The 49,957-nt window shown below is 34.1% G+C and carries 52 protein-coding genes, 3 pseudogenes and 2 other annotated features (1 of these 57 running past the window's edge); of the genes and pseudogenes, 46 read left to right on the top strand and 9 right to left on the bottom strand.

What is annotated here, in order from left to right; all coding sequences use genetic code 11:
• The first annotated feature begins 154 nt into the window (after nt 1–154).
• From DN408_RS25985 to DN408_RS25965, 5 genes are all read left to right on the top strand, one after another.
• Nucleotides 155–874 (top strand): 3-ketoacyl-ACP reductase, encoded by a 720-nt coding sequence (locus DN408_RS25985; protein WP_000818985.1) that lies wholly within the window; start codon nt 155–157, stop codon nt 872–874.
• A 149-nt stretch (nt 875–1,023) separates the two neighbouring features.
• Nucleotides 1,024–1,695, top strand: a complete 672-nt coding sequence (locus tag DN408_RS25980) for an O-methyltransferase (RefSeq protein ID WP_147740439.1) — start codon at nt 1,024–1,026, stop codon at nt 1,693–1,695.
• Nucleotides 1,696–1,828: 133 nt separating this feature from the next.
• Nucleotides 1,829–2,707 carry an aminoglycoside 6-adenylyltransferase gene (locus tag DN408_RS25975; protein WP_002168604.1) on the top strand — a complete coding sequence of 293 codons (879 nt, stop codon included), beginning with the start codon at nt 1,829–1,831 and terminating at the stop codon, nt 2,705–2,707.
• A gap of 160 nt (nt 2,708–2,867) precedes the next feature.
• Nucleotides 2,868–3,698: a peptidoglycan-N-acetylglucosamine deacetylase gene (locus DN408_RS25970; protein ID WP_147740438.1), complete on the top strand. Its 831-nt coding sequence runs from the start codon at nt 2,868–2,870 to the stop codon at nt 3,696–3,698.
• A 70-nt stretch (nt 3,699–3,768) separates the two neighbouring features.
• The gene (locus tag DN408_RS25965) at nt 3,769–4,107 is read left to right on the top strand and encodes an SdpI family protein (protein WP_002012358.1); all 339 of its coding nucleotides are present in this window, start codon (nt 3,769–3,771) and stop codon (nt 4,105–4,107) included.
• 44 nt (nt 4,108–4,151) lie between these two features.
• On the opposite strand, the gene DN408_RS25960 is transcribed toward DN408_RS25965, so the two are convergent.
• On the bottom strand, nt 4,152–4,760 hold the full coding sequence (locus tag DN408_RS25960; RefSeq protein WP_147740437.1) for an NUDIX hydrolase: 609 nt from the start codon (nt 4,758–4,760) through the stop codon (nt 4,152–4,154).
• Between the two features lie 81 nt (nt 4,761–4,841).
• Here DN408_RS25960 and DN408_RS25955 point away from each other — a divergent pair, with 81 nt between their 5' ends.
• From DN408_RS25955 to DN408_RS25855, 22 genes and pseudogenes are all read left to right on the top strand, one after another.
• Nucleotides 4,842–5,480, top strand: a complete 639-nt coding sequence (locus DN408_RS25955) for a pyridoxamine 5'-phosphate oxidase family protein (protein WP_144512408.1) — start codon at nt 4,842–4,844, stop codon at nt 5,478–5,480.
• A gap of 236 nt (nt 5,481–5,716) precedes the next feature.
• Nucleotides 5,717–5,948 (top strand) — a binding site (T-box leader).
• 116 nt (nt 5,949–6,064) lie between these two features.
• Nucleotides 6,065–6,296 (top strand) — a binding site (T-box leader).
• Between the two features lie 155 nt (nt 6,297–6,451).
• Complete coding sequence (locus tag DN408_RS25950) at nt 6,452–7,747, top strand: homoserine dehydrogenase (protein ID WP_002126929.1); 1,296 nt, start codon at nt 6,452–6,454, stop codon at nt 7,745–7,747.
• Nucleotides 7,740–8,798 carry a threonine synthase gene (thrC, locus tag DN408_RS25945; RefSeq protein WP_002126930.1) on the top strand — a complete coding sequence of 353 codons (1,059 nt, stop codon included), beginning with the start codon at nt 7,740–7,742 and terminating at the stop codon, nt 8,796–8,798. The genes DN408_RS25950 and thrC overlap by 8 nt, the downstream gene beginning before the upstream one ends.
• Nucleotides 8,795–9,688 carry a homoserine kinase gene (gene thrB, locus DN408_RS25940; protein WP_002126931.1) on the top strand — a complete coding sequence of 298 codons (894 nt, stop codon included), beginning with the start codon at nt 8,795–8,797 and terminating at the stop codon, nt 9,686–9,688. The genes thrC and thrB overlap by 4 nt, the downstream gene beginning before the upstream one ends.
• A gap of 92 nt (nt 9,689–9,780) precedes the next feature.
• Entirely contained in the window at nt 9,781–9,993 is a 213-nt protein-coding gene (locus DN408_RS25935) for a DUF6366 family protein (RefSeq protein ID WP_003188727.1), read from the top strand.
• 221 nt (nt 9,994–10,214) lie between these two features.
• The gene (locus DN408_RS25930) at nt 10,215–12,518 is read left to right on the top strand and encodes a glycoside hydrolase (RefSeq protein ID WP_016126787.1); all 2,304 of its coding nucleotides are present in this window, start codon (nt 10,215–10,217) and stop codon (nt 12,516–12,518) included.
• A gap of 359 nt (nt 12,519–12,877) precedes the next feature.
• A complete protein-coding gene (locus DN408_RS25925; protein WP_002126935.1) occupies nt 12,878–13,879 on the top strand; it encodes an LCP family protein in 1,002 nt (333 codons plus the stop codon).
• A gap of 62 nt (nt 13,880–13,941) precedes the next feature.
• A pseudogene (locus tag DN408_RS32570) lies at nt 13,942–14,208 on the top strand (sensor histidine kinase); the annotation flags it as partial.
• 134 nt (nt 14,209–14,342) lie between these two features.
• On the top strand, nt 14,343–15,164 hold the full coding sequence (locus DN408_RS25920) for a peptidoglycan-N-acetylglucosamine deacetylase (RefSeq protein WP_002126936.1): 822 nt from the start codon (nt 14,343–14,345) through the stop codon (nt 15,162–15,164).
• A gap of 14 nt (nt 15,165–15,178) precedes the next feature.
• Nucleotides 15,179–15,835, top strand: a complete 657-nt coding sequence (locus tag DN408_RS25915) for a YkyA family protein (protein WP_002086134.1) — start codon at nt 15,179–15,181, stop codon at nt 15,833–15,835.
• A 207-nt stretch (nt 15,836–16,042) separates the two neighbouring features.
• Nucleotides 16,043–16,195: pseudogene (locus tag DN408_RS25910) on the top strand (MerR family transcriptional regulator); the annotation flags it as partial.
• A gap of 32 nt (nt 16,196–16,227) precedes the next feature.
• The gene (locus DN408_RS25905) at nt 16,228–17,385 is read left to right on the top strand and encodes an RNA-guided endonuclease InsQ/TnpB family protein (protein ID WP_002126938.1); all 1,158 of its coding nucleotides are present in this window, start codon (nt 16,228–16,230) and stop codon (nt 17,383–17,385) included.
• A gap of 157 nt (nt 17,386–17,542) precedes the next feature.
• Entirely contained in the window at nt 17,543–18,223 is a 681-nt protein-coding gene (locus tag DN408_RS25900; protein WP_002012374.1) for an MgtC/SapB family protein, read from the top strand.
• Between the two features lie 77 nt (nt 18,224–18,300).
• Nucleotides 18,301–18,837: a GNAT family N-acetyltransferase gene (locus DN408_RS25895; protein ID WP_078178501.1), complete on the top strand. Its 537-nt coding sequence runs from the start codon at nt 18,301–18,303 to the stop codon at nt 18,835–18,837.
• A 250-nt stretch (nt 18,838–19,087) separates the two neighbouring features.
• Entirely contained in the window at nt 19,088–20,896 is a 1,809-nt protein-coding gene (locus DN408_RS25890) for an IucA/IucC family protein (RefSeq protein ID WP_078178502.1), read from the top strand.
• Nucleotides 20,897–20,963: 67 nt separating this feature from the next.
• Nucleotides 20,964–22,805, top strand: a complete 1,842-nt coding sequence (locus DN408_RS25885; RefSeq protein WP_002012378.1) for an IucA/IucC family protein — start codon at nt 20,964–20,966, stop codon at nt 22,803–22,805.
• On the top strand, nt 22,792–24,030 hold the full coding sequence (locus tag DN408_RS25880; protein ID WP_002126944.1) for an AMP-binding protein: 1,239 nt from the start codon (nt 22,792–22,794) through the stop codon (nt 24,028–24,030). Before DN408_RS25885 ends, DN408_RS25880 begins: the two co-directional genes overlap by 14 nt.
• Entirely contained in the window at nt 24,027–24,302 is a 276-nt protein-coding gene (asbD, locus tag DN408_RS25875; protein ID WP_002064932.1) for a petrobactin biosynthesis protein AsbD, read from the top strand. Before DN408_RS25880 ends, asbD begins: the two co-directional genes overlap by 4 nt.
• Nucleotides 24,303–24,326: 24 nt before the next feature.
• A complete protein-coding gene (locus DN408_RS25870; RefSeq protein ID WP_002126945.1) occupies nt 24,327–25,331 on the top strand; it encodes a DUF6005 family protein in 1,005 nt (334 codons plus the stop codon).
• Between the two features lie 14 nt (nt 25,332–25,345).
• Complete coding sequence (locus DN408_RS25865) at nt 25,346–26,188, top strand: sugar phosphate isomerase/epimerase family protein (protein WP_002012383.1); 843 nt, start codon at nt 25,346–25,348, stop codon at nt 26,186–26,188.
• 122 nt (nt 26,189–26,310) lie between these two features.
• Nucleotides 26,311–26,517, top strand: a complete 207-nt coding sequence (locus DN408_RS25860; RefSeq protein ID WP_000113539.1) for an alpha/beta-type small acid-soluble spore protein — start codon at nt 26,311–26,313, stop codon at nt 26,515–26,517.
• 238 nt (nt 26,518–26,755) lie between these two features.
• Complete coding sequence (locus DN408_RS25855; RefSeq protein ID WP_016126788.1) at nt 26,756–27,985, top strand: bacillibactin exporter BcbE; 1,230 nt, start codon at nt 26,756–26,758, stop codon at nt 27,983–27,985.
• A 48-nt stretch (nt 27,986–28,033) separates the two neighbouring features.
• On the opposite strand, the gene DN408_RS25850 is transcribed toward DN408_RS25855, so the two are convergent.
• Nucleotides 28,034–28,651 carry a LysE/ArgO family amino acid transporter gene (locus DN408_RS25850; RefSeq protein ID WP_078178504.1) on the bottom strand — a complete coding sequence of 206 codons (618 nt, stop codon included), beginning with the start codon at nt 28,649–28,651 and terminating at the stop codon, nt 28,034–28,036.
• Nucleotides 28,652–28,773: 122 nt separating this feature from the next.
• Here DN408_RS25850 and DN408_RS25845 point away from each other — a divergent pair, with 122 nt between their 5' ends.
• Both DN408_RS25845 and DN408_RS25840 read left to right on the top strand, forming a co-directional pair.
• Nucleotides 28,774–30,216 (top strand): aminotransferase-like domain-containing protein, encoded by a 1,443-nt coding sequence (locus tag DN408_RS25845; protein ID WP_078178505.1) that lies wholly within the window; start codon nt 28,774–28,776, stop codon nt 30,214–30,216.
• Nucleotides 30,217–30,228: 12 nt separating this feature from the next.
• Nucleotides 30,229–30,396 (top strand): DUF3933 family protein, encoded by a 168-nt coding sequence (locus tag DN408_RS25840; RefSeq protein ID WP_002012388.1) that lies wholly within the window; start codon nt 30,229–30,231, stop codon nt 30,394–30,396.
• 95 nt (nt 30,397–30,491) lie between these two features.
• On the opposite strand, the gene DN408_RS25835 is transcribed toward DN408_RS25840, so the two are convergent.
• Nucleotides 30,492–31,457 carry a patatin-like phospholipase family protein gene (locus DN408_RS25835; protein WP_002012390.1) on the bottom strand — a complete coding sequence of 322 codons (966 nt, stop codon included), beginning with the start codon at nt 31,455–31,457 and terminating at the stop codon, nt 30,492–30,494.
• Nucleotides 31,458–31,538: 81 nt separating this feature from the next.
• Nucleotides 31,539–31,766 (bottom strand): YjcZ family sporulation protein, encoded by a 228-nt coding sequence (locus tag DN408_RS25830; protein ID WP_147740436.1) that lies wholly within the window; start codon nt 31,764–31,766, stop codon nt 31,539–31,541.
• A 224-nt stretch (nt 31,767–31,990) separates the two neighbouring features.
• On the opposite strand from DN408_RS25830, the gene DN408_RS25825 reads away from it, so the two are divergent.
• From DN408_RS25825 to DN408_RS25810, 4 genes are all read left to right on the top strand, one after another.
• Nucleotides 31,991–32,743: a YwqG family protein gene (locus DN408_RS25825; RefSeq protein WP_078178507.1), complete on the top strand. Its 753-nt coding sequence runs from the start codon at nt 31,991–31,993 to the stop codon at nt 32,741–32,743.
• A 147-nt stretch (nt 32,744–32,890) separates the two neighbouring features.
• On the top strand, nt 32,891–34,051 hold the full coding sequence (locus DN408_RS25820) for a transglutaminase domain-containing protein (protein WP_002064944.1): 1,161 nt from the start codon (nt 32,891–32,893) through the stop codon (nt 34,049–34,051).
• 109 nt (nt 34,052–34,160) lie between these two features.
• Complete coding sequence (locus tag DN408_RS25815; protein WP_002064945.1) at nt 34,161–34,361, top strand: DUF4083 domain-containing protein; 201 nt, start codon at nt 34,161–34,163, stop codon at nt 34,359–34,361.
• Between the two features lie 27 nt (nt 34,362–34,388).
• Nucleotides 34,389–34,850: an NUDIX hydrolase gene (locus DN408_RS25810; protein WP_078178508.1), complete on the top strand. Its 462-nt coding sequence runs from the start codon at nt 34,389–34,391 to the stop codon at nt 34,848–34,850.
• Between the two features lie 44 nt (nt 34,851–34,894).
• Here DN408_RS25810 and nadE read toward each other — a convergent pair whose 3' ends face one another.
• Nucleotides 34,895–35,713 carry an ammonia-dependent NAD(+) synthetase gene (nadE, locus tag DN408_RS25805; RefSeq protein ID WP_044444240.1) on the bottom strand — a complete coding sequence of 273 codons (819 nt, stop codon included), beginning with the start codon at nt 35,711–35,713 and terminating at the stop codon, nt 34,895–34,897.
• Between the two features lie 270 nt (nt 35,714–35,983).
• Here nadE and DN408_RS25800 point away from each other — a divergent pair, with 270 nt between their 5' ends.
• The 3 genes from DN408_RS25800 (at nt 35,984) to DN408_RS25790 (ending at nt 39,556) form a co-directional block, all read left to right on the top strand.
• Nucleotides 35,984–37,864 carry an FtsX-like permease family protein gene (locus tag DN408_RS25800; protein WP_002012400.1) on the top strand — a complete coding sequence of 627 codons (1,881 nt, stop codon included), beginning with the start codon at nt 35,984–35,986 and terminating at the stop codon, nt 37,862–37,864.
• A 119-nt stretch (nt 37,865–37,983) separates the two neighbouring features.
• Nucleotides 37,984–38,271 (top strand): AbrB/MazE/SpoVT family DNA-binding domain-containing protein, encoded by a 288-nt coding sequence (locus tag DN408_RS25795; protein ID WP_002012401.1) that lies wholly within the window; start codon nt 37,984–37,986, stop codon nt 38,269–38,271.
• 334 nt (nt 38,272–38,605) lie between these two features.
• Nucleotides 38,606–39,556 (top strand): serine protease, encoded by a 951-nt coding sequence (locus DN408_RS25790; protein ID WP_002012402.1) that lies wholly within the window; start codon nt 38,606–38,608, stop codon nt 39,554–39,556.
• Between the two features lie 40 nt (nt 39,557–39,596).
• Here DN408_RS25790 and DN408_RS25785 read toward each other — a convergent pair whose 3' ends face one another.
• Nucleotides 39,597–39,905: an ArsR/SmtB family transcription factor gene (locus tag DN408_RS25785; protein ID WP_002012403.1), complete on the bottom strand. Its 309-nt coding sequence runs from the start codon at nt 39,903–39,905 to the stop codon at nt 39,597–39,599.
• Between the two features lie 107 nt (nt 39,906–40,012).
• On the opposite strand from DN408_RS25785, the gene DN408_RS25780 reads away from it, so the two are divergent.
• Both DN408_RS25780 and DN408_RS25775 read left to right on the top strand, forming a co-directional pair.
• Nucleotides 40,013–40,948 carry an aldo/keto reductase gene (locus tag DN408_RS25780; RefSeq protein WP_063226473.1) on the top strand — a complete coding sequence of 312 codons (936 nt, stop codon included), beginning with the start codon at nt 40,013–40,015 and terminating at the stop codon, nt 40,946–40,948.
• A gap of 49 nt (nt 40,949–40,997) precedes the next feature.
• A complete protein-coding gene (locus DN408_RS25775) occupies nt 40,998–41,201 on the top strand; it encodes a hypothetical protein (RefSeq protein WP_002012406.1) in 204 nt (67 codons plus the stop codon).
• A gap of 30 nt (nt 41,202–41,231) precedes the next feature.
• Here DN408_RS25775 and DN408_RS25770 read toward each other — a convergent pair whose 3' ends face one another.
• Nucleotides 41,232–41,456 (bottom strand): hypothetical protein, encoded by a 225-nt coding sequence (locus DN408_RS25770; protein WP_002012407.1) that lies wholly within the window; start codon nt 41,454–41,456, stop codon nt 41,232–41,234.
• 84 nt (nt 41,457–41,540) lie between these two features.
• Entirely contained in the window at nt 41,541–41,888 is a 348-nt protein-coding gene (locus tag DN408_RS25765) for a DUF4257 domain-containing protein (RefSeq protein ID WP_000426320.1), read from the bottom strand.
• A gap of 196 nt (nt 41,889–42,084) precedes the next feature.
• Between DN408_RS25765 and DN408_RS25760 the strand changes: the two are divergent.
• The 5 genes and pseudogenes from DN408_RS25760 to DN408_RS25740 all read left to right on the top strand — a co-directional run bounded on the left by DN408_RS25760 (nt 42,085) and on the right by DN408_RS25740 (nt 47,139).
• Nucleotides 42,085–42,611, top strand: a pseudogene (locus DN408_RS25760) (DinB family protein).
• A gap of 182 nt (nt 42,612–42,793) precedes the next feature.
• A complete protein-coding gene (gene rsgA / locus DN408_RS25755) occupies nt 42,794–43,843 on the top strand; it encodes a ribosome small subunit-dependent GTPase A (RefSeq protein ID WP_002165939.1) in 1,050 nt (349 codons plus the stop codon).
• A gap of 208 nt (nt 43,844–44,051) precedes the next feature.
• Nucleotides 44,052–46,034 carry a methyl-accepting chemotaxis protein gene (locus DN408_RS25750; protein WP_002012412.1) on the top strand — a complete coding sequence of 661 codons (1,983 nt, stop codon included), beginning with the start codon at nt 44,052–44,054 and terminating at the stop codon, nt 46,032–46,034.
• 164 nt (nt 46,035–46,198) lie between these two features.
• Nucleotides 46,199–46,504: a hypothetical protein gene (locus tag DN408_RS25745; RefSeq protein ID WP_063226474.1), complete on the top strand. Its 306-nt coding sequence runs from the start codon at nt 46,199–46,201 to the stop codon at nt 46,502–46,504.
• A gap of 266 nt (nt 46,505–46,770) precedes the next feature.
• Nucleotides 46,771–47,139 (top strand): DUF3979 family protein, encoded by a 369-nt coding sequence (locus DN408_RS25740; RefSeq protein WP_002165937.1) that lies wholly within the window; start codon nt 46,771–46,773, stop codon nt 47,137–47,139.
• 33 nt (nt 47,140–47,172) lie between these two features.
• Here the strand turns inward: DN408_RS25740 and DN408_RS25735 are convergent, their stop codons facing one another.
• On the bottom strand, nt 47,173–48,213 hold the full coding sequence (locus tag DN408_RS25735) for a YkvI family membrane protein (RefSeq protein ID WP_002064968.1): 1,041 nt from the start codon (nt 48,211–48,213) through the stop codon (nt 47,173–47,175).
• Between the two features lie 235 nt (nt 48,214–48,448).
• On the opposite strand from DN408_RS25735, the gene DN408_RS25730 reads away from it, so the two are divergent.
• The 3 genes from DN408_RS25730 to DN408_RS25720 form a co-directional block, all read left to right on the top strand.
• A complete protein-coding gene (locus DN408_RS25730; RefSeq protein ID WP_002012416.1) occupies nt 48,449–48,892 on the top strand; it encodes a Dps family protein in 444 nt (147 codons plus the stop codon).
• Between the two features lie 108 nt (nt 48,893–49,000).
• Entirely contained in the window at nt 49,001–49,465 is a 465-nt protein-coding gene (locus tag DN408_RS25725; protein ID WP_000488199.1) for a DUF3939 domain-containing protein, read from the top strand.
• Nucleotides 49,466–49,719: 254 nt separating this feature from the next.
• Nucleotides 49,720–49,957, top strand: the start of a protein-coding gene (locus DN408_RS25720) for an alpha/beta hydrolase (RefSeq protein WP_033730285.1). 704 nt of this gene lie beyond the right edge of the window; the window shows 238 of its 942 coding nt (coding positions 1–238); it begins with the start codon at nt 49,720–49,722; the stop codon falls past the right edge of the window.

The following is a 49,957-nucleotide window of genomic DNA, read 5'->3' as shown; positions in this document are numbered from 1 at the left end:
CTTCTAACACTATTTTTCTTTAAAAATGCATTTACCATTACTATAGTTACCTATAAGTAACCTACGCACATAAAAGTGCATCATTGCCTTTTTGCATAAACATAGATACACTTTTAATATAATAAACAACTGAGATGATTAAGGAGTGTTATACTTGGCAGAATTATTACAAGGAAAAAATGCTTTAATTACAGGAGCAGGTAGAGGGATTGGTCGTGCTGTAGCGATTGCGTTAGCGAAAGAAGGCGTAAATGTAGGTCTTTTAGCTCGTTCAGAAGAAAACTTAAAAGCTGTAGCGAAAGAAGTGGAAGCAGAAGGTGTAAAAGCTGTTATTGCGACTGCTGACGTATCTTCATATGAAGAAGTAACGACTGCAATTGAAACATTAAAAAATGGTTTAGGATCTATCGATATTTTAATTAATAACGCTGGTATTTCTAAATTCGGTAAGTTTTTAGAATTAGACGTTGCTGATTGGGAAAAAATCATTCAAGTAAACTTAATGGGTGTATACTATGCAACTCGTGCAGCTTTACCAAGTATGATTGAACAACAATCTGGTGATATTATTAATATTTCATCTACAGCAGGACAAAAAGGTGCACCTGTAACAAGTGCATATAGTGCTTCTAAATTTGGTGTTCTTGGTTTAACAGAATCGTTAGCGATGGAAGTTCGTAAACATAATATCCGTGTAACAGCTTTAACACCAAGTACAGTAGCAACTGACATGGCTGTAGACTTAGGATTAACTGATGGAAATCCTGATAAAGTAATGCAAGCGGAAGATATTGCAGAGTTTATCGTAGCGCAGCTGAAATTAAATAAACGTACATTTATTAAATCAGCAGGACTTTGGTCTACTAATCCGTAAGGGATAAATATAAAATACAAAGAAGGGACATTTATTCTGTAATGGAGTGGGTGTCCCTTCTTTATTTTTTGTGTATGAAACGGAATTTTCGGTATAATTAAATTTGAATGGTAGATAAGTATTAAAAACTTGAAGGGGATGGTATTTCCATGAGTACGATTGAGAAATGGACGGCTGTTGATCAATATATGAGTGATGTATTAATACCGAAAGACTCTACATTAGAAGAAGTTCTTCAAGCAAACGCTGCAGCTAATTTACCGGCACATGATGTATCGCCAACTCAAGGGAAGTTTTTACAACTATTAGTACAAATTCAAGGAGCGCGTAAAATTTTAGAGATTGGCACTCTAGGCGGATATAGTACAATATGGCTTGCAAGAGCATTGCCATCTGGAGGGCGAATTGTTACATTAGAAGCAAGTGAAAAGCATGCTGAAATTGCACGAAGCAATATTGAGCGTGCCAATTTGAATGATAAAATTGAAATACGATTAGGATTAGCGTTAGATTCTTTAAAACAAATAGAAAATGAGAAGTATGAACCATTTGATTTTATTTTCATAGATGCGGATAAACAAAATAACCCTGCTTATTTTGAATGGGCACTGAAACTATCACGCCCTGGTACTGTAATTATTGGGGATAACGTAGTACGTGAAGGTGAAGTTATTGATAATACTAGTAGCGATCCTCGTGTACAAGGGATACGCCATTTCTATGAGCTAATAGCTGCTGAGCCGCGTGTAAGTGCTACTGCGCTTCAAACTGTAGGAAGTAAAGGGTACGATGGGTTTCTAATGGCAGTCGTAACAGAGTAATCTAAGGAGGAAAAAGGGATGAAAAAGAAGTTTCAAAAATTATAACGTGTATCTTGTACAACGAATTTAGCTCGTGGACCTCCAATTTACATAGCTTTATATTATATATTAAAAACTTGGAGGCTATAAGAAGATGAGAACTGAAAAAGAAATGTTAGACTTAATTATAAATACAGCAAAAGAGGATGAAAGAATTCGAGCTGTCATCATGAATGGGTCACGTGTGAATCCAAATGTGAAAAAAGATTGTTTTCAAGACTATGATATTATTTATGTTGTAAAAGATATACAATCTTTTACGTGTAATCATAGTTGGATTAATAGATTTGGAGAAATAATGATTGTGCAAATGCCGGAAGAAATGTCGTTACTTCCAGCTGATAAAGACGGGAAATTTCCGTATTTAATGCAGTTCATGGATGGGAATCGAATTGATTTAATGCTAGTTCCAGTTGATTTAATAAATAAATTTATTGGACAGGATAGTTTAAGTAAATTACTACTGGATAAAGACAAATGTATTGGAGAATTTCCGCCAGCAAGTGATAAAGATTACGTTATAAAAAATCCTACAGAAAAAGAGTTTTTGGATTGCTGTAATGAATTTTGGTGGTGCAGTACAAATGTAGGAAAAGGATTGTGGCGCGAGGAACTTTCTTATGCGAAAGGAATGCTTGAAGGCCCAATGCGTGATATGTTAATCGTAATGCTAGAATGGCATATTGGTATGAAAACAAATTTTACAGTGAATACCGGAAAGTTTGGTAAGCATTTCGAGCAATATGTTGAAAAAGATACGTGGGAGCAATTTAGAAAGACATTTTCAAATGCAGAATATGAAAATATATGGGAGTCATTCTTTGTAATGGGTGATTTATTTAGGGAAGTTGCGAACGAAATTGCTAACACATATGGATATCAATACCCGCAAGATGATGATGACAAAGTGACAAGCTATTTAAAACATGTGAAAGTTTTGCCGAAAGATAGTACATCGATTTATCCCGCATAAACGGGCAGTAAAACCCCCACTGATTAAAGTTTCACTTTATTAATTGTATAAAGCAGTAAGACGGTCCTAATTACGGACAGTCTTATTTTTGTTCATGAATAAGAATTTCTCTAACAAAGTACAGATGAATCACATATGAAATTTTAGGGAGGTTTTTATCATGTATTATTTTTACGCACCAGAAATGTTCGTTCCATTTCATTGGGGACTAGAACGAAATGTTTCGTATGCTTATATGCCATATCATTCATTTTATTATGGAAACTATATAGACGCAGTGCCGTATGTATTAAATGTTCCGCAAAATGATCAAGTCAAAGTGAAGGAAGAGAATCGGGGGGCATGGACACCTTTTTCATGGGTTGAAAAATATGCGTATGCATTTTCAGGACCATACAATAAAGCGGAAGTAGCTCTTACATTTGATGATGGACCAGATTTAGTATTTACGCCAAAAATTTTAGATAAGTTAAAACAATATAATGTAAAAGCTACTTTTTTCTTACTTGGTGAAAATGCAGAAAAGTTTCCGAATGTAGTAAAGCGTATCGCGAATGAAGGGCATGTAATTGGTAACCATACGTATAATCATCCGAATTTAGCGAAAGTAAATGAGGCTGAATACCGTAATCAAATTATAAAAACGGAAGAAATATTAAATCATTTAGCAGGTTATGCACCGAAGTTTATACGTCCACCATACGGTGAAATACTTGAAAATCAATTGAAGTGGGCGACAGAGCAAAATTTTATGATTGTACAGTGGAGTGTTGATACAGTTGATTGGAAAGGGGTAAGTGCTGATACGATTACAAATAATGTGCTAGGGAATTCATTTCCAGGAAGTATCATACTTCAACATTCGACTCCAGGTGGACATTTGCAAGGATCTGTCGATGCACTAGACAAAATCATTCCGCAGTTAAAAACGAAAGGGGCACGTTTTGTAACACTTCCAAGTATGTTCCAGACATCTAAAGAGAGAAAATAAAAATGTTAATAATTGGGATTTTAAGAGTTGTATAGTATAATGAAGGTGTAAGTTAGGGGGGATATAATTGATGGATGCACTAGTAAACATAGGAATGAGCATATTGATTGGTATTATATTTATACTTGCGGCACTTATTCTTCAAAAAAATCCACCGACGGATATTAACGCAGCATATGGTTACCGTACGAAACGGTCTATGAAAAATAAGGAATTATGGGATGCAGGTAACAAGTATAGTGCAGAAGTGATGAAACAAAATGGATTCATTATGATGTTAATTGGAAGTGTTATTAGTATACTGTTTAGATATCCACATACAATGATAGCGATTATGATTGTTATGCTGTTGTTAATTATACGATTATTTATACGAGTAGAGAAAAAATTAAAGATACTTGAGCAATAGAAAAATAAGACTCCCGAATAAAGTAAGCTGGGAGTCCTATTTTTTTATAAACTATTTTTGTTTAGCAATTCTTGTCCTTGCACTATAACAAATTCATAGTATCCAAGAGCATAAGGATAAATATCTTCAAATGTTATCGTTATCGGATTACTGTTTAAAACAGAATTAGTCGTTAAAGATGAAATCTCTCTTCTTAATAGTTGTAGAAAAGTAGTTGCATGTACTTTCATCACATCGTCTACTTCTTCACCTGGTGCAAATGGAAGTGGTTTTATTACATTGTGGAAATACATATGACAAAACTCACGATCAGTAAGGCTTGAAATTTCATAATCTATTTTATAGATTCCTTTGTATGTTAAATCATTCGTTTGGAAGGAAAGACCCAGTTCTTCCTCAATTTCACGTAGACCGCCAATTAGTACATCTTCATCATGCATAATATGTCCGGCGGATGTAATATCCCATATACCCGGAGCTTCTTTTTTATTATTAGAGCGTAATTGGAAATATAAGAACATATCCTCAGCATCTTTTTCTACAAACCAGCAATGAAATGTTTCGTGCCAATCACCGTCACGATGCACGTCATCACGTAATTTCTTTCCAAGTGTATTTCTTTCAGGATCAAATATTGTTAACCACTCTGTCATTTTAATTCCCCTTTCTGCAAATTTTATTATACAATATTTGTATTGAATTTTGGGAAGATAAAGAAAAAGGAGTGATTATTAGTGAAGATAGAGAATAAGGGAATAAAATCAATAATTTCAACTGAGGAAGAATTACGACAAATATTGGGGCAACCAAGTGAACGGGCTTTGAAAAAAGTTATTTCATCACTTGATCACCATTGTGTAGATTTCCTGTCTAAATCGCCTTTTCTAGTATTATCTACTGCAAATAAATTCGGAGAGTGTGATGCTTCGCCGAGGGGAGACGCACCTGGATTTGTATATGTATTAAATGAAAATAAAATTATCATCCCAGAAAGACCGGGTAATCGTCGTATAGACTCTATTTTAAATATAATTTCAAATTCGCACGTAGGGTTAATCTTTTTTATTCCGGGTCTTGGGGAAACACTCCGAATAAACGGTAAAGCATATATTACGAACGATGAAGAAATTTTGAAAGAAATGCAGGCGAATGGACGCAATCCGTTACTTGGAATTGTTGTTGAAATAGAAGAATGCTATATTCATTGTGCAAAAGCTTTTATTCGTTCAAAAATGTGGGATCCAGAGTCATGGTTAAATAAAACAGAGCTACCTTCAGCACCGAAAATGTTAATGGAGCATGCGAAAGTGAATGCTTCAGAAGAGGAAGTTGCACGTTCTTTAGAAGAAAGTTATAGGGAAAGATTGTATTAAAAATTATTTTTTAAATATAGTGTTGAAGTATGAAACTCTAAACGTTTTAGAGTGAGACTTTAACTATGAATATTGCTAATTTGTATGTGATGAATATATGTGCAAGAGAATAAATCTGTATTAGATGATTTGTTATTTTAAAATATAATTATTCATATTCTTAAAAATTGTGAAGAAAAATAGGCTTGCTTTTTGAAAAGTTGATAACTATAATAAGTTAACAAATAGACATGAACGAAAAAGTAACGATAAGGACATGAGATGATTTTTACGGTTTACAGAGAGGGAAGACAAGGCTGTGAGCTTCCTAACACGAAAAATGATCTTACCACCTTTGAACTTCAATAGTGAACGAGTAATCTAGTAATTATTGACGGTATCAGCCGTTATCTGAACTTGAGCAATCTAGAAGAAAGTAAGTCTAGGTTGGAACAAGGGTGGAACCACGAAAACACATTCGTCCCTTTCCTAGGGATGAGTGTGTTTTTTTTATAGTTTTTAAGATTGAAAATTTAAAATAATTAAAAAATAGTATTGATTTTGTTTTTTATGCGAGTATAATGAGTTAACAAATAAACATGAGCGAAAAAGTAACGATAAGGACATGAGAACATTTTTACGGTTTACAGAGAGGGAGGCCAAGGCTGTGAGCTTCCTAACACGAGAAATGATCTTACCACCTTTGAACTTCAATAGTGAACGAGCAATCTAGTAATTATTGACGGTATCAGCCGTTATCTGAACTTGAGCAATCTAGAAGAAAGTAAGTCTAGGTTGGAACAAGGGTGGAACCACGAAAACACATTCGTCCCTTTCCTAGGGATGAGTGTGTTTTTTTATTACTTTGAAAGGAGGTGCGGTAACATGAAACGATTAGTACGTACGGAAATAACCACCACCTGCATGATTAAAAAGCAGAGTAAGGTGATTCACAGGTGTAACAATTAAACTATTTAGGAGGAGATTAGAAGATGAATAACGTTATTAATGTTGGGGTATTAGGATTAGGTACTGTCGGAAGTGGTGTTGTCCATATTTTGAAAGAACATTATAAAAAAATCACTCTTGATACAGGATATGAAGTAAAGGTAAAGACAGTCGTTGTACGTGATTTGGAAAAGGAACGTGATGTTTGCATTGATGGAATCGTAGTAACAAGTAATGTCGATGAAGTTCTAAATGATTCAAATATTGATATTGTAGTAGAGGTAATGGGCGGAATTGAAGAAGCGAAAGAGCATATTGTGAAGGCTTTGCAAAGTAAGAAACATGTCGTAACAGCAAATAAAGATTTAATGGCTGTATATGGTGCGGAGCTTCTGCAACTGGCAAATAAAAATGAATGTGACCTATGTTACGAAGCGAGTGTAGCCGGTGGGATTCCAATATTAAGAGGATTATCAGACGGGCTAGCTTCAGATCAAATTGAAAAAATAATGGGAATCGTAAATGGAACAACAAATTATATGTTAACAAAGATGAGTCAAAATGGATGGTCGTATGAAGAGGCTTTACAAGAAGCGCAAAAATTAGGGTTTGCAGAATCAGATCCGACAGCGGATGTAGATGGACTAGACGCTGCGAGAAAGGTAGCAATTCTTGCAAACTTAGGTTTTTCGATGAATGTTTCTTTAGATGATGTTCAAGTTAGAGGTATTCGAAAGGTTGAAAAAGAAGATTTAGAGATGGCCGAAAAATTAGGATTTACAATGAAATTAATTGGTAAAGCTGAAAAACAAGGATCATCCATTCACTTAAGTGTAGAACCGACTTTATTACCACGTCATCATCCGCTATCGAATGTGAATAATGAATTTAATGCGGTGTATGTTCACGGTCAAGCAGTAGGAGAAGTGATGTTTTACGGACCTGGAGCTGGGAAGTTACCAACTGGTTCTGCTGTAGTAAGTGACATTATTTCAATCGTTAAAAATATGAATCAAGTTCCGAAAAATAAAAGTGTATTAAAAGAACCGGAGCCGTATGAATTACAAGGAGATGAAGAAGTAGTTTCAAAATACTTTTTGCGCATTTCATTACGAGATGAGCCTGGAATGTTTAAAAAAATAACAGAATGTTTCGTCGATTATTCTGTGAGTTTAAAAGAGGTAATTCAATTACCTTTGAATCGTGAGCTTGCAGAAGTCGTTGTTGTGACGCATCAAACTTCAAAATATCAATTCGAGCAAGTTTTAGGAGCGATAGAAGATGTCGCAAGTGAAATAAACAGTTACTACATTATTGAGGAGGAAAAACAATATGTATAAAGGACTATTAAAACAGTACGCTTCTTATTTACCGGTGAATGAAAACACACCTGATGTCAGCTTAATGGAAGGGAATACACCCCTGATTCCATTATTAAATATATCAAAACAATTAGGGATTCAGTTATACGGAAAATATGAAGGAGCGAATCCAACGGGTTCTTTTAAAGACCGTGGTATGGTAATGGCAGTTGCAAAGGCGAAAGAAGAAGGTTCAGAGGCTATCATTTGTGCATCTACAGGTAATACATCAGCATCAGCTGCCGCATACGCGGCACGCCTCGGAATGAAATGTATTATCGTAATACCAGAAGGAAAGATTGCGCATGGGAAATTAGCGCAAGCAGTTGCTTATGGAGCGGAGATCATTTCAATAGAAGGGAATTTCGATGATGCACTTAAGGCTGTAAGAAATATTGCTGCAGAAGAGCCGATTACATTAGTAAACTCAGTAAATCCTTACCGAATTGAAGGACAAAAAACAGCAGCATTTGAAATTTGCGACCAGTTGGAAAATGCACCAGATGTTCTAGCTATTCCGGTTGGGAACGCAGGGAACATAACAGCATACTGGAAAGGATTCTGTGAATATGAAAAAGAAAAGGGTTATAAAAAACCAAGAATTCACGGCTTTGAAGCCGAAGGAGCAGCTGCAATTGTAAAAGGGCATGTAATTGAAGAACCTGAAACGATTGCAACAGCGATTCGTATTGGTAACCCAGCGAGTTGGTCATATGCAGTAGAGGCTGCCGAGCAGTCTCATGGTGAAATAGATATGGTGTCAGATGAAGAAATATTACATGCGTATAGATTGTTAGCAAAAACTGAAGGAGTTTTTGCAGAGCCAGGATCAAATGCTTCATTAGCGGGCGTCATTAAACATGTGCAATCTGGAAAAATCAAAAAGGGAGAAACGGTTGTTGCAGTTTTAACTGGAAACGGTTTGAAAGATCCTGATATCGCAATTTCTTCTAATAAATTTGATATTGCAAGTGTGTCAAATGATATAGATCAAATTAAAGATCATATTAAAGGGGTGATTATGTCGTGATACCATTGAGAGTACGTGTCCCTGCTAGTACAGCGAATGTCGGACCTGGATTTGATTCAGTAGGAATAGCATTGTCATTATATTTAGATGTGGTGGTAAAGGCGGAAGCAGATAAATGGCAAGTAATCCATTCCTTTGAAGATTCAATTCCAACAGACGATAAAAATTTAATTGTTAGCACGGCATGTAAAGTGTTTCCTTCTTTATCACCCTATATAATAGAAGTTACTAGTAATATTCCGCTGACAAGAGGTCTAGGAAGTAGTGCATCAGCAATTGTAGCAGGAATAGAGCTTGCGAATCAGCTTGGAAACTTGAACTTAACAATTGATCAGAAAGTTCAAATTGCTACAAATTTTGAAGGACATCCAGATAATGTTGCTGCTTCTATTTTAGGTGGAACTGTAATCGGAGCGCTGGATGGAAAGAATGTTTCGGTTGTAAGGATTGAAAGTAAGGAATTAGGCGTAATTTCTCTTATTCCAAATGAAGAGCTAAATACGGAGGAAAGTCGATCTGTATTACCAGAGATGTTTCCGTTTCATGAAGCGGTTAAGGCTAGTGCGATAAGTAACGTATTAGTAGCTGCATTATGTCAAAAGAAGTGGGAAGTTGTAGGTGAAATGATGGAACGAGATCATTTCCACGAGCCATATCGTTTAGAACTTGTACCGTTATTACCATCAATTCGTAAATGTGCAAAAGAATTCGGAGCATATGGCACAGCGCTTAGTGGTGCGGGACCATCCATTTTTATTTTAACTCCGTACGAGAAGCGTAAAGAAATAGCTGACCAATTAGCGAGAGTATTTGCAGCTATGAAAGTATGTGAGCTTGAAATTGATCATAAAGGGATTACTGTAAATAAGGAAGAACATATTGGATTATAAAGAAAGCTAGCATAGCTAGCTTTCTTTACGTTATGGAGAATCTATTTTAAAGGGGATTTTTCGGAATGAACATTAAATTTAGAGGTGATTATATGAGTTCAAAAGAGTCACCAGAAGAAAAAAGAGAACGCATGAGACAAAGTGAATTGAAAAATAATCCTACCGGTTCTTTGAATGATGGACTCAACAGGGTGGAATCAGGTAGCCCTGTTGATATGACAGGTGGTATGAATTGGAAAGGTACAGGGATATTAATTTTAGTGCTAGTTTTAGGATATATTATATATAGTTACTTTTTCAGTTAAGGGAAGCTTGATGGAATTTAGATTTGCTTGATCTAATTATTAGTGAGAATAAAAAAACAAGGATTAAAGTTCCACTGTATTACATATTTTCTTTAAACAGATTATAGTAATACGTAAATTTTTTTTGCTCATAATAGAGCTAGCATAATGCTAGCTCTATTATTTTTTTGCCATATTCCTGTAACAAACCACCTGTATATTCATTGGTGGAGGTGCAGAAGATGAAAAAAATGATAGCGATATGTCTTCTTACAACATTGTCACTTTCGACTTTAGTCGGGTGTGATGTAAAAGGTAATGATGCTTTACAAGAGTCTAAAATAAAGAAAGCGACGTATAAAGATTTTACTTACGATGTAAATCCTGAGACTTTTACGTTAACTGTAGAACATGATGGTGTAAAAGAACAGGCATCACAACCGTTACCAAAAATGAAGGTATCGAATTTGAAAAAAAACAAGGATCATACATCATGGGAATATCCGGATCAAAAAGTAAAAGTAAATTTAGAAAAGAAAAAAGACCACTTAAATATTGAAGTGGAATCGACTGGTGCAGAAAGTTTTACATGGCCAAAAGTGCAAGCTGAAAATTATACACTTCCGTTATGGGAAGGTAAGCAAATTCCGAGTAATGATGAGAATTGGAAGAAGTTTTTAAAGGATGATGCATATTCATTTGCTGAATCATTTTCTATGAAGTTTTTTGCATTAAATGGTTCTAAATATTCGATCGTATATATTGCGAACAATATGTTTAATAATGAATTGAAATTTCATTCAGATCCGAAAATAGGGTTTGATTTTACACATGAATTCCCGAGTATAAATAAAAATAAAACATATGGATTTCAATTATATGTGACAAATAATGATGCAGTAAGTATCGCTAAACTGTATAAGGATAATATTGCTCGAAAAGGTGAATTTAAAACATTACAAGAAAAGGCAAGAAAAAATAAAGAAATCGAAAAACTTTACGGGGCAGCTCATTTTTACTTTTGGAATCAAAATGGTTTATCAGAAAGTAACGTGAATTGGCCGAAGCTAAGAGAGCAAATAAATAGCCCGGTGTTTAGTCATATAAAAGGGCTTATTCAAAAGAATAGTTCGGAGCCTGGAGAACTGAGTGTGTTTGAGCAAGTAAGTAAACAAGATTTCATTGATAAGTACCAAAAAAATGTTATTTTACGCTATACAAACGAAGTATTATCTATGAAGGAATTGTATAAAGAGGATATTTTCCCGAAAGTTAATCAGGAAGCTAGTGTGTTATTAAAGAAAGGTGTAGATCACTTATCGAAGACAGAGCTGTATAGCTTAAATAAACATTTATTAAAGTCAGTACTCGGTGATGCAGTTGAAGAAGTAAGTAAATGGGGTAAGGCAGATGGAACGGATATAATAAAGGAAATGAAAAAAGTAGGGATAGACAAAGCGTGGATTGGTCTACCGAACTGGGAACAAGGATTTATGCAGCCTAATTTCGTTACAGAAGCTAAGGAAATGGGATATTTAGTTGGTCCGTATGATTCTTACCATTCTATTCACGAAAAAGGTGATAAAAATTGGAACACAGCTTCCTTTAATGACCCATCGTTATATGAAGAAGCCACTGTAACGAAGAAAAATGGTGAGAAAGTGCAAGGGTTTTTAGGGAGAGGCCGAAAATTAAATCCGACATTATCACTTCCTAGTGTAAAAGAACGAATGAACGATATATTACAAAATGGCCCTAAATATAATTCATGGTTTATTGATTGTGACGCGACGGGCGAAATTTATGATGATTATTCAACAAAACATTTAACGACACAAGAACAAGATTTACAAGCAAGGTTGCAACGAATGGATTATATTGCGCAAGAAAAGGGTATGGTAGTTGGCTCAGAAGGCGGAAATGACTTTGCAAGTAGCACGATTGCATTTGCTCACGGCATTGAAACGCCTGTTATTAAATGGGACGATGAAGATATGAGGAAAAATAAAACAAGTCCGTATTATGTGGGCGGATATTGGTCACCGAATCAAAATGTTCCAGAAAAATATGCAAAACAAGTACCGTTAAAAGAAGAATATAAACAAGTATATTTAAATCCAGTATATTCGGTACCGTTATATAAATTAGTATACAATGATTCTGTAATTACAACGCACCACTGGGAATGGGGAAGTTTGAAAGTAAAAGATGAGGTAGGAAACCGAATGTTATATGAGTTATTGTATAATGTGCCTCCGTTGTACCATTTAGATGAAGTAGAGTGGAATAAGCATAAACAAGAAATTACGCAGCATCTGAAAGTTTGGAATGAAGTTCATGAAAAGGCAGTAAAAGAAGAAATGACGAACTTTGCATATTTGTCAGAAGATAAATTAGTCCAATCTGCTTCATATGGAAAAGATATTAAAATTATTGTGAATTTCTCTAATGATGATGTGGAAATAGAAAAAACGAAAATAAAAGCAAAATCAGCTTTAATTTATAATAATGGGAAGCAAATGATATACACACCAAATGAGAAATAATAAAGTGAAATTTTAATCAGTGGGGGATTTATCCCTCACTGATTATTAGTCATCACCAATCAAAATTTCATGGCCCAAACTTGACTCTTTTATTCCTGATAAATTATGAGGTGAAAGTCTTACTACCTGCAAATAACAGAATGATAAATCTGTAAATTTGAACGTTTTGAAGTGTTAAATTTTTGAAGTTGATAAATAGTGACTTGCCAAAAATAAGCACGAGAGTATAATGTGAAATGGAATACATATTGGATTCATGATGTAACCTTACAAAAATGTAAGGTGATTGAAAGGAAATTCAATATGAAGATTACTAGACATACATTATACTAGGAAAAGAGAAAGAGAGGAGAATGAACATGAGCTCTGAATTAGAACAAGATACGAGAAGCAGTAAAAAACGTTCTAAAAGAAAATCAATAAAATGGTTCATTTTAATTCCATTTTTCCTACTTGTTTTTGGAGGAGTAGGATATGGATCGTTTATATATAACAAAGCAAAAGCTGTTGTAAGTGATGCATATGCACAAATTGATAAGTCATCAAAAAGGGACAAAGAAGTGGAACCTTTAAAGGATAATATTTCGATTTTAATCATGGGTGTCGATGGAAGCGAAATGAGAAAAAGCCAATATGGTGAAGCGGTTCGAACAGATGCACTTTTATTAGCGACAATTAATAAAGATGATAAATCCGTTAAATTAGTAAGCATTCCTCGTGATTCACGTGTTTATATTCCATCTAGAAAGAAATTAGATAAAATTACACACGCACACGTATTTGGTGGTGTTGAAAGTACAAGAGATACAGTGGAAAGATTTTTAAATGTACCAGTTGATTATTATGTGAAGTTTAACTTTGAGTCATTTGTACAAATTGTAGATTCAATTGGTGGTATTGATATTGATGTACCTGTTACTTTCACAGAACAAGATAGTAAAGACCAAGCAGGTATGATCCATTTAGAAAAAGGTTACCAACATTTAAATGGTGAACAAGCCCTTGCACTTGCTAGAACGCGTAAAATTGACAGTGACGCAATGCGTGGTCAAAGGCAACAACTTGTAATTGAAGCAATTGCGAAAAAAGCAATGTCTGTTCAATCAATTAGTAAAATGGGCTCTTTACTTGATGCAGTTGATAAAAATATGAAAACAAACTTAACGTTTGATGATATGCTTGCTATTACGAAAAATATGGCAGGATCAGATTTGCAAATGGAAAAGATGCAAATAGAAGGAACGGATAAGCGTATTGGTGGTATTTATTATTACATTCCAAACGAAAAAAATGTGAAAGATATTTCGACTAAGTTAAATGAGCATTTAGGTGTTACACCAAAACCAACTCGAAATGAATAAGTATAAAAAAAGGTTGGCCTCAGCCAATCTTTTTTTATGGAAATGGATTGCTTCATTTATTTTTAGTAGAAGGGCTACTAGTTTTTTCACGTCTACAGTCAAATCATTTTAATTTATATAAACAAAAGGTGCAATTGTACGATATACTAGAGGAAAAAATTTGGTAATTAACTCCTAAAATAGAGAAAATAAATTCATCTCATTGCAAGTTGAAAGCGAATTGAATTGATAGAAGATGAAGATCAAACAGGTTAAAACAAATCTTCTTGAAAGTTGTACATAGTGCAATCAAGAATTGGTATGAAAAGAATAAAGAGTTTGTTGAGGCAGGAACAACAATTTTGATAAAACTCCCATTATAATTCATATTTTAGATTGTTTATATAGTGTAATAAAATAAATAGATGTATAATTATATTGGGTGATTTATATATAAGATTAATAGGGAGAGGAATTCGATAGAATGGAAAAGGCTTTTAAAATTAAACGAGTTGCAGTTGTTTCAGTAGCGATTGCAATAGTAGCTATTGGGTATTTCATGTTTCAATCTATTACTTCACCAGCAAAAGCTGTTGCTAAGCAAGAAAATATAGTGCAGCTTGCAAGTGAACAATCGAAAGTTGAAATGAATAAAACGGCGCCAAGTCGTTTTAACGGAATGGAAAGAAAAGTTGCTTATCTTACATTTGATGATGGGCCAGGAAAATATACGGCTGAATTATTAAATATGTTAAAACAGCATGATGCGAAGGCGACATTCTTTTTAATCGGAGCGAATGTAAAAGCGTTTCCTGATTTAGTAAAACGTCAAAATGCAGAGGGTCATTATGTTGGAATGCATAGTATGACACACAATTTTGCGAAGTTATATAAAAATGGCGAATATGTTAATGAAATGAAAGAAGATCAAAGCTTAATCGCAAATATTATTGGAAAATCACCTCAATTAACACGTCCACCATACGGGTCGAAGCCTGGTTTAAATGAAGGCCTTCGAAACAAAGTAGTAGAGGGTGGTCTTAAAGTATGGGACTGGACAATTGATTCTTTAGACTGGAAATACAATAAAGTACCAGTCGATGCAGCGGCAGCACAAATCGCTCAAAATGTATTAGCTGGTGCAACAAATCCTCAAGAAGTCATTTTAATGCATGATATTCATCCGCAATCAGTCGCAGCTGTGCCAGCAATATTAAAGGGTCTAAAAGAAAAGGGTTATGAGTTTGAAGCATATCATGAAGAGAATCACTTCCCCGTGAACCTCTGGCATGATAACCGTATGTAATGGAGGAATTGAAGTTGAAATATGGAAAAGTAGCAGTAGTTGGAGCATTATCAGTAGGATTATTATCAGGTTGTTTCGGTGAAAAGCCAGAAGAAAATTTATTTACGGCTTTTGAAGCAGCATCTACACAGGAAAAATCTTTAGCAGATGACACAAAAAAATTAGAGAAGTTAGAAAAGCAAGGACAAGAACTTTATTCTCAAATTTTACAAGAAGGTAAAGAGCATAATGAAGCAGTTTCAAAGAAAATAGAGCAAGCTACTGCAAATGTAGACGAGCGTGAAAAAGTATTGAAAAACGAGAAGGAACAGTTAGAAAAAGCGCAGAAAGAAACGACATCCGTTCAAAATAATATTGAAAAACTCGAAGATAAGAAATTACAAAAACAAGCAAAAACAGTAGAAGAATCGTATAAAAATCGTTATGATGCCTTCCAAAAGATGAATGAGAATTACACGAAGGCGTTAGCGACTGAAAAAGAACTGTATGAAAAATTAAAAGTAAAAGAAACGAAGTTAAAAGAAATTGGTGAAAAAGTTAAAACTGTTAATGAGTTAAATGTGGAAGCGCAAAAGGCGAAAGAACAATTTAATAAACATACAAAAGAGTATAATGATAATAAGTTAGCATTTTATAAAGATGCACAAATTAAAATTAAAGAACAAAAATAAAGAAAGATCTTAATTATAATAAAAAGCCGGGGAAACATTGTCAAAAATGTTTTTTCGGTTTTTTACTTTAAATGAATAGAAAAGACTGGAATTGATATCATAAAAGAGTTATAGTGAAATATTCTAAGGGAAACATTAGGAAGTAAGGAGATCAATACAGTTGTATAAAACATACGCAAATGCAGATAAATATGTTACATTCTACCTATGAAACAATATAAATCAAAAGAATTCGCTGAAATAATCAATGTGTCTGTAAGAACTTTACAGAGAAGGATAACGAGGGTGTATTGACTGCTTACCGAAACCCTAAAGGAAGAAGATTTTATACAGATAAACAGTATAAAGACTATATGGGGATTCAAGAAGAAAATACCGGAGGATAAAGATTTATGAAAAGAGCATATCTAATAGAAATCCATCCGACAAAAGAACAAATACCTCGAATAAATCAGACTATTGGTGTGTGCAGATATGTTTACAACCTGTATATCTCTAAAAATAAAGAGTTGTATGAAGCCGAAGGAAAGTTTTTAAGTGGGTATGACTTTTCAAAATGGTTGAACAATGTCTATACAAAAGAATGTGACCAGTGGATAAAAGAAGTATCAAGTAAAGCTGTAAAACAAGCGATTATGAACGGGGATAAAGCTTTTAAGCGATTTTTTAAGGGTTTATCTAAATTTCCACGATATAAGAAAAAGAAGAAGCAAGATGTGAAGTGCTATTTTCCTAAAAACAACAAAACAGATTGGACAGTAGAAAGGCATAGAGTAAAAATCCCCACAATTGGTTGGGTAAGGTTAAAAGAATATGGGTATATTCCCAAAAATGCGATTGTAAAAAGTGGAACGATAGGTAAAAGAGCAGGAAGATATTTTGTATCCGTGCTTTGCGAATTGGAAGAAACAGAAACGAAGCCAACTTTCAACCAAACAGGTTTAGGTATTGATTTAGGGGTGAAGGATTTCGCTATACGTAGCGACGGTATCGTTCATGAAAACATCAACAAAACAATAAGAGTAAAAAAGATAGAAAAACGGTTAAGACGTGAGCAACGTTTTTTATCGCGTAAATTTGAAAATATAAAAAAGAGAGGTGAAAAATCTGTTACTAACAAAAGAGCGAATATAGATAAAAATATTCTTAGAGTGCAAAAACTACATGCCAGGTTAACAAATATTCGATTAGCGTATGTAAAGTCTATTGTAAATGATGTGGTGAAAACCAAGCCAACATTTATTACAGTAGAAGATTTGAATGTGAAAGGTATGATGAAGAACAAACATCTATCTAAAGCAGTTGCGAAGCAATGCTTTTATACATTTCAAACATGGTTATTGGCGAAATGTGAGGAATATGGAATTGAACTACGTCAAGTAGACAGGTTCTATCCCTCGTCGAAGTTATGCTCATGTTGTGGTCAAAAGAAAGTAGACTTAAAACTATCCGAACGAGTATATGAATGTGACTGTGGAAATGTAATAGGTAGAGATTTGAACGCGTCAATCAACCTTTTACAAGCAAAAAAATATACAATACTAACGTAAATAGATTGTATATATGTACGGTGGGCTACATCGGAATTTATGCCTGTGGAGTGTTACAGCAAACTGTAGTAGCGAGTTAGTGGCGAGACAGGACACGCAGAAGCAGGAATACTCTAAGAATGTACATTTGTCTATATTCTTAGTAGCAGAAGGAATTATGTCATATGAATTTTTATTCAAATTAGGTTTAGCACTCTTTTTAGGATTATTCATCGGAATAGATAGGCAGCTAAAGAATAAACCGCTTGGTGTGAAAACAAGTATGGTTATTTCCGTAGCGAGTTGTTTAATTACAATGGTTTCAATTGAATCAGTGAATGTTTATTCTGTACCGGGTCATACAAACATGGATCCAATGCGTCTCGCCGCTCAAATTGTTAGTGGGATTGGTTTTCTTGGAGCAGGGGTAATTTTACGAAGAAATAATGACGTTATTTCAGGATTAACGACAGCTTCTATGGTATGGGCCGCTTCAGCACTAGGTATTGCGATTGGTGCAGGGTTTTATATACAAGCGACGGTTGCTATGATTTTAATTATATTAGCGATTAACGTACTTCCGCAAATTGTGAAAATTGCAGGCCCTTATTCATTAAGACAAAAGGACTTATCCATAAAAATTACCGTAAACAAACATCGAGAGTTAGACGGGATTTTTAAGCAAATTAAAAATTTAAATATGCAAGTAAAACGAGTGAAAATTAAAGATATTGATAATGGGGCATCTCAGCAATTGGAAATGGTCATTTTAGCTCCAGAAGATTTATATACAACTGAATTATATAGTTCTTTAAAAGAAATCGATCATGTTGTTTCAGTAGAAGTTGAAAGTAGATAAAAAGAGTGATGAAAATTCACTCTTTTTTTAATGCATACAAAACATTTTGCTATAATTATTTTCTAAGGGGGATGAGTATGGTGGAGATACATATTAGAAAGGCAATGAAAGCTGATATTGCGACAATAGCGAAAGTGCATGTGGAAAGCTGGAAAACGACGTATACTGGGATATTCGCTAACGAAATTTTAGAAAATTTAACATTTGAACAAAGAAAAAAGCAATGGGAAAACATTTTTCAAAAAGAAGACAATCTACAATATAGATTTGTAGCAGAAACGTTAAATGGGGAAATTATCGGATTTATCGATGGGGGAGTTGAAAGAACAGGTACATATAATTGTGATGGGGAATTATATGCAATATACATTTTACAAAAATATCAAGGAATGAAGATAGGACAAAGATTATTTCAAGCATTGCTATCGGAATGTAAAAAAGATAATATGCAATCTCTGTTAGTTTGGGTTGTTGCTAATAACCCTTCTAAAAAGTTTTATGAAAAATATAATCCGGAAAAAATTGACACGAAACTTTTAGAAAGACTAAATGTAGAAGAAATAGCATATGCTTGGCGAGATATGGATTGTTTATACAAATCACTATTAATTTAGAATGCGATAATATTATTATGTAAACTTAATCTACAAGAATGAAAAAATACATCAATAATTATATTGGTGTATTTTTTTGTTGACGGATTAAATGTTTTGAAAAGGTAAAAAGTTTAGTTAGATAAAAAAATTCTGAAATATATCTTGAAATGATTATCATTATCAATTAAAATCATAGTTGATAATAAAATTCAACTGTCAGAAGTTTCACGAAAAAATGATAGTGTTCGTCTAAAAGAGGAGGAGCAGTATGCAGCATGCGAAACAAATCGCGGAACATGCAACAATACAAAGCTTTTTAAATTGTTATTTAAGAGAAACAGGAAGTGGAGAATGGATTACGGAGGATAAAAGGATAGAAAATATTTTCTGCCATTCATTTCAAAGAGACGCTATCCCCACTTATTTATGCTGTCGGTTATCGGCACAAAACGTTACTTTGTATGGGGAAGTTATATATAAATCGTCAACGGACCGTCATCTATTTGGAGAACAATTTTATTACCAAATTGGCGAAAATAAAAATGTTATTAAAGCAGATTATATTACGGTTATTATGTTTTTAATAAAGGAAATGTCTATTAACTATGGAGAAGGTACGAATCCTGATGAACTTATGCTTCGAGTTATCTATAGTTGTCAAAATATTGAGAAGTTTATACAAGGAAGGGAGCAGGATACAGCTGAATTATATGGTTTCCATACGACTTTTATAGAGGCGGAGCAATCTTTATTATTTGGACATTTAACTCATCCTACACCAAAGAGTAGACAAGGTATATTGGATTGGAAAAGTTCAATGTATTCTCCTGAATTAAAAGGGGAGTGCCAACTTCACTATTTTAGGGCACATAAAAGTATAGTAAGTGAAAAGTCATTGTTACAAGATTCTACAACGGCGATGATAAAAAAGGAATTAAAGAACGATGAAAAGGTAGGTCAAGAATTTATTGAAGAGTACTGTCAAGAAGATGAATATTCATTAATTCCAATCCATCCGCTACAAGCAGAATGGCTATTACATCAATCTTATGTGCAAAATTGGATGAATCAAGGTGTACTTGAATATATCGGTCCAGTAGGTAAGTGTTATATGGCGACATCATCACTTAGAACGCTATATCATCCTCATTCGAAGTATATGTTCAAGTTTTCATTCCCTGTAAAGGTCACGAATTCAATGCGTATTAATAAATTGAAGGAACTTGAGAGTGGACTTGAAGGTAAGGAAATATTGAATACTAAAATTGGAGAGGTGCTAGAAAAGTTTCCAGGATTTGATTTTATATGTGATCCGGCCTTTATTACTTTAAAATACGGGGCACAAGAGTCTGGATTTGAAGTGATTATTCGAGAAAACACATTTTATAGTGAAAATGAAAATGATGCAACGCTTATCGCTGGATTAGTACAAGATGCAATTCCGGGTGAAAGAACTCGTTTAGCAAATATTATCCATCGCTTAGCGGATTTAGAAGGTAGAAGCTGTGAAGAAGTAAGTTTAGAGTGGTTTAGACGATATATGAATATCTCTTTAAAGCCGATGGTATGGATGTATTTACGTTATGGCGTTGCATTAGAAGCGCATCAACAAAATAGTGTTGTTCAATTGAAAGATGGTTATCCAGTTAAGTTTTACTTCCGTGATAATCAAGGTTTTTATTTCTGCAATTCAATGAAGTCAGTGCTAGATAATGAACTAGCGGGTATTGGCGAACGTACTGGGAATTTATATGACGATTACATTGTAGATGAAAGATTTCGTTACTATTTAATTTTTAATCATATGTTTGGACTAATTAACGGTTTTGGTACAGCAGGATTAATAAAGGAGGAAATTCTTCTTTCGGAATTAAGGTCTGTACTTGAAGCGTTCCTTCCATATAACCGCGAACCTTCTACATTTTTAAGTGAATTGTTGGAAGAAAATAAATTGGCATGTAAAGCAAATTTGCTAACGAGATTTTTCGATGTTGATGAACTGACAAATCCTTTAGAGCAAGCAATTTATGTACAAGTAGATAATCCACTCGTTAGAGAAGTGGCTGTTCGTTCATAAGTAGTGCTAAAATTTCACGTAATACAAATAATGGAATTTGATATTCCGTATTATAGCGGAGGGATTTATGAAAGAAGAAGTTTATCACATGAAAATATTGAAGGCACTCCAATCAAAAGAGTACATTTCAGTAAGAAGAAGAGTATTCCGGCAATTAGTAGAATCGTTAATTTATGAAGAAATCATTACGCCGATTCGTATACAAAAGGGAGAGCAAATACTTTTTATTATACAAGGTCTTGATGAAAAGGATCAAAATGTAATGTACCAATGCTATGGGCAAGAACGTATGACATTTGGGCGTATTTGTTTACATGACTCATTAATAATGAGAGTTCAAGATGAGGAAGAAGAAATACAATCAGTTTCACAATTTTTACAGGAGATTTTTCGGATTGTTCAAGTGGATCGAACGAAATTGGATTCTTTTATTCAAGAATTAGAACAAACAATCTTCAAAGATACGATTGCACAATATGAGAGAAGTTGTGAAGAAGACTATCTTGCGAAATCTTATGATGAGCTTGAAAGTCATTTAATAGATGGACACCCGTATCATCCTAGTTATAAAGCACGCATCGGGTTTCAATATCGTGATAATTTTCAATATGGATTTGAATTTATGCAATCAATGAAAATTATATGGATTGCAGTTCATGAGAAATATACGACTGTAGGATATGAAAGTGAAGAGAGTTATAACTGTACCTTTAAAGAAGAAATTGGTGAAAAGAAAATCGAAGAGTATATGGATCGTATTCGAACAATGGACTGTGATTCGAAGAAGTACATGTTTATACCTGTTCATCCTTGGCAGTGGGAGAACTTTATTATTCCGAATTATACTGACCATATACAGGATAAATATATTATTTATTTAGGGAAATCAGAAGATGATTATTGCGCGCAGCAGTCGATGCGGACATTAAGAAATGTTACGAATCGAGAGAAACCATATGTAAAGTTATCAATGAATTTACTCAATACTTCAACTATCCGTACATTAAAACCACATTCGGTTGTGAGTGCACCTGCTATATCGAATTGGTTAAAAGATATAGTAAATCATGACCCTTATTTAAGGGATGAATCGCGTTTAATTTTGTTAAATGAATTTTCGAGTGTTACGTACGATGCGAATAAAAAAGCTACGTATGGCTCATTAGGATGTATTTGGCGCGAAAGCGTTCACAAATATTTAGATAAGAAAGAAGAGGCAATCCCATTTAACGGTTTATATGCCAAGGGAAAAAATGGGACACCAACTATTGATTTGTGGTTAAAGAGATATGGAGTAGAAAGCTGGTTACAATTGCTTATTCAAAAAGCAATTATCCCAGTTGTACACCTCGTTGTAGAGCATGGAGTCGCATTAGAATCACATGGGCAAAACATGATTTTAGTTCATGAAGAGGGAATACCAGTCCGTATTGCACTAAAAGATTTTCATGAAGGACTGGAGTTTTATCGTCCATTTTTGAAAGAACTCGAAAAATGTCCTGACTTTACTAAAATGCATAAAACATATGCGAATGGTCAAATGAATGATTTCTTTGAAATGGACCGTATTGAATGTTTACAAGAAATGGTTTTAGATGCGCTTTTCCTATTCAATCTAGGTGAACTAGCTTTCGTGCTGGCAGATGAGTATCAGTTGAAAGAGGAACAATTTTGGATCATTCTTGTTGAAGAAATAGAAGATCATTTTGAAAGATTTTCGCATTTGAAAGAACGTTTTGAAGCATTACAATTATATGCACCTACATTTCATGCAGAGCAATTAACGAAGCGTCGTTTATATATGGATGTGGAATCGCTTGTTCATGAAGTTCCAAATCCATTGTATAGAGCAAAGCAACTTACAATACAAAAATCAGTTGTTACAGGGGGAAATCATGCTAATCGTTAATAAACAAGAATTTAGCAAATATGATTTTGAATTGAGATTACAAGGTTACGAGAGAGTGGAACAATTTCAAGAAGCAGAAGGAAATAGATTTGCACTTTGTCTGAAAGATCCATTCGATATTATTACGCTTGTGTTTTTCCTAAAAGAAAAAAGAGCATCTGTACTACTTATTCATGAAGATACGCCAAAGGATACAGCTATTGAAATGGCAAAGCGCGCAAAGTGTACTGCACTTTTATACGGAGAAAGTAACGACTTTACAAAATTAGAAGTTCCAAATCTATTACAAGAAGAATCGTCTTTATTGCAGTATAGTTCAGGTACAACAGGAGAGCCAAAACTGATTCGTAGAGCATGGACGGAAATTGAAACAGAAATTGCTGCTTACAATGAAGCTTTAAAATGTGAAGAAGACGAAGTGCCAATTGTAATGGCTCCAGTTTCACATTCATACGGATTAATTTGTGGCACGTTATCAGCAATTACGAGAGGTAGTAAGCCTATAATCATTACAAATAAAAACCCTAAATTCGCGTTAAATATAGTTCGTAATACCGAAAAACATATCATATACGCAGTGCCACTTATGTTACATATTATGGGGAGTTTTCCACAAGGGACTTTTCAGTTTCATAAAATTATGACATCAGGATCACCTTTGCCAGAAACGCTATTTTATAAGTTAAAGGGCATGACGAAATACATGATGCAGCAGTACGGCTGTTCTGAAGCTGGTTGCATTAGTATATGTCATGCTATGGAAACACATTTGGATTTAGGAAAACCACTTCCTCATGTAAGTATTAACATAGGTTCAAATGAAGATGAACCTGAAGAAATCGTAGTGAAAATTGCTGAAAAGGAGATTTATACAAAAGATTTAGGTTATAGATCTGAGCAAGGCATTCATTTCATGGGGCGAATAGATGATGTTATTAATGTGTCCGGTCTAAAGGTATTTCCTATAGAAGTGGAAGAAACGATGCTTCGATTAGAAGGTATTCAGGAGGCGATTGTATACCGGGGCAAGCATCCTGTGATGGGAGAAATAGTAAAAGCGAAAGTAGTCTCTCGTATTGAACCAGTACAAATACGAGAATGGTGCATACAGCATTTACCGTCTTATAAAGTGCCACATGAAATTGAAAATGTAGCAGAGATTCCGAAAAATAAAACAGGGAAAGTAAGTCGGAAGTTATTAGAGATGGGAGAGATAACAACATGAGTCGTGAAATGTTAAAAGAAGCAGTTTTAAGTATTATGAGAGAAAAAATGGAACTGAAAAATGTAACGCATTTAGAAGAAACGATGCGTTTAAATCAAGATTTATATATAGATTCGGTAATGATGTTACAGCTTATAGTATACATAGAAATGGATTTAAAGCTATGCGTTCCAGAGGATGAGATAGACCCAAAGGCGTTTCTTACTGTAGGATCTTTGCTTGACTTTATGGAAGAGTTACAGCCGTTACACGAAATAAATGTGAATAACTAACCTTTTAGGAAAGTGGATGAGAGTATGACTTCAATTAAAGTTCACTGTTTAGTGAGTTGTTTTTGTGAAATTATAAAAAGGCGTAGCGATATAGATTTCCGTCCATTTTATTTCGGATTATGGGATGGAGATTTTGATATAACAGAAGGCGGGATTATTTCTTATCATTCCGAAAACATTAATCATGATAACTACTTACTTTGGTATGAAAAATTGTATGGCATTAAAGTGAACGAATGGTACGATCATTCAAAAGATAAAAGTAGCAATGTAGAAACATTTTTAGAATTAGTAGAAAATAAGCCAGAAAATCGTTACGTAATTGTAATGGTTGATATGTCTTTATTGCCTGAGAGAGAAAATAAGTTTCATCAAAAACCGTTTCCGCATTACTTAATGATATCGAAGACAGAGAAAGAAGATGAATGGTTCATGCTTGATCCTGATTTTCGCTGGGAAGGGAATATGGAAAGAGAAAAAGTGCTCCATTCTGTTAAAGACAACCCATTTGGTGGAGGCTATTTCATTGATATAGAAGGAATTCAGGAGCCAACACAAGAGATGGTAGAAAGTTATTTCATGGAAACATTCAAAAAAGATGATAATGAACTAACAATGGAATTAAAAAAATTAATAATAAAAATGGTAAATGAAGAGGATGGGTATTCACTTTCCGGGCTCGTAACGGCAGTAAAGCAAATACCCGTATTGGCAATACGTAAATATAGCTATGAACATGCCTTTGCATACTTCCGTGAAACTTTACAATATTCGGAGCAAGAATTTGATTATTGGTGTGATCGAGTGGAAGACATTGTACAAGGATTTACAAATGTACAGTACCGTGCTATTAAAATGGCAATGACAAATAATAAAGATATGTTATTACCAATTGTTGAGAAACTTGATGAAATGAATACAATTGAACTGCAAATTAAGGATGAACTAGAGAAACAGTTTCTGTTATGGAAAGAAATGATAACAAATCAGTCTTTCTTAACTAATACAAGTTCATTGAATTTAAGATAAGGGAGTTCAAACCAATGAAATATTCGCTATGTACAATTTCATTTCGCCATCAACTAATTTCATTTACTGATATTGTTCAATTTGCATACGAAAACGGTTTTGAAGGAATTGAGTTGTGGGGGACCCATGCACAAAATTTATATATGCAAGAGCGTGAAACGACAGAACGAGAAATAGATTATTTAAAGGATAAAAATTTAGAAGTTACGATGATAAGTGATTACTTGGACATATCATTATTAGCGGATTTTCAAAAAACGATGGAAAAATGTGAACAGCTGGTAACACTAGCTAATTGGTTTAATACAAATAAAATTCGTACGTTTGCCGGGCAAAAAGGTAGTGAGGATTTCTCGGAACAAGAGAGAAAAGAGTATGTGGAGCGAATTCGCATGATTTGTGATCTATTTGCTCCGCATAATATGTATATACTATTAGAAACACATCCAAATACGTTAACGGATACTTTGCCGTCTACTTTGAAATTGTTAGAAGAAGTAAATCATCCATATTTAAAAATAAACCTTGATTTTCTTCATATATGGGAGTCTGGTGCAGACACTGTAGATAGTTTTCATCGATTAAAGCCGTGGATACAACATTACCATTTTAAGAATATATCATCAGCGGAGTATTTACACGTGTTTGAACCAAATAATGTATATGCCGCTGCTGGAAGTCGTATAGGAATGGTTCCATTATTTGAAGGTATTGTAAACTATGATGAAATCATCCGGGAAGTGAGAGATACTGATCATTTTGCTTCGCTTGAATGGTTTGGGCATAATGCGAAAGATATATTGAAAGAAGAAATGAAAGCATTAACGAATAGAAAATTAGAAGTAGTAAGTTCATAAGGTGAAATGATGAAAGAGTCTCGTTTAGGAGACTCTTTTTTTATTTTATCAATAACCAAAAATTACCATGTATTTAATTTCGGATTTGATACAGTTTAATATATATAAGGAGGTGATCGGTAATGGCTAGAAATCGTAACGCTAATCAATTAGCATCACATGGAGCACAAGCAGCTCTAGATCAAATGAAATATGAAATTGCACAAGAGTTTGGTGTACAGCTTGGAGCTGATACTTCTTCACGTGCAAACGGTTCTGTAGGCGGTGAAATTACAAAACGCCTTGTAGCAATGGCAGAACAACAGCTTGGTGGCGGATATACTCGCTAAATGTAGAAGGTTATAGGAGAAAGGAAGGATTCTTCCTTTCTTTTTTATTTTCAATTAATTGGTATGGATATATTGTGAACAGGATTCAAAGAATAGGAGTAATGCTATATTTTATCCAATTTCTTTTGTTGTAAATGGAAAGTAGTAAAGATGAAATAGCCCTGGTGGAATGTAAACATAATTTCCAGCAGGGCTATTATATGGTAAGAAATATATGATGAAAGGTTCCGAAATCAACATGTTAAAAAAAGAAAACTGTTGTTTAATTGCACTTGCATCAGTTCCACTTGTTATGACGCTAGGTAATTCAATGCTTATTCCAATCCTGCCAACCATTGAAAAGAAATTACATATTTCATCTTTCCAAGTATCCATGATAATTACAATTTATTCTATCATTGCAATTATACTTATACCGATTGCTGGTTATTTATCAGATAGATGGGGACGAAAGATGGTAATGGTTCCAAGTTTATTAATTGCAGCTATTGGAGGAGCGATAACGGGATGGGTATCATGGAAAGTTGATAACCCTTATGTTTGGATTCTTATCGGAAGAGCAATTCAAGGGATAGGTGCTGCTGGTGCTATGCCAGTTGTCATACCATGTGTCGGTGATTTATACAAAGATGAAAAACAGGTTAGTGCAGGTTTAGGAATCATTGAGACGTCAAATACATTTGGAAAAGTATTGAGTCCCATATTAGGATCAGCTCTTGCAGCTATTGTATGGTTCTTACCATTTTGGGCGATTCCAGTTTTATGTGTAATATCGATTGTTTTACTACTGGTACTAGTAAAGGCGAAGAAACAAGAAGAAGAAGTCCCACCACTTAAAGAATTTATTCAATCTATTATCTCTACGTTTCGAGAAAAGGGAAGATGGTTAATTGCCATTTTTATACTAGGTGCAATTATTATGCTTATTTTATTCGGAATACTTTTTTATCTGTCAACTATACTGGAGTCGAAGTACGATATTCATGGTATATGGAAAGGGTGTGTACTCGCTATTCCTTTACTTGTACTATCACTTAGCTCATATATGGCTGGTAAAAAAATTGGAGATAAACAAGATATTATGAAAAAGTGTATCTATATTGGATTTTTACTGGCTGCTGCATCTGTCTTCTTACCTTTATTTCTAAAAGGAATCTATTTGCTACTTCTTTGTCTCGTTATTATGGGGGGAGGAATTGGTATGGCGTTACCATGTCTAGATGCTCTTATTACACAAGGGATTGAAAAAGAGCAGAGGGGGACAGTTACGTCATTTTATAGTTCAATGCGATTTATCGGTGTAGCAGCTGGACCACCCCTGTATTCTTTTTTTATGAAAGGGGCAGACCATGAAGTGTTTTATTTAACAAGCATCTTCGCTGTTATTGGTGCTGTCATAGCGATAATTTGGATTAAGCCGGCAAAAGATGAAATGGAAATAAAGCAGAAGCCTGAACCGACTGCATAATTTGAAAGAGGATTGCATGATGTGTAATTAGCATGCAATCTTCTTAATTTAGTTAGGGAAAATAACTTGTTTTAACATATAAAGTGCGACTCCCCATATGATTAGCCCTGAAAATTTATTTAATATTGTGATCGTTTTCCCTGTTGAGTCTAATCCTTTTAGAAATTTCCCGGCAAAAGCTAAGCTAATAAACCAAATCCAAGAAACTATAATTGTTGCAAAAGTGAAAGCCCATTTCTCACTTCCTATGTACTGTATAGAGTTTGTTCCGATTACACCAATTGTGTCTAAAATTGCGTGTGGATTTAGTAATGAAACTGATGCGGCGAAAATAATTTGATTTTTTAAAGGCATGCTTTTTTCTTGTTTTACATCATTTGAAGAATCGCTTCTCCAAATAACCCAGCCCATATACATAAGAAAGAAAAATCCAATCATATACAAGGTGGTTGTTAACCAAGAGAAAGTTAAGAGGACAAGGGAGACACCTTGTACAGCAATTAATATTAATAATGTATCACATATAGATGCAGTCAAGACTACAGGAGCAGCTCGCCAAATATTTGGTTGACTAGCGCCTTGGTTAAAGACGAAAACATTTTGGACACCTAATGGAATGATAAGACCAAATGCAAGGATGATACCGTGAATAATTGCTTCACTCATCAGATTACCTCCTACTTAATTTGATTAATTATGATAGTCTATATTGTATAGAAGAAATGAAAATTTGTATCCATCCATATGGTTGGATAGGTTACCAACCATAAAATATGTGAGGTGATATAATGGAAAGGCTCGTTTGGAAACCTAATTTGTCTTCATCTATTCCGTTGTATAAACAAATAGAATCTTATATAAAAGAGAGAATTGTTAATGGGGAATGGACAATTGGAACTAAATTACCTTCACAAAGAGCTTTGGCGCATGCGTTTGAAGTGAACCGAAGTACAATTGTAATGGCTTTCGATGAGTTAATAGCAAAAGGGTATATTGAGGGGAATGGACGGAAGGGAACAATTGTTATAAAAAATAGTAAGAATACTTCAACATATGCCCCGCCTCCAAACTGGCAGTCTTACGTAGAAACAGGACTTCATTATCCGAATCTTCCTGCTGTACAAGAGATTAATCAAGCTGAATTTACTCCCAATGTAATTCGATTAGGAACAGGTGAACTTTCACCGAGTCTCTTGCCTGAGAAAAAGATGAAGGGTATTATTAATAAAATTTTACAATCAAATGTTCCACTTGGGTATGAGGAACCGAAAGGGAATCTCCATTTAAGAGAAAAAATTGCGGAATATTTAAAAGGGCATGGGGTATATGTATCTCCTGACTCTATTTTAATTGTTTCAGGGGCAATTCAAGCATTGCAGCTTATTTCTATGGGGCTTCTTCCGAAAGGAGCGTCAATTTTATTAGAAAAACCATCATATTTATATTCGCTTAATGTATTTCAATCAGCAGGAATGCGCTTGATTGGAATACCAATGAATGAGAATGGTATAAATACTTCATACATTACAAGATATAAGAAACAATTTAACGCATCTATTTTATATACAATCCCATCTTTTCATAATCCGACCAATTTTAGTATGAACGCTAAGAAGAGGGAAGAAGTGATGGAGATATGTAATGAAATTGGATTACCTATTATTGAGGACGCGGTATATCAAGATTTATGGTTCGATGCACCAGTTTCAAAACCTTTAAAGGCATATGATAAAAATGGGATCGTGCTACATATTGGAAGTATGTCCAAAGTCATTAGTCCTGGTTTAAGAATTGGGTGGGTTGTTGGATCAGAATCCGTTATTCAAAGATTAGCAGATATAAAAATGCAAACTGATTATGGTTCAAGTTCTATATCCCAGCAGATTGCAGCGGAGTGGTTCGAAAATGGATTGTATGATGAACATTTACAGTTTGTAAGAAGTGAATTGAAAAAACGTAGAGATTTTATGATAAGTATGTTAGAAAAGTATTGTAGTGGCATTGCAACTTGGCATGAGCCAGTAGGAAGCTTTTACATTTGGCTACATATAAATCTACCAATCTCGAATCGTAGTTTATTTGACAAAGCTTTACAAGAAAAGATTTTATTAAACCCAGGCACTTTGTATGATAGAAGTGCTAACCAATTTTTACGTCTTTCTTATTCCTATGCAACTGTAGAAGAAATTGAAGTTGGAATAAAAAAGATTGCGCAATTAATTAAAGGGTAAAAGGAGAAAAACATGAAACAATATGTGATTTGCCAAATTATCGATGGGGATAAATATTTAGCTGCTTATGCAGAGACAAAACAGGATGCAGTTGAAAAAGCAGAACTGTTAGGATTAAGAACCGGAAACCGTTACATAGTAATTACCGCGGAAGAAGCAGAAGGGTTAACTTATCCTTAAATAATGGGAGAGTACATAAGAAGTAAATAAGCCTAATAATGTACTATATTATTAGGCTTATTTACTATTAAAGTGTGACAGGGAAAATAATATAATTATGAGTCAAGTTGACGGAAATACCGATTTGTTTTTCGATTCTGATTTCCGTCTCTATACTCATCAACATATTGCCTGAAGTTCCAGGATTGTAAAAACTTATTAGCTGCATTATAACCAGAGTTATAGAGCCATTCTTTCTCTTCTTTAGTTAGTTGAAAATTAGTACTGGTAATGGTTCCTGTTGGAATTGTAATAGTTCTAGCCTTTGATTCTTTATCTAAATGACGTAAATCATGAGCTTGCATCATCGTTTTAAATAGTCCTTTGAACATGGAAATAGGTTCGTCATAGTGGGCGGGATCAGCTTGAATCTCATCTTTTATAAAATGAAATCCAAAGGTAGGCCAGCGAGGAGAAGTCGGTGAATCAAAAATCCAAATTGGGTAATTACTTAAAATCCCGCCATCAACCATATAACAAGGCTGCTTCCATTTTGGTGTTCTCCATTTTACTGGCTCAAAGAAGAAGGGGATTGTACTACTCATTCTTACAGCTTTAGCAATAGAGAAGCGATAATTTAAAAATCCATAGTTCGGTAAATCATCGGGGAAGACAACCATTTTACCGTTGCTTATATCAGAAGCTATAATTTTGAGTTTGTTTAAATCAGGTAGATCTGTAAATAAGTGAACGCCCTTTTTTCGCAGTAATTCTTCAAGCCATTCTTCTATAAATACATTGGAATAAATACCTAGAGTAGACCATGCACTTATTCCTTTACCGATAAACGGGATTCTATCAAGAAAAGTTTTCTTCATAAATTTATTATAATCAATGTCGGTTATTATTGTTTTTAATTCGGAACAAGAATATCCAGCTGCTAAAAGCGCTGCGATAATTGAACCAGCTGATGTTCCAGCTACGCGCTCCCATTCATATCCTTTTTCGGCTAACGCGCAAATTGCCCCCACATGCGCAATTCCGCGTACACCGCCTCCTTCAAAAACACCATCAATTTTCATTGAACATACTTCCTTTCTAAAAAATGAAAATGGAAAAAAGCACGTATTGTACGTGCTTTTTTACAATAGTTTTTAAGTTTACTAGCAGCCTACAAAGCCGCCCCAACAGCTAGCTCCGATGATGATTAGAAGGATAAATAAAACGATTAATAAAGCGAAACCTCCATAACCACAACCGCCACCACAACTACCGCCGTAACCGCCGCCGTAACCGCCGCCGTAACCGCCGCCGTAACCGCCGCCGTAACCGCCGCCGTAACCGCCGCCGTAACCGCCGCCGTAACCGCCGCAACTATATCCGTAACCCATGTGGAATTCCTCCTTAAATTAAAAATAAAAATGAACGAGGGGAAAATATACTGGAAGAAATAAAGAACTATCGTGTTTGTAGGAACAATGTATACTATGCTTTTTTAAACTTGTTCGCGTACGAGGGATAAGCCCGTTTTTTGGAGGGCTTGTTGAATTTACAATGAATGAAGTATAATCTTTGTGCTATGATACAAATAAGTATGTAAATGTAAGGAGAATTTATGGAACAGAAAATTGAAATATTAATTGATAAATATGAACTAACACATTTGAAACAGGAACTTATTAATACTGTATTTCCTTGTGTAAAAGTTGTGCCAAAACAACAGGAAATAATTGCGATAGGCAGTTCGAAAATGGGCGGAGTTCCTGATTTGCCAAATACATTTGAATATCCAACATACAAAGAGAATCCGTTATGTTTTATCGCACAATTTAATTTAAGTGATTTACAAAACGTTGGTATGGATCACAATCTTCCTAAGACAGGGATGTTATATTTCTTTAGTATTGAAAATTACTTTGAAGAAGATGTAAATCCAAACGAAGCTGGACGTGTACTTTATTATGATATCCCTGTAGAGCAATTACGTAGAGCAGATGAAATACAAGCGAAATATAACCAGTGTGCAATTACTTTTGAACTGACGTATAAATTACCGGAGCTTTTCATTGAAGATGAGGCGGATTCAGATCGTTTCTTGCAATTACTTGAAGAGCTAATCCCAGACAACTATGATAATCATCAAATGTTTGGAGAACCATTCTCTGTACAAGATGAGGTATTGTACGAGACTGGACAATATATGGGGATAGATCCACAGCATATGACGCTCTTATTCCAAATTGATTCAGATACTAAAAATTGTAATATGATGTGGGGAGATTTAGGGATGCTTTATTTCTGTATTGGAAATGAAGACTTGAAAAATCGCCATTTTGAAAATACATGCTGTGTGTTGCAAACTTGCTAAAAAAAGGGTTGTTCTTTTTCTAAAAGAACAACCCTTTTAAAAATGTTAAATATGCATAATCTCATATGACCTATTTTAAAAAATATTGTATACTCTGAAACTATACGATACTTTTTTGTATAGTTATAGAATGTAAGGAGTGACAAGATGGGAAAGACAAGTAAGTATGTGACAGCTGCCGCACTTTGTTCAACTATAGTAATGGGAGGCTTACAGGCGTCAGCTGTATCTTATGCGGCTACGAATCCGACTACAGTGACAACACAATCAGATGCAAAGTTGTTAAATGATTTCAGAAAAGAATTAAAAAAACAGATTGATAATAGAGAAGAAAATATTACAATCACATATAAAACAAAAGATAGAAATGCTAGAAATATTATGGACCAATTGTATGGCGAGTTTAATAAAATTGTAGATGCTGATGAGTATGTAAAATATAATGTAGCGTCTACTAAATATTCTATAAAAGGGATGCCAGGGAATTATACATTTACATTACAAGTGAAGTATCGTGAATCAAAAGAGCAAACACAGTATGTAAAGTCTCAGGCGAAAGCAATTGTAAATTCTATCATTAAACAAGGCATGGATGAACATGAAAAAGTGAAAGCTATTCATGATTATGTTGTGAAAGAAGTATCATATGATACTTCTTATCAAGCATATACAGCGTATGAAGCGTTAGCGAATCGTTCTGCCGTTTGCCAAGGATATACATTGTTAACATATCAATTACTAAAAGAAGCAGGTATTCAAAATCATATTGTAACAGGTACAGGGAATGGACAAGCTCACGCATGGAATTTAGTGAACATTGATAACAAGTGGTACCACCTTGATACTACATTCGATGATCCAGTTCCTGATAAAGCTGGGCGCGTAACATATTCATATTTTAATATGTCTGATGAACAATTAAGCAAAGACCATGAATGGGATCGTAGTGAATATCCAGCGGCAACTACAAGCTACTTCAACGAATTAACAAGCAAAATAAAAGCCGGTAGTTCAAAAACTGCTGTATATGAACAAATGTTAAAAGAAACAAATTTAAAGTATTTATCTGCACAATACGGAGCGGAAAATTACAATGAGTTTAAGAAAAAATTACAGCAACAATTTGCTTCCAAGCCAGAAAAAGTAGAAGTACGATATAAGCAGTCAATGGATGGAACGATGCAAGATATAAAGAAAGTACTAGATGAAATAGCTTGGCCAAAAGGTGCAAAGCGTGTATCTTATCAAGTTGCGCCATATAGTGCAATGGCAGGTTATTCATTAGCGACAATTACATTTACGTATTAATGAAAAAGAGCATCTTTAAAAGGTGCTCTTTTTGTGTTTGATTTATAATATCGTTGACTATTTAGAATTGCGTGATAAAATAATTGGAAATAGAGGATGTGATAGCTGAATGAATTTGTTCGAAAATAATATATTTGCATTGATATATTTTTGTCTAGTAATCGGGCTTATCGTTTTGTTTTTTGTATCATTTACTCTGTTCATTAAAAGATTATTGCAAAAAAACACTATGAAAAAACAACATGTGATTAATATGAATCAGAAGTTAGATCGGATTATTGAATTGCTTGAAAAAGATAAAAAAGAATAATGGAAGATGGATAAAAAGGAGAAGCAGATGGCGAATTATATAAAGGAATTACGTGAAAAAATAGGGCATGATTATGTTATTTTGAATTTTGCAGGAGGTTGTGTATTTAATGAATTTGGTGAAGTGCTTCTGCAAAAAAGAGGAGACTTTAATGCTTGGGGATTTCCAGGCGGTGCAATGGAGATCGGGGAATCTGCGGCAGAAACTGCGATTCGAGAAATAAAAGAAGAAACAGGATATGATGTGGAAATTGATGAGCTCATTGGTGTGTATACGAAATATTTTCAAGCATATCCGAATGGAGATCAGGCACAGGCAATTGTAATATTCTTTAAGTTTTCAATCGTTGGAGGGAATACAAAAATAGACGGTGATGAAACGTTAGATTTGCAGTTTTTCCCTTTAGACGAAATGCCGCCATTGTTTAATAAACAACATGAAGATTGCTTGCAGGATTTATTAGAGAAAAGAGTAGGGGTATATCGTTAACGTATAAAAAAGAAGCTAAATGAGATTAGCTTCTTTTTTATGTTCTATTTCCACCAATCATCAAACATTGACGCTGGTACTTGTCTTTTATGTTCACTCACTTTGTAACGCTTCTCGATCTTTTCAGCAACGTCAGCTGGAACGGATTTACCTTCTAAATAGTCATCTAATTGATCGTAAGTAATGCCTAGCTCTGTTTCATCAGCTTGACCTGGTTTTTCATCTAATAAATCAGCTGTTGGCATTTTTAAGTAAAGTCGCTCGTCTGCACCTAATTCTTGTAATAAATCACGTCCTTGGCGTTTCGTTAATCCCGTTAATGGTAATAAATCTGCACCGCCATCTCCGAATTTTGTGAAGAAACCTGTTACAGCTTCAGCAGCATGATCAGTTCCGATAACGAGTAGCCCTTGTTGTCCGCCGATTGCATATTGTGTAACCATGCGAATGCGTGCTTTTACGTTTCCTTTATTGAAATCTGTTAATGATTCACCTAATAAGTTTTCGTATTGATTTGAGAAGGCATCAACTGTTGAAGCGATATCAAAAGCAACAGACTGATCAGCTTGAATAAATTGTAATGCTAATTGTGCATCATCTTCATCTTTTTGTACTTTGTATGGAAGACGTACGGAGATAAACGTTGCGTTACCACCTTCATTACGAACTTCTTCGACTGCAAGCTGTGCTAAACGTCCTGCCAGTGTAGAGTCTTGTCCGCCGCTAATTCCAAGTACAAATCCTTTTGCACCTGTAGTTTTTAAATAAGCTTTTAAGAAATCAATTCGTTTACGAATTTCTACTTTCGGATCAATTACAGGCTGAACATGTAATGCTTTCATAATTTGTTCTTGTAATGTCATTATGTTTTCCTCCTATTCATATTAAAGCGGTAAATAAGTTTATATGTATATTGGTACATACTTCTATCCTTTATTATTTCGCAAAACTAACGAATATACAATAGGATGCGTGTATGAATATGAATGTAGTCATTATAATGAAACTGTTTTATATAAGCAATTGTTTAAAACCTTTCAATAATGTAAGGTTTTTGTCATTTGAATCGATGGAAGGTATTTCCGAACTTTACTAATATAAAAGTATAGTTAGTAGAAGGGCGGAGAAGTAGTATGAACATTAGAGAACTCGCATTTCGAAATGTAACGCGAAATAGACGAACATACTCAGCTTATTTTTTGAGTAGTGCATTTGCAATTATGGCCTTTTTTGTGTATTCATTTTTTGCGTTTCATCCGGCATTAAGTGCTGGAGAATTAGGACAGTACGTATTCGTAAGTATGTCTTTTGCGCAGTCTATTATTTACTTATTTACATTCTTCTTTATTTTATATTCAATGGGAATGTTTTTAAAAACGAGAAAGCGTGAACTAGGAATTTTAATGATGTTAGGTATGACGAAATATCAATTAAAGCGTCTTATCTTCTTTGAAAATATAATGATTGGAATAGGGGCAATAATTTTTGGGATTCTTTCAGGTATGTTGTTTTCAGGAATATTAATATTTGTAGCTCCGATGATATTAAAACTAGATATCTCTTTATCCTATTACATACCGATGAAAGCGATTGTTGTAACGAGTATTATGTTTTTCGTATTATTTATGATCATTTCATTGTTTAGTGCAGGAATGGTTCGTAAAAATAAAATTATGAAATTGTTTAGAGGATCAGCAGAGGCGAAGCCAGAACCGAAGGCATCTATAATTTCTTCTATATTAGCAGTAGTATTGCTTAGTGCTGGTTATGCAGGAGCTCTTATGTCACATGGTGCAATGGTATTTATAATGATGATTCCTGTTACAACGGTAGTCATTATTGGTACGTATTTGCTGTACAAGCAGTTGAGCGTCTTTATTATTAGACTATGTAAAAAAAGTAAACGTTTCTATTGGACACAGACAAATATTATTACTTTGTCAGATTTAGCATACCGTATGAGAGATAACGCAAGAATGTTCTTTATTGTAACGATTATTTCAACAGTAGCATTTTCAGCAATAGGTACATTGGTTGGGTTTGCTTCGATGACGAAAGAAATTATGGACAGACCAATTGCGTTTCACTATCAGTCTAAGCAAGGTAATAGCAATGAGCCACAGCATCTGAAAATCATTGACGAAGGATTAAAGAAACATAATATAGCAGCTTCAAAAATAAATATTTCATCGAAGAAAACGGAGGAGCAGTCGTTAAGAAGCGCCATTTTTATAAAAGAATCAGATTATAAAGAATATGCAAAGTTAACAGGAGAACCATTTAATACTGTATCAAATAAAGAGGCTTTATTTTTGTCAGTCGAAATACCCGGACCACCGATGAAAGAAAGAAAAGAAATTACTTTACCAAATATGAATGAACCTTTAAATGTGAAAAAAGTTAATACTTCTTCATTAAGTAAAATACTAAGAGGTAATGTGTATGTAATCTCTAAAAATCAATATGATTCATTACAAGATGGATTTAAAGAAGAAAAAGATTATATGTATAAAACACAATCCGCTAAAGATGAAATTGAGGTTGGTAAAGAGCTTACGAATCAGATTAAGCCTTATCAAGAACATTCAACGTTTAGTGCAGAAGAGTACGATCAAAATCAAAGTCTACAAATCGCAGGACCCATTTTATTTGTAGGTTTCTTTATTGGTATTGTATTTTTCGTTTGTGCAGGAAGCTTCCTTTACTTCCGTTTATTTTCAGATTTGGAGGACGATACTCGTTTATTTGAAATGATTCGAAAAGTTGGATTGACGAGAGGGGAATTATCGAAAGTAGTCACAATCCGCTTAGCGCTTTTATTCTTCGTTCCAGTTGGAGTTGCAACATTACACGGGGCAGTAGCATTAACTGCGTTAGGACAAATGTTTGAGTACTCACTGTTTAAAGAAAATACAATTGTATTAAGTATTTTCGTAGGTATTCAAGTTGTATACTTCTTAATTATACGATCGCGTTATTTAAAACAATTGAAAGAAAGATTGAATATTCGTTAAATGTGTTTTTTTAACTTTTGTACTATATTTTCTAAAAAGAGTAAGGCATTACCAAATATATAGTGATAAAATGAAAATAGCGAGGTGAAAAAAATAATAGAGAGTAAGGGGGGAGTAACATGAAAGCAACAGGAATTATTCGAAAAGTAGATGAATTGGGACGTATAGTTATTCCTAAAGAATTACGGGATGTATTAGGAATACAAATCAAATCACCACTTGAAATTTTTGTAGAAGAAGACAAAGTCATTTTACAAAAATATCAACCATACAATGCTTGTCAAATAACAGGTGATGTTTCAGATCAAAATATTTCATTAGCAAATGGAAACATTACTGTTAGTATAGAAGGCGCAAAACATGTAATAAAAGAAATTGAGCAGTTTTTGAACAAGAGTAAGATTTAGTCTTAATTTATCCCGCTATTTGTGGGCAGTAAAACTCCCACCTCAAAACTCGGCTGAAGCAAAGAAGTTAGGTGGGAGATCAATTGCCCGTAAACGCCCGATTGGTGAGGGCTAATAATCAGTGGGGGATGAACACCACCCACTGATTATAGTTTCACTTTATATTATTCTATTGAAAAACTGAAAAAGAAAAGGACCATTAATGGTCCTTTTCTTTTGTTTATTGAGAAACATTTGAGAGGAAGGGAAATGGAACGAATAAAACGAATGTTAAATCTAAACGCATTCAATAGTGGTCTGAAATGAAAATAATATATTTTCAGGAGGGATTACGATGAATAGTAGTACAGCGAATAAACAAAAAGGCATTAAATTAATTCCGTTTACTGTAAATAAAGTGGTTGAACAAGTAAATGAAATTCCACCAGGTGTACAATTGATTCATGCTCCGCAAGTATGGGAAAAGAGCGCGAAAGGAAAAGACATTGTCGTTGCTGTTTTAGATACAGGTTGTGATGTAAATCATGTTGATTTAAAAGATCGTATTATTGGTGGGAGAAATTTCACAAAAGATTATGAAGGAAATCCCAATATTTATCTTGATAATAATGGGCATGGTACTCATGTAGCGGGGACAATTGCAGCGACTGAAAATGGAGTGGGTGTACTAGGAGTCGCACCACTTTCTAAAATGTTAGTTTTAAAAGTATTAGCTGGAGATGGTTCTGGAAGTTATGAGCAAATTATTGAGGCCATTCATTATGCTGTAAATTGGAGAGGACCGAATAAAGAGAAAGTGAGAATTATTTCAATGTCACTTGGTGGTCCGCAAGATGTACCAGAGTTACATGAAGCTATTCAAAATGCGGTAAAACAAGACGTACTTGTCGTGTGCGCTGCAGGAAATGATGGAGATTGTAACGATGATACTGAAGAATTAGATTTTCCAGGTGCTTATTCTGAAGTAATTGAAGTAGGTGCTGTTAATTTAGAGCGGAAAATTTCATGCTTTAGTAATTCAAATCAAGAAATTGATTTAGTAGCGCCGGGTGATGAAATACTGTCTACGTATCCAGAGGGGAAATATGCGGTATTAAGTGGCACTTCAATGGCGACGCCGCATGTCGCTGGGGCGCTAGCACTTCTCATAAAGCAGTGTGAGAGAGAGTATGGTAGAAAATTATCAGAGCCGGAAATATATGCGCAACTTATAAAAAGGACTGTACCTTTAGGGTATGAACGTACATCTGAAGGGAATGGATTAATAGATTTATTAAAAGAATAGTAATTACTAAAAAACATCTCATATTTATATGAGATGTTTTTTAGTATGGTTCTGTTGCATGTACTACAACATCTAATAAACCAGGGAATCTAGTATTTAAATCTTCTTCACGAATTGAAATGAAACGTTGCGTTCCCTCAAGTCGTGTAAACATAACACCAGATTCACGTAACACTTTGAAATGATGAGATAAAGTTGATTTCGCAATTGGAATGTTTAACGCACCACAAGATTGTTCATTTTTCTCTAGTAGCATAGTTACAATTTGTAAACGAATTTGATCGCTAAGTGCATATAAGACAGAAGAGAATTGAATTTCTTCTCGATTTGGATGATAGAGAGTACGCATTTTTTCACCTGCTTGTATAAGTTAATATATTTGCACTATAACATATAAAGTGGTATATTTCTATTGTTCGAATATAATCGAATAATAGAAATATAGGGGGGTAAAAAATGAAGTATACAAAATTGCAAAAGGCAGGACTAAATATTTCGAAGTTGGGGTTAGGAACAAACGCTGTTGGGGGACATAATTTATATGCTGATGTGAATGAGGAAGAAGGAAAAAGATTAATAGAAGAAGCAATTCAGCAAGGGATTACATTTTTTGATACAGCAGATTCATACGGTTTCGGTAGATCAGAGGAATTGGTAGGAGAAGTATTAAAAGGAAAACGCCACGAGTTTGTACTTGCTACAAAAGGTGGAATTCAGCCATTATTAAATGGAGAGGTTCATATTAATAATGAACGAAGCTATTTAAGAAATGCTGTGGAAAATAGCTTAAGAAGATTACAAACTGATTATATTGATTTATATTATTTACATTTTACAAATCCTGAAACAAGTTACATAGATTCAATTGGAGAACTTACTCGCCTAAAAGAAGAGGGGAAAATTCGTTCAATTGGAATATCTAACGTAAATGTAGAGCAATTAAAAGAAGCGAATCAGCACGGACATATAGATGTTGTACAATCACCGTATAATATGTTGGATCGTGCTGCTGGGGAAGAACTTTTGCCATATTGTATAGAATCAGGTATTTCATTTATACCGTACGGGCCTCTTGCTTTTGGGATACTAGGCGGGAAATATACAGAAGATTTTAAATTAAACGAAGGCGATTGGCGTCAAAGTGTAAATCTATTTGAAGAAAATACATATAAAAATAACTTTAAAAAAGTTGAGATGTTAAAAGATTTAGCTAAAGAAATGAATCTTGAAGTATCACATTTAGCTTTAGCGTGGCTATTAAATAAAAAAGGAATTGATACTGTTATTCCTGGTGGGAAACGAGCGGAGCAAATAAGAGAAAGTGTAAGAGCAGTGGATGTTTCATTGAATGAAAAAGTTATGAAAGAGATTGAATCTATTTTAGAAGATTAGTTGAAAAGAGGGAACTATCCCTCTTTTTATATAAAAAGAGAAGAAATACATGAAGGAGCTTTTGAGTGCAGGGGGTAAAAAAAGTAGACAAATAATAGAAATGTATTGTAATAAAATTATGGGGAATCCAAAAATAAAAATCCCTAAAGAGATAGGGATTTATATATCGGCATATAGTTCCTTGGAAAAGGATATACTTAGTTTAACATATAGGAATACTTATATTTGTGAAATAGATGTGAAAGTAATGTGAAAAATGCCGTAATAAAAAGCACTGTTTTAGCTAAAACAGTGCTTTTCGTTTAGATTGAACTGTTGCCGCATTTTCATCATGTATTCCTGCTTCTTCAATAATTCGTTTTTTTACTTTATTTAATAGATGGTCTACTGCCTCACCAAAATAGTTAGCTTCGCTTTTTGTGCGGGCTTCTCGTAAACATTTATAGTTTTCTAGCAGTTCCTCTTTTTCGGTGTTTGTTAAGAAATCTTCTATTTTCTTTTTTGTCATACGAAACACCCTTTCTTCTGACAAACGACGCAATAGAAAATATTTATTTTTTATTATAACAATAATTTTTAGAGAAAGTATAGACTAACGTCGTAATAGTTTGTCAATTTCTTGGATTTTCTCATCAGCTTTCCCAATTTGCGTATTTTTAGCCTGTTCACCACCAAGAGCTTGGTGAAGTAAAAACGTTTGACCGGAAATAGCGGTCACAATGGAGACTTTTATAATTTCTTTTATTAAGGTGACATCGAATAAAACGAGTCCAAGAAGTGCGGCGAGGCTACCTGTAAAAATATCAGTTAAAAATCCAAAATGAAAAAAAGTTTTTAAACGGCGTGGAAGCAATAACTTGCCTTGGTTATTGATTAGATGGGAAACGAAGCCAGTAATGCCACCAACGAGAACTGCGGTTAGCCATTGATACATTTCCATCGAATCCACTCCTTTTAGTGAATAAGATTCGATAATTTTATATTGATTCCTTTTAATATTTCATATAAGCATATTGAGAAAGTTTGTTTAGGTTTATTCCGTATTCAATTTAATTGTAACAGAAAAATCTGATATATTTCAGTCTATTATATGAAGCGGTTATTCCTTAATATGAATGTAGAAAGGGGTGCGTGATATGAATATAGATTATCGAATAAGAAGTGTAGATGGTTATACAAAAAATATAGGGGAATTAGTAAGCATGCTGGAACATACGAGGGCTGTAACATTACAGGAAATAAACGAGCTATCAGTTGAGCAATTAGATTTAATTATGCCGAGTGGAGGGAATTCCATCGGAGCGTTACTAAAGCATATAGCAGCTATTGAAAAAGCACATCAGCTTATTTCATTTCAAAAGCGTGACTTTACAAAAGAAGAATTAGAAATATGGGAAGATGCACTGTATTTAGGGGAAGCAGGGAAATCTATTCGTGGCTATGACATACCGTATTATGTACAACTTTTGCAAAAAGTGAGAGAAGAAACACTAAAGTGTTTGAGTGAACAGGATGACGAATGGCTAATATCAGAAAGAAAGTGGCCTAATGGCGTAGCGTAAATCAGCACTACCTTTGGTTTCATGTGCTAGAAGATGAAATTAGTCATCGCGGACAAATTAAAATGCTAAAAAATAAGTTATTTGAAAATTACGTTAAATAAGGTAGCTTTTTAATGGGATATTCCATATAATGAGAGTAATTAAAATTAGAACGGGGTGATGTATTATGGCGAAATTAACTTATATGAATAATAAACCAAATACAAAGGTGGACGGAAAGGGCGATACTCTATAAGTGAGCGCACAATCCTTCCACTAAGTTCAAACTAGGGAGGATATCAATTTGGATCAAAATATTTTAGAATCTTTCGGATGGGATTCTTTTTTTGAAGAACAAGCTGTAGAGAACTATGAAGTAGGGCGTATTTTACTTGAGCATAAGCATATATATCGGATTATTTGTAATGATGGTGAATATGTAGCGGAACTGTCTGGGAAGTTTCGTCATGAAGCGTTAACGAAGGGAGATTATCCGGCAGTTGGGGATTGGGTATATATAAAGAAAATAGAAAATGAGAAAAAGGCAATTATTCACCGTATTTTTCCGAGAAGAAGTTCTTTTTCAAGACAAGAAGCTGGTAACAGAACTGAAGAACAAATTATCGCAACAAATGTAGATTATCTATTTTTAGTGAATGCACTTAACCATGATTTCAACGTAAGAAGGATGGAACGTTATTTGCTGGTGGCTTATGAGAGCGGTGCAATGCCTGTTATTGTTTTAACGAAGAGTAGTTTATGTGAAGATGTGGAACAGAAAATTGCAGAAACTGAAGCGGTAGCAATCGGTGTTCCTATATTTGTTGTTGATAGCTTAGTGTACGTCGGAATAGAATTATTGCAACAATTTGTTTCACCAGGAAAAACAATTGCTTTAGTTGGATCTTCAGGTGCAGGGAAATCTACTTTATTAAATGCATTAATAGGAACAGATGTAGCAAAAACCGGAGATATACGTGAAGAAGATAGTAAAGGAAGGCATACGACAACTCACCGTGAATTGTTCCAATTACCGAGTGGCGGTTTAGTAATTGATACGCCTGGTATGAGGGAACTTCAGCTTTGGGAAGGAAGCACGGCAATTCAAACTACATTTTCCGATATTGAAGATCTTGCAAATACTTGCCGCTTTCGAGATTGTAAACATGAAGGTGAACCAGGATGTGCAGTGCGAAATGCTATAGATAACGGAACTATACCCGTAGAGCGCTTACTAAGCTATAAAAAGCTGCAAAGAGAATTGGCATATGTTATGAGAAAACAAGATGCTATTCTCGCAAGAGCTGAGCGTGATAAGTGGAAGAAGATTTCTAAACAACATAAAAAAATGTAAAAAACCAAAGGACTATTCCTTTGGTTTTTTGTATTTGTAAATTTTATAATAATATTATTCATATATATAGACAAAGGGAGAATATTTGTTTAAACTTTACAAGGTGTTTATCAAAAACGAATTGTAAAAATAGAGGATAGGGAATGGGATATATTCATAATTGGTTATTTATCTTTAAAACTTAATATTTAAATGTAGGAGGTTTGTAATGAGTAAACTGTTAAGGTGGTTTCGAGATATAAAAGTAGCAAAAAAGCTATTAATTTCATTTTTGATAATTTTAATTGCGGCTGTCTCTATTATTGGAGGAATGTCTTATCAAACGGCTAAAAAGAATTTTGAATCACAAATTACGAGTAGTGCTCACGATAATATAAAAATATTAGATAATTTAATCAATCAAATGATTGAGGCGAAATTTAACGAAGTAAATAACTTTGCACGAGTAATTCATAGTGATATGTATCAAGGAGATAATCAAGATGAATTAAGAAAGGTATTATCTCAATATATTAATTTAAATAAAGATATTGAACAAGTATATGTTGCCGGCAATGATAAGAAGTTTGTGCAAGAACCAAATATACAAATGGCAGCAGATTATGATCCAACAACTCGTTCTTGGTATAAAGATGCAGTGAGTAAACAAGGTGGAATCGTGGTCACTGAACCGTATAAGGCGAAAGGAAATGGACATATTGTCGTAACGATTGCGAAACAAACAGAAGATAAAAATGGTGTTGTTGCGGTAGATTTAAGTTTAGAGAATTTATTGAAAACAACAAAGTTAATCAATATTGGTAAAAAAGGATATACTTTCATTTTAGATGGAAAACAAAAAATAATTGCGCATCCTCAAGAAAAACCAGGAGATAAAGCAGCTGATTCTTGGGCAAAGAGAATTTACGAAGATAATCAAGGCACTTTTTCATACACGTATGATGGTAGTGAAAAGAAAATGGTATTTGCTACAAACTTAAAAACAGGTTGGAAAATCGGTGGAACGATGTACTCAAATGAAGTAATTGAAGCTGCTCAGCCTGTATTTTATAATATGTTAATTGTTATGCTTATTTCATTAGTTGTAGGAGGGGCACTTATTTATTTCGTAACTCTTTCTATTACAAAACCTTTAAAGAGATTAGTTGCCACTTCTAAAGAAATAAGTGAAGGAGATTTAACGCAAACAATTGAAATTCATTCAAACGATGAAATCGGTCAACTTGCAAAAGGTTTTAATGAAATGACAGATTCACTAAGAACGTTAATTGGAAGAATTAATACTTCAGCAGGGCATGTTGCAGCTGCATCTGAAGAGTTAACAGCAAGTGTGAGACAAGCGAGTGAAGCGACTGAACAAATTACATCAGCAATGGATGAAATATCAAGTGGTGCAACGACGCAAACAGCAAGCGTAGAAAATGGTGCTATGTTACTGTTTGATGTAACAGAAGGGATTCAACATGTAGCAAATAGCTCATCATCTATTAATACTGCTTCTGCTCACACTCGCGAAAAAGCAGAAGATGGTGGAAAGCTAGTTGGAAAAACAGTAAATCAAATGCAATCTATTGCGGAATCTGTTTCACAGTCAGATGCTGTTATTCAGTTGTTGAATAACAAATCAAAGCAAATTGGTGATATTTTAGAAGTTATTCAAAATATTGCAGATCAGACAAATCTTCTAGCTTTAAATGCAGCAATTGAGGCTGCAAGAGCTGGTGAGCATGGAAGAGGCTTTGCAATTGTTGCTGATGAAGTACGAAAATTAGCAGAACAATCTAGTGTATCATCAAGTGAAATTAGTAAATTAATTTGTGAAATACAAGATGATATGAGTAAGACAGTAAAATCTATGAATAATGTAAATGAAGAAGTGCAATCTGGACTTGTTATCGCAAATGAAACAAAACAAAATTTCACTGAAATTTTACAATCTACAAATGAAATTGCTGACCAAATTAAAACGATGGTTGAAACAGCTAATGGGATGTCAAAAGGTGCAAATGAAGTATCTATTTCGGTTGGTCAAATTGCTATGACGGCACAAAATAATGCGACGAGTACACAAAGTGTTGCAGCGTCAGCTGAGGAGCAGTTAGCTTCTATGGAAGAAATTGGTTCTGCGGCTGGTACACTATCTCAAATGGCTGAAGAGTTACAAGTATTAATTGAAAGATTTAAAGTATAAAAAGGGGAGGCTGTCTCAAAATAGCATTAGTGCTATTAGAGACAGTCTTTTAGCTGATAAACGGATTAGAGGTTCAATGTATTTAATGTTTGTCGAAAAATAGAGGAATTTGTTAAGCGGGTGTATAATTAATATAATATAGACTACGTTTAAAGGAGATCAGTATGGGAGTGTATTGGGGAACGAAAAGACATTCTTGGCTTAGCTATGTCTCGTTTTGGTTAAGCATTTTATTCTTTGTTGCTTTTTTAATTGAAGTGTTTGTATTTAAAACACTTTCAAATAGCTCATTACAAATCGTTAAATACTTTTATTTTATATTTGTTCCATTAAATATCATTCTTAGTTTAAGGTTATTATTTAAGAAGAATGAAAAGAAAATATTACCGATTTTTAGTTTAATTGTATCACTATTATTTGCAAGTTTAATTATATTGTTAGCATTAGCAGCTACAGGAAAAGTCTTATGAGGAGAGTGATATAAATTACTCTTCTTTTTTGTGGTTTTTTAAGAGTTATAAGTAGTGTGTAGGAAATAAGGAAAGTGATAAGTTATCAGTAAGAGGACGTATTAGTGAATAGAGAGTGAACTGAAAATACTATATGTTTTGTATGTGTTTATAAAGCAAATGAATGCAGTAAGATTCGTGATATATGGTACAATAAACATGGATAGTGATAGAGATAAAGGGTATATAAAATACTCATCGTTTTTTAGTAAGAGAGGGGTTATCTTATGCTATACGAGGATTTGATGACATTATTCCAAGCTGCTCCGATAAAATTAGATAGAGGCGGCTGGAAATATATAATCCAGGAACAAAATGATAATTATGAAATTGTTGATGAAATGTTAAAAAAGCAAATGAATGTTGAATTGTATTTTAATGAGTATGATGAGGTGAAAATCACTTTATATAAAGATGGAAGCCCTATTACTACTATGCAAAGAATTGCTATTTCAAAAGTTGAGTTGGATGAAGAGGAAGAAGGCATTCAATTCGTATTGGAACGCATGCCAAGTCGAATGATTCGTTTGCAATTAAAGCCATATCTTGCAGTAGAAATGGGGCCGTACTGGGAAGTATGTGAAGACTGTGAATGAAGATGAAAAACATCCGTATACACGGATGTTTTTTTATGTTTTTTGAAGTTGTTTAAAGGCAATAATCGGTAGTAAAATGATGCTCACCCAACCGATAATAGGGTATAGAATATGAAGTAATTCACTATATCCAATGAAACTAAAGCAATAACTAATTAGTAATATGAAGTAAATAATGTTATTACTTTTCCATCCGGTAATGGATTGCATTTGTTTTGTCATCCCGAACACATTACCAACTAAAGTTGTGAACACTTCACCGAAAATAATAAGAACAAAGAAAAAGTGAAAAGTTGCATTAAATCTTCTTATGACTTCAGCCATTGGGATATTGTATTGATAAAATTGGTCGACTGATAAGATAGCTAAATGGCTGCATAATAAAATTAAAGAAAGTCCTGCACCACCTAAAATTCCACCCCACAAAATGGCTTTTCGATCTTTTACTTCACTGGCTAACGGGACGAGAACGCTTTGGGCGAGCGAAAGATTTAAAGCGACATATGTAATAGGGCTAGTAATCCACTTCATATTCCAGCTCTCTGCAGGAATAGTATTACTAATAGGTGTTGTACTATGGAAAAAGGTTGTAATAGCGAGTCCGATAATAAAGATCATCATAATAGGTACGACAAGCGTATTTACTTCAAAAACACCTTGTAATCCCCGGCTCCCAATAATGAGACAGGCGATGACCGTGATGAAAATACCAAGTTGTCTCGGGAGGCGGAGTTGTTCTTCAAATACTGCACCGGCTCCTGATAACATAACGCTCGTTACACCAAATAATACGAGTAATAGTAATGTGTTTACGACATTTCCAAATACATCCCCAAATAAATATTTGTTGAATTCTTGAGCTGAGAATGCCCCTATTTGTGATGAAAGTAACATCATCTTTGTGCCGAGCCAAATAAAAAAAAATCCACTTATACATATGCCAATGGTTCCGTAAAATCCGTTAACTGTAAAAAATTCAACAATTTCGCGCCCAGTAGCAAATCCAGCTCCAACGACAGTTCCGATATAAGTAGCAGCGACTTTCTTTGCTACTTGCCATTGTTGATTGTCCATGTTATCCCTCTTTCTTCTATGATGAGCTTGACTTACTATTATGCATATGTGTGAGCTTGGACAATTAGACATATGAAGTAGTTGAAAGGATACATGAATTATATGATATTAGGGAAATATTAAGGTTGTTAAAACTTTGTTACATATAAGCTGTTCATTCAAAAGAATAGGGAATGTATGGTAAAATGAAGTTAGGTCATTAAAAGATAGTAACATGATAAGAGGAGTGGATTGTATGAGTACGAAAACGAATGTTGTTGAAGTATTAAACAAGCAGGTAGCAAACTGGAATGTATTATATGTCAAACTGCATAATTATCATTGGTATGTGACAGGACCGCACTTCTTTACATTACATGAGAAATTTGAAGAGTTTTATAATGAAGCAGGAACATACATTGATGAGTTAGCAGAGCGTATTTTAGCGTTAGAAGGAAAACCGTTAGCGACAATGAAAGAGTATTTAGCAACTTCAACTGTAATCGAAGGGACAAGCAAAGAGTCTGCAGAAGAAATGGTGCAAATTTTAGTAAACGATTTTTCTGCACTTATTCAAGAATTAAAAGAAGGTATGGAAGTAGCTGATGAAGCTGATGATGAAACATCGGCTGATATGCTATTAGCAATTCATACGACATTAGAACAACACGTATGGATGTTAAGTGCATTCTTAAAATAAACATAAATGGATTAAAGAAAAACTCTATTGAAAAATTCTTTCAATAGAGTTTTTTATAATTTTTCAGTTTTCTTTTATGCTATAATATAGTAAAAAGGAGGCGATACAATGTTTCGCTTTTTCAGAACTGGAAAAGAAGATAGGGAAATTACGAAAGATGAATTAGAACAAGCGATGGCGAAGTTTCTAGAAACGAATGCTAATATCGTTTATACCGTTTTAGTAAATGATGATTACACAGTAAATTATGATTTGTTAAAGCCCTATTTACCTGCATTTCCAACAAATTTTTTTCTGATAACGAAGGAAACGCTTGAAGTATTTGAACATACAGAAGAAAATTTAAACCTAGTTAAAGAAATTGATATCGTACAAAAGGCCGTAGATCAATATGTAACAGAAAAAGAAATGTTCCCAATTGTTGAAGATAGCGAAGATCGCCTCATATGCGGAGTGAAGCTAGGACCATATTTAAATCGTATATTAAAAAGAAACTTATATATTTCAGAAAAGCATTATTTAGTTTCAAGTAAACCAGATAAGAAAAAAAAGAATAGTGGGCAGATGTTATGAGAACAACAATAATATAATTGTTGTCTTTTTTTTATTAAAATATTGATTTTTCAGTTTATTTAACTTTATACTACAACTAGTGGATAGGAAGGAGTGGTGTATTATGCGTATACATACATTAACTATTAAATATCATTCTGAGAATCAGGTATTATTAAGTTGAATTGTAGAATTTAACTACTTATACCGTGACCCTAAAATGATAGGAAGATTGGAGAAGCAATTATTATAAAAGGTTACGGGGGAATTCCTATATGGAAAATAATATGACTTATATTAAGTTATTAAATGAAACGTTACATTGTTATGCAAATAAAGGAAGTTTTGAAGCGTATTCTTATATAATGCATAATGCTAAAGATGTAATGGGTAATGAAGCACAAATATATAATTTTAAATATGCATTAGCAAGTGCAGCAGGACTTGAAGAAGAAGCGTTGCATTTAATGAAGAAAGCAATTATAGAAAATGGATTTTGGTACGGAAGTGAGT

It is taken from the genome of Bacillus sp. AR13-1 (genome assembly GCF_008042285.1).
Classification (GTDB): Bacteria; Bacillota; Bacilli; order Bacillales; family Bacillaceae_G; genus Bacillus_A; species Bacillus_A mycoides.
This window is presented reverse-complemented; position numbering and strand designations above follow the sequence as displayed.

Excerpts from the sequence above, each read along its gene's own strand:
- DN408_RS25980 (WP_147740439.1), top strand. The coding sequence starts at position 1,024 with ATGAGTACGATTGAGAAATGGACGGCTGTTGATCAATATATGAGTGAT.
- DN408_RS25975 (WP_002168604.1), top strand. The coding sequence starts at position 1,829 with ATGAGAACTGAAAAAGAAATGTTAGACTTAATTATAAATACAGCAAAA.
- DN408_RS25970 (WP_147740438.1), top strand. The coding sequence starts at position 2,868 with ATGTATTATTTTTACGCACCAGAAATGTTCGTTCCATTTCATTGGGGA.
- DN408_RS25965 (WP_002012358.1), top strand. The coding sequence starts at position 3,769 with ATGGATGCACTAGTAAACATAGGAATGAGCATATTGATTGGTATTATA.
- DN408_RS25960 (WP_147740437.1), bottom strand. The coding sequence starts at position 4,760 with ATGACAGAGTGGTTAACAATATTTGATCCTGAAAGAAATACACTTGGA.
- DN408_RS25950 (WP_002126929.1), top strand. The coding sequence starts at position 6,452 with ATGAATAACGTTATTAATGTTGGGGTATTAGGATTAGGTACTGTCGGA.
- thrC (WP_002126930.1), top strand. The coding sequence starts at position 7,740 with ATGTATAAAGGACTATTAAAACAGTACGCTTCTTATTTACCGGTGAAT.
- DN408_RS25935 (WP_003188727.1), top strand. The coding sequence starts at position 9,781 with ATGAGTTCAAAAGAGTCACCAGAAGAAAAAAGAGAACGCATGAGACAA.
- DN408_RS25930 (WP_016126787.1), top strand. The coding sequence starts at position 10,215 with ATGAAAAAAATGATAGCGATATGTCTTCTTACAACATTGTCACTTTCG.
- DN408_RS25925 (WP_002126935.1), top strand. The coding sequence starts at position 12,878 with ATGAGCTCTGAATTAGAACAAGATACGAGAAGCAGTAAAAAACGTTCT.
- DN408_RS25920 (WP_002126936.1), top strand. The coding sequence starts at position 14,343 with ATGGAAAAGGCTTTTAAAATTAAACGAGTTGCAGTTGTTTCAGTAGCG.
- DN408_RS25905 (WP_002126938.1), top strand. The coding sequence starts at position 16,228 with ATGAAAAGAGCATATCTAATAGAAATCCATCCGACAAAAGAACAAATA.
- DN408_RS25900 (WP_002012374.1), top strand. The coding sequence starts at position 17,543 with ATGTCATATGAATTTTTATTCAAATTAGGTTTAGCACTCTTTTTAGGA.
- DN408_RS25895 (WP_078178501.1), top strand. The coding sequence starts at position 18,301 with ATGGTGGAGATACATATTAGAAAGGCAATGAAAGCTGATATTGCGACA.
- DN408_RS25890 (WP_078178502.1), top strand. The coding sequence starts at position 19,088 with ATGCAGCATGCGAAACAAATCGCGGAACATGCAACAATACAAAGCTTT.
- DN408_RS25885 (WP_002012378.1), top strand. The coding sequence starts at position 20,964 with ATGAAAGAAGAAGTTTATCACATGAAAATATTGAAGGCACTCCAATCA.
- DN408_RS25880 (WP_002126944.1), top strand. The coding sequence starts at position 22,792 with ATGCTAATCGTTAATAAACAAGAATTTAGCAAATATGATTTTGAATTG.
- asbD (WP_002064932.1), top strand. The coding sequence starts at position 24,027 with ATGAGTCGTGAAATGTTAAAAGAAGCAGTTTTAAGTATTATGAGAGAA.
- DN408_RS25870 (WP_002126945.1), top strand. The coding sequence starts at position 24,327 with ATGACTTCAATTAAAGTTCACTGTTTAGTGAGTTGTTTTTGTGAAATT.
- DN408_RS25865 (WP_002012383.1), top strand. The coding sequence starts at position 25,346 with ATGAAATATTCGCTATGTACAATTTCATTTCGCCATCAACTAATTTCA.
- DN408_RS25860 (WP_000113539.1), top strand. The coding sequence starts at position 26,311 with ATGGCTAGAAATCGTAACGCTAATCAATTAGCATCACATGGAGCACAA.
- DN408_RS25855 (WP_016126788.1), top strand. The coding sequence starts at position 26,756 with ATGTTAAAAAAAGAAAACTGTTGTTTAATTGCACTTGCATCAGTTCCA.
- DN408_RS25850 (WP_078178504.1), bottom strand. The coding sequence starts at position 28,651 with ATGAGTGAAGCAATTATTCACGGTATCATCCTTGCATTTGGTCTTATC.
- DN408_RS25845 (WP_078178505.1), top strand. The coding sequence starts at position 28,774 with ATGGAAAGGCTCGTTTGGAAACCTAATTTGTCTTCATCTATTCCGTTG.
- DN408_RS25840 (WP_002012388.1), top strand. The coding sequence starts at position 30,229 with ATGAAACAATATGTGATTTGCCAAATTATCGATGGGGATAAATATTTA.
- DN408_RS25835 (WP_002012390.1), bottom strand. The coding sequence starts at position 31,457 with ATGAAAATTGATGGTGTTTTTGAAGGAGGCGGTGTACGCGGAATTGCG.
- DN408_RS25830 (WP_147740436.1), bottom strand. The coding sequence starts at position 31,766 with ATGGGTTACGGATATAGTTGCGGCGGTTACGGCGGCGGTTACGGCGGC.
- DN408_RS25825 (WP_078178507.1), top strand. The coding sequence starts at position 31,991 with ATGGAACAGAAAATTGAAATATTAATTGATAAATATGAACTAACACAT.
- DN408_RS25820 (WP_002064944.1), top strand. The coding sequence starts at position 32,891 with ATGGGAAAGACAAGTAAGTATGTGACAGCTGCCGCACTTTGTTCAACT.
- DN408_RS25815 (WP_002064945.1), top strand. The coding sequence starts at position 34,161 with ATGAATTTGTTCGAAAATAATATATTTGCATTGATATATTTTTGTCTA.
- DN408_RS25810 (WP_078178508.1), top strand. The coding sequence starts at position 34,389 with ATGGCGAATTATATAAAGGAATTACGTGAAAAAATAGGGCATGATTAT.
- nadE (WP_044444240.1), bottom strand. The coding sequence starts at position 35,713 with ATGACATTACAAGAACAAATTATGAAAGCATTACATGTTCAGCCTGTA.
- DN408_RS25800 (WP_002012400.1), top strand. The coding sequence starts at position 35,984 with ATGAACATTAGAGAACTCGCATTTCGAAATGTAACGCGAAATAGACGA.
- DN408_RS25795 (WP_002012401.1), top strand. The coding sequence starts at position 37,984 with ATGAAAGCAACAGGAATTATTCGAAAAGTAGATGAATTGGGACGTATA.
- DN408_RS25790 (WP_002012402.1), top strand. The coding sequence starts at position 38,606 with ATGAATAGTAGTACAGCGAATAAACAAAAAGGCATTAAATTAATTCCG.
- DN408_RS25785 (WP_002012403.1), bottom strand. The coding sequence starts at position 39,905 with ATGCGTACTCTCTATCATCCAAATCGAGAAGAAATTCAATTCTCTTCT.
- DN408_RS25780 (WP_063226473.1), top strand. The coding sequence starts at position 40,013 with ATGAAGTATACAAAATTGCAAAAGGCAGGACTAAATATTTCGAAGTTG.
- DN408_RS25775 (WP_002012406.1), top strand. The coding sequence starts at position 40,998 with ATGAAGGAGCTTTTGAGTGCAGGGGGTAAAAAAAGTAGACAAATAATA.
- DN408_RS25770 (WP_002012407.1), bottom strand. The coding sequence starts at position 41,456 with ATGACAAAAAAGAAAATAGAAGATTTCTTAACAAACACCGAAAAAGAG.
- DN408_RS25765 (WP_000426320.1), bottom strand. The coding sequence starts at position 41,888 with ATGGAAATGTATCAATGGCTAACCGCAGTTCTCGTTGGTGGCATTACT.
- DN408_RS25750 (WP_002012412.1), top strand. The coding sequence starts at position 44,052 with ATGAGTAAACTGTTAAGGTGGTTTCGAGATATAAAAGTAGCAAAAAAG.
- DN408_RS25745 (WP_063226474.1), top strand. The coding sequence starts at position 46,199 with ATGGGAGTGTATTGGGGAACGAAAAGACATTCTTGGCTTAGCTATGTC.
- DN408_RS25740 (WP_002165937.1), top strand. The coding sequence starts at position 46,771 with ATGCTATACGAGGATTTGATGACATTATTCCAAGCTGCTCCGATAAAA.
- DN408_RS25735 (WP_002064968.1), bottom strand. The coding sequence starts at position 48,213 with ATGGACAATCAACAATGGCAAGTAGCAAAGAAAGTCGCTGCTACTTAT.
- DN408_RS25730 (WP_002012416.1), top strand. The coding sequence starts at position 48,449 with ATGAGTACGAAAACGAATGTTGTTGAAGTATTAAACAAGCAGGTAGCA.
- DN408_RS25725 (WP_000488199.1), top strand. The coding sequence starts at position 49,001 with ATGTTTCGCTTTTTCAGAACTGGAAAAGAAGATAGGGAAATTACGAAA.